This is a genomic window from Microbacterium sp. (assembly GCF_036823965.1).
GTDB lineage: Bacteria > Actinomycetota > Actinomycetes > Actinomycetales > Microbacteriaceae > Microbacterium.
Genome location: NZ_DAITBE010000015.1, coordinates 1 through 40,414, shown reverse-complemented (window position 1 = coordinate 40,414; position 40,414 = coordinate 1). Strand labels below are relative to the sequence as shown.

At 69.5% G+C, this 40,414-nt stretch carries 35 protein-coding genes; 20 read left to right on the top strand and 15 right to left on the bottom strand.

Annotated elements, in window-relative coordinates; genetic code table 11:
* Both V7Z82_RS17640 and V7Z82_RS17635 read left to right on the top strand, forming a co-directional pair.
* On the top strand, positions 1–641 hold a 641-nt coding region (locus tag V7Z82_RS17640), incomplete at its 5' end, for an extracellular solute-binding protein (protein WP_334153104.1).
* Positions 642–711: 70 nt separating this feature from the next.
* The gene (locus tag V7Z82_RS17635; protein WP_334153103.1) at positions 712–2,451 is read left to right on the top strand and encodes a glycoside hydrolase family 35 protein; all 1,740 of its coding nucleotides are present in this window, start codon (positions 712–714) and stop codon (positions 2,449–2,451) included.
* A 19-nt stretch (positions 2,452–2,470) separates the two neighbouring features.
* Here V7Z82_RS17635 and V7Z82_RS17630 read toward each other — a convergent pair whose 3' ends face one another.
* Positions 2,471–2,971: a metallophosphoesterase family protein gene (locus V7Z82_RS17630; RefSeq protein WP_334153102.1), complete on the bottom strand. Its 501-nt coding sequence runs from the start codon at positions 2,969–2,971 to the stop codon at positions 2,471–2,473.
* A 148-nt stretch (positions 2,972–3,119) separates the two neighbouring features.
* Here V7Z82_RS17630 and V7Z82_RS17625 point away from each other — a divergent pair, with 148 nt between their 5' ends.
* On the top strand, positions 3,120–4,580 hold the full coding sequence (locus V7Z82_RS17625; protein WP_334153101.1) for an MFS transporter: 1,461 nt from the start codon (positions 3,120–3,122) through the stop codon (positions 4,578–4,580).
* 80 nt (positions 4,581–4,660) lie between these two features.
* Here the strand turns inward: V7Z82_RS17625 and V7Z82_RS17620 are convergent, their stop codons facing one another.
* Positions 4,661–5,692 carry a S66 family peptidase gene (locus V7Z82_RS17620; protein ID WP_334153100.1) on the bottom strand — a complete coding sequence of 344 codons (1,032 nt, stop codon included), beginning with the start codon at positions 5,690–5,692 and terminating at the stop codon, positions 4,661–4,663.
* Between the two features lie 90 nt (positions 5,693–5,782).
* Here V7Z82_RS17620 and V7Z82_RS17615 point away from each other — a divergent pair, with 90 nt between their 5' ends.
* Entirely contained in the window at positions 5,783–5,989 is a 207-nt protein-coding gene (locus V7Z82_RS17615) for an AsnC family protein (protein WP_334153099.1), read from the top strand.
* 68 nt (positions 5,990–6,057) lie between these two features.
* Positions 6,058–7,944 (top strand): ABC transporter ATP-binding protein, encoded by a 1,887-nt coding sequence (locus tag V7Z82_RS17610; RefSeq protein ID WP_334153098.1) that lies wholly within the window; start codon positions 6,058–6,060, stop codon positions 7,942–7,944.
* A gap of 235 nt (positions 7,945–8,179) precedes the next feature.
* Here V7Z82_RS17610 and V7Z82_RS17605 read toward each other — a convergent pair whose 3' ends face one another.
* The gene (locus V7Z82_RS17605; RefSeq protein ID WP_442927651.1) at positions 8,180–10,042 is read right to left on the bottom strand and encodes a phosphoenolpyruvate carboxykinase (GTP); all 1,863 of its coding nucleotides are present in this window, start codon (positions 10,040–10,042) and stop codon (positions 8,180–8,182) included.
* 112 nt (positions 10,043–10,154) lie between these two features.
* On the opposite strand from V7Z82_RS17605, the gene V7Z82_RS17600 reads away from it, so the two are divergent.
* Positions 10,155–11,597 (top strand): helix-turn-helix domain-containing protein, encoded by a 1,443-nt coding sequence (locus V7Z82_RS17600; RefSeq protein ID WP_334153097.1) that lies wholly within the window; start codon positions 10,155–10,157, stop codon positions 11,595–11,597.
* Positions 11,598–11,612: 15 nt separating this feature from the next.
* Here V7Z82_RS17600 and V7Z82_RS17595 read toward each other — a convergent pair whose 3' ends face one another.
* From V7Z82_RS17595 to V7Z82_RS17580, 4 genes are all read right to left on the bottom strand, one after another.
* A complete protein-coding gene (locus V7Z82_RS17595; RefSeq protein ID WP_334153096.1) occupies positions 11,613–12,659 on the bottom strand; it encodes a winged helix DNA-binding domain-containing protein in 1,047 nt (348 codons plus the stop codon).
* Between the two features lie 125 nt (positions 12,660–12,784).
* Complete coding sequence (locus tag V7Z82_RS17590; protein WP_334153095.1) at positions 12,785–14,233, bottom strand: glyceraldehyde-3-phosphate dehydrogenase; 1,449 nt, start codon at positions 14,231–14,233, stop codon at positions 12,785–12,787.
* Positions 14,234–14,636: 403 nt separating this feature from the next.
* Positions 14,637–15,302, bottom strand: a complete 666-nt coding sequence (locus tag V7Z82_RS17585; RefSeq protein WP_334153094.1) for an SDR family oxidoreductase — start codon at positions 15,300–15,302, stop codon at positions 14,637–14,639.
* A 25-nt stretch (positions 15,303–15,327) separates the two neighbouring features.
* Complete coding sequence (locus tag V7Z82_RS17580) at positions 15,328–15,843, bottom strand: hypothetical protein (protein WP_334153093.1); 516 nt, start codon at positions 15,841–15,843, stop codon at positions 15,328–15,330.
* Between the two features lie 67 nt (positions 15,844–15,910).
* Here V7Z82_RS17580 and V7Z82_RS17575 point away from each other — a divergent pair, with 67 nt between their 5' ends.
* On the top strand, positions 15,911–16,495 hold the full coding sequence (locus V7Z82_RS17575; protein ID WP_334153092.1) for a TetR/AcrR family transcriptional regulator: 585 nt from the start codon (positions 15,911–15,913) through the stop codon (positions 16,493–16,495).
* A gap of 101 nt (positions 16,496–16,596) precedes the next feature.
* Positions 16,597–18,585 (top strand): primary-amine oxidase, encoded by a 1,989-nt coding sequence (locus tag V7Z82_RS17570; RefSeq protein WP_334153091.1) that lies wholly within the window; start codon positions 16,597–16,599, stop codon positions 18,583–18,585.
* Between the two features lie 6 nt (positions 18,586–18,591).
* Here the strand turns inward: V7Z82_RS17570 and murQ are convergent, their stop codons facing one another.
* Together murQ and V7Z82_RS17560 are read right to left on the bottom strand one after the other, a co-directional pair.
* The gene (murQ, locus tag V7Z82_RS17565) at positions 18,592–19,524 is read right to left on the bottom strand and encodes an N-acetylmuramic acid 6-phosphate etherase (RefSeq protein WP_334153090.1); all 933 of its coding nucleotides are present in this window, start codon (positions 19,522–19,524) and stop codon (positions 18,592–18,594) included.
* On the bottom strand, positions 19,514–20,404 hold the full coding sequence (locus V7Z82_RS17560; RefSeq protein ID WP_334153089.1) for a BadF/BadG/BcrA/BcrD ATPase family protein: 891 nt from the start codon (positions 20,402–20,404) through the stop codon (positions 19,514–19,516). The genes murQ and V7Z82_RS17560 overlap by 11 nt, the downstream gene beginning before the upstream one ends.
* 89 nt (positions 20,405–20,493) lie before the next feature.
* On the opposite strand from V7Z82_RS17560, the gene V7Z82_RS17555 reads away from it, so the two are divergent.
* On the top strand, positions 20,494–21,354 hold the full coding sequence (locus tag V7Z82_RS17555) for a MurR/RpiR family transcriptional regulator (protein ID WP_334153088.1): 861 nt from the start codon (positions 20,494–20,496) through the stop codon (positions 21,352–21,354).
* A 28-nt stretch (positions 21,355–21,382) separates the two neighbouring features.
* Here the strand turns inward: V7Z82_RS17555 and V7Z82_RS17550 are convergent, their stop codons facing one another.
* A complete protein-coding gene (locus V7Z82_RS17550; protein WP_334153087.1) occupies positions 21,383–22,507 on the bottom strand; it encodes a DUF998 domain-containing protein in 1,125 nt (374 codons plus the stop codon).
* 116 nt (positions 22,508–22,623) lie between these two features.
* On the opposite strand from V7Z82_RS17550, the gene V7Z82_RS17545 reads away from it, so the two are divergent.
* Positions 22,624–23,580, top strand: a complete 957-nt coding sequence (locus V7Z82_RS17545) for a helix-turn-helix domain-containing protein (RefSeq protein ID WP_334153086.1) — start codon at positions 22,624–22,626, stop codon at positions 23,578–23,580.
* 66 nt (positions 23,581–23,646) lie between these two features.
* Here V7Z82_RS17545 and V7Z82_RS17540 read toward each other — a convergent pair whose 3' ends face one another.
* A complete protein-coding gene (locus V7Z82_RS17540; RefSeq protein ID WP_334153085.1) occupies positions 23,647–24,036 on the bottom strand; it encodes a hypothetical protein in 390 nt (129 codons plus the stop codon).
* Positions 24,037–24,253: 217 nt separating this feature from the next.
* Between V7Z82_RS17540 and V7Z82_RS17535 the strand changes: the two genes are divergently transcribed.
* From V7Z82_RS17535 to V7Z82_RS17505, 7 genes are all read left to right on the top strand, one after another.
* Positions 24,254–25,042, top strand: a complete 789-nt coding sequence (locus tag V7Z82_RS17535) for a MoaF C-terminal domain-containing protein (RefSeq protein WP_334153084.1) — start codon at positions 24,254–24,256, stop codon at positions 25,040–25,042.
* Between the two features lie 85 nt (positions 25,043–25,127).
* A complete protein-coding gene (locus V7Z82_RS17530) occupies positions 25,128–25,571 on the top strand; it encodes a nuclear transport factor 2 family protein (protein WP_334153083.1) in 444 nt (147 codons plus the stop codon).
* Positions 25,572–25,618: 47 nt separating this feature from the next.
* The gene (locus V7Z82_RS17525; RefSeq protein ID WP_334153082.1) at positions 25,619–26,788 is read left to right on the top strand and encodes an ABC transporter substrate-binding protein; all 1,170 of its coding nucleotides are present in this window, start codon (positions 25,619–25,621) and stop codon (positions 26,786–26,788) included.
* Positions 26,789–26,925: 137 nt separating this feature from the next.
* Complete coding sequence (locus V7Z82_RS17520) at positions 26,926–27,786, top strand: branched-chain amino acid ABC transporter permease (protein WP_334153081.1); 861 nt, start codon at positions 26,926–26,928, stop codon at positions 27,784–27,786.
* Complete coding sequence (locus tag V7Z82_RS17515) at positions 27,773–29,563, top strand: branched-chain amino acid ABC transporter ATP-binding protein/permease (protein ID WP_334153080.1); 1,791 nt, start codon at positions 27,773–27,775, stop codon at positions 29,561–29,563. Before V7Z82_RS17520 ends, V7Z82_RS17515 begins: the two co-directional genes overlap by 14 nt.
* Positions 29,560–30,252: an ABC transporter ATP-binding protein gene (locus V7Z82_RS17510; RefSeq protein ID WP_334153079.1), complete on the top strand. Its 693-nt coding sequence runs from the start codon at positions 29,560–29,562 to the stop codon at positions 30,250–30,252. The genes V7Z82_RS17515 and V7Z82_RS17510 overlap by 4 nt, the downstream gene beginning before the upstream one ends.
* A gap of 168 nt (positions 30,253–30,420) precedes the next feature.
* Positions 30,421–31,071 carry an HAD-IA family hydrolase gene (locus tag V7Z82_RS17505; protein ID WP_334153078.1) on the top strand — a complete coding sequence of 217 codons (651 nt, stop codon included), beginning with the start codon at positions 30,421–30,423 and terminating at the stop codon, positions 31,069–31,071.
* 102 nt (positions 31,072–31,173) lie between these two features.
* On the opposite strand, the gene V7Z82_RS17500 is transcribed toward V7Z82_RS17505, so the two are convergent.
* On the bottom strand, positions 31,174–31,989 hold the full coding sequence (locus V7Z82_RS17500) for an SDR family NAD(P)-dependent oxidoreductase (protein WP_334153076.1): 816 nt from the start codon (positions 31,987–31,989) through the stop codon (positions 31,174–31,176).
* A gap of 49 nt (positions 31,990–32,038) precedes the next feature.
* On the bottom strand, positions 32,039–32,785 hold the full coding sequence (locus tag V7Z82_RS17495) for an SDR family NAD(P)-dependent oxidoreductase (protein WP_334153075.1): 747 nt from the start codon (positions 32,783–32,785) through the stop codon (positions 32,039–32,041).
* Positions 32,786–33,028: 243 nt separating this feature from the next.
* Between V7Z82_RS17495 and V7Z82_RS17490 the strand changes: the two genes are divergently transcribed.
* The 3 genes from V7Z82_RS17490 (at position 33,029) to V7Z82_RS17480 (ending at position 37,040) form a co-directional block, all read left to right on the top strand.
* The gene (locus V7Z82_RS17490) at positions 33,029–34,483 is read left to right on the top strand and encodes an APC family permease (protein WP_334153073.1); all 1,455 of its coding nucleotides are present in this window, start codon (positions 33,029–33,031) and stop codon (positions 34,481–34,483) included.
* Between the two features lie 72 nt (positions 34,484–34,555).
* Positions 34,556–35,395 carry a molybdenum cofactor biosynthesis F family protein gene (locus V7Z82_RS17485; RefSeq protein ID WP_334153071.1) on the top strand — a complete coding sequence of 280 codons (840 nt, stop codon included), beginning with the start codon at positions 34,556–34,558 and terminating at the stop codon, positions 35,393–35,395.
* 1 nt (position 35,396) lies between these two features.
* Positions 35,397–37,040, top strand: coding sequence for an amidohydrolase (locus V7Z82_RS17480; RefSeq protein ID WP_334153069.1), 1,644 nt, complete (start codon positions 35,397–35,399; stop codon positions 37,038–37,040).
* An 84-nt stretch (positions 37,041–37,124) separates the two neighbouring features.
* Here V7Z82_RS17480 and V7Z82_RS17475 read toward each other — a convergent pair whose 3' ends face one another.
* Both V7Z82_RS17475 and V7Z82_RS17470 read right to left on the bottom strand, forming a co-directional pair.
* Positions 37,125–38,657: a GMC family oxidoreductase gene (locus V7Z82_RS17475; protein ID WP_334153067.1), complete on the bottom strand. Its 1,533-nt coding sequence runs from the start codon at positions 38,655–38,657 to the stop codon at positions 37,125–37,127.
* A gap of 3 nt (positions 38,658–38,660) precedes the next feature.
* Entirely contained in the window at positions 38,661–40,100 is a 1,440-nt protein-coding gene (locus V7Z82_RS17470) for an aldehyde dehydrogenase family protein (protein WP_334153065.1), read from the bottom strand.
* Positions 40,101–40,414 lie beyond the last annotated feature (314 nt).

The following is a 40,414-nucleotide window of genomic DNA, read 5'->3' as shown; positions in this document are numbered from 1 at the left end:
TCCAGGACGAGGGCTCGAAGAAGTGGACCGAGAACTGGAACCGCCTCGTCGAGGAAGACCTCATCGCGCCGACGAGCAGCTGGAGCGACGAGTGGTTCCGTGCGCTCGGCGACGGCAGCATCGCGACCCTCGTGATCGGCGCCTGGATGCCCGGCAACCTGATCTCGGGCGCCCCTGACGGTGCCGGCGACTGGCGCGTCGCGCCGATGCCGACCTACGACGGCACACCGGCGAGCGCCGAGAACGGCGGCGGCGGCCAGGCCGTCACGAAGCAGAGCGAGAACCCCGCGCTTGCGGCCGGCTTCCTGTGGTGGCTGAACAACTCCGAGGACAGCATCTCGCTGTTCATGGAGAGCGGCGGGTTCCCGTCGACCACGGCAGAGCTGTCGAGCGACGAGTTCCTCGCCGATGCCCCCGAGTACTTCGGCGGCCAGAAGATCAACGAGGTCCTCGCGGCCGCTGCGGACGACGTCGTCGAAGGCTGGAACTACCTGCCCTACCAGGTGTACGGCAACAGCATCTTCGGTGACACCGTCGGCCAGTCGTACCAGAACAGCACGGACCTGAACGAGGGTCTGAGCACCTGGCAGGACTCGCTGGTGGAGTACGGCAACGACCAGGGCTTCGCCGTCAACAAGTAACACGGTGGCCGGGTCGGACCCTGATCCGAAGACCGACCCGGCCACTCCCTATCGAAAGCACCAGACAGACGTGACCTCCTTCTCCATCGGCGACACCGACTTCCTCCGCGACAGCCGACCGCACCAGGTGATCGCCGGTGCCCTGCACTACTTCCGGGTGCACCCCGACCAGTGGCAGGACCGCATCCGCAAAGCGCGCTTGATGGGGCTGAACACGATCGAGACCTACGTCGCGTGGAACGCGCACGAGCCACGCCGCGGCGAATGGGACGCGACCGGATGGAACGACCTCGGCCGCTTCCTCGATCTCGTGCACGCGGAGGGCATGGACGCGATCGTGCGCCCTGGCCCGTACATCTGCGCAGAGTGGCACAACGGCGGACTGCCGAACTGGCTCACCGCCGGCGAACGGGCGCTGCGCTCATCCGACCCGGCGTTCCTGGCCGACGTCAGCGGCTACCTGCAGCGTGTCTACGAGATCGTCGCACCGCGGCAGATCGACCGCGGCGGCCCGGTGGTGCTGGTGCAGATCGAGAACGAGTACGGCGCGTACGGCTCCGACACGGCCTACCTCGAGGCGCTGGTCGCGCTCACGAAGGACGCGGGGATCACCGTGCCGCTCACCACGGTCGATCAACCGCAGGATCGGATGCTGGCCGACGGCAGCCTCCCCGAGCTGCACAAGACCGGGTCCTTCGGCTCTCGCACCACCGAACGCCTCGCCACGCTGCGGGCGCACCAGCCCACCGGCCCCCTGATGTGCTCGGAGTTCTGGGACGGGTGGTTCGACTGGTGGGGCGGCGTGCACCACACGACCGATGTGACAGCAGCAGCATCCGACCTCGACGCGCTGCTCGCCGCCGGAGCCTCGGTGAACATCTACATGTTCCACGGCGGCACGAACTTCGGACTCACGAACGGCGCGAACCACAAGGGCCGCTACCTGCCGATCGTGACCTCCTACGACTACGACGCCCCGCTCGACGAGGCAGGCAACCCGACCGACAAGTTCTTCGCCTTCCGCGATGTCATCGCGAAGTACGCGCCGGTCCCTGCAGAGATGCCGTCGCGCGCCGCCGATGCGCCGGTCATGACCGTGCCGATGACGTCGGTCGGCGCATGGACGGATGCCGCGGCAGCCGCTGCTCCGACCGCGGCCCCGCAGACGTTCGACGCGCTCGGGCACCTCAGCGCGCTCGTGCGCTACGAGGTCGAGCTCCCCGCGGTGTCCGGGCCGGCCCTGCTGGCGCTCGACGAGGTGCGCGACCTCGCATGGGTGCGCGTCGACGGACAGCCGGTCGGCACGCTCTCCCGAACTCGTCACGACCGCACGCTGCGGATCCCGGCCGGGCGCACCCTCAGCATCCTCGTCGAGGAGCAGGGCCGTGTGAACTACGACCACCGTCTCGGCGAGGAGAAGGGGCTGATCGGCACTCCGACGCTCGACGGCTCGCCGCTCACGGGATGGCAGGCGACAGCGCTCGACGTCGCCGAGATCGCGCGCGACGTCGCCGCTCGCACGGATGCCGCTGATCCTGGACCGGTGCCGACCGCCTGGGTCGCCGACTTCGCGCTCGACGCGGCGGCCGACCTGTTCCTCGACACCGTGTCGTGGAGCAAGGGCTATGCGTTCGTGAACGGCTTCTTCCTCGGTCGCTACTGGCGCAACGGTCCGCAGCGCACGCTCTTCGTGCCCGCCCCCGCGACGAACGCAGGAACGAACCGCCTGGTCGTGCTGGAGCTGGAGAACCTGCTGTCGCCGCGCGCCGACTTCGTGGAGGGACTGCTGCTCGGCGACACCGAGGAGTGATCGCCCGTCCGCCGGCGCGTCATCGGGAGATCGGCACCAGCGTCGCGTCGATCCGGTCTCCGTCGATCGTGGCCCACATCATCGTGCACTCCGGCTGACGGCGACGGTCCGTCGGAGAGCCCGGATTCAGGAGACGCATTCCCGCCGCCGACACGGTGTCCCAGGGGATGTGCGAGTGTCCGAAGACCAGCAGGTCGGTCTCGGGGAACTGCGCGTCCATTCGGTCCTCGCGCTTCGCGGCCTGGCCGGTCTCGTGCACGACAGCGACGCGCACGTCGTCGACCGCGAACCGCGCGATCTCGGGCAGCCGGGCTCGCAGTTCCGCGCCGTCGTTATTGCCGGAGACGCCATACAGGATCCGCGCACGCGACTCGAGCAGGTCGAGCGTCGCGACGTCCACCCAGTCCCCCGCGTGCACCACCGCGTCCGCGTCGTCGATCGCGCGCAGCACGGCATCCGGCAGCACCCTCGCCCGCTTCGGCACGTGCGTGTCCGCGAGCAGCAGCAGTCGTGTCGGCATCGTGCCCTCCCCGGCTCGGTCGTCATCCGACTCTACGCACCGGACACCTCCAGGATCCGACACCGGCGTCGCAAACGTCCAGCCAACACTCAGGAAGGCGTAAACTCGCCCGAGTGTCCGGCAGTCCGGCACCGACTGAAGGAGCTGTATGAGTACGACCACCGCGCCCGCGAATCCGCGATCCCGCGTCATCACCGCAAGCCTCGTCGGCACCACGATCGAGTTCTACGACTTCTACGCGTACGCGACGGCAGCAGTCCTCGTGTTCCCGGTGCTGTTCTTCCCGACCGGCGACGACACCACGTCACTGCTCGCCTCGTTCGCGGTCTTCGGCGCCGCCATGGTCGCCCGCCCGATCGGCGCGGTGATCTTCGGACACTTCGGCGACAAGTACGGTCGCAAGGCCACACTCGTCGCATCGCTGCTCACGATGGGCATCGCGACCTTCCTCATCGGCATCCTCCCCACCTACCAGCAGATCAACTGGTGGGCGGCGCTCCTGCTGCTGATCCTGCGCCTCGCCCAGGGCTTCGCGCTCGGCGGCGAGTGGTCTGGAGCGGCACTCGTCGCCACCGAGAACGCGCCGAAGGGCAAGCGCGCCTGGTACGGCACCTTCCCGCAGCTCGGCGCTCCGCTCGGCTTCATCATCGCGAACTTCCTGTTCCTCGCCATCAACTGGCTGCTGCCGCATTCCGAGAACCCGGGGCTGAAGTCCGAGGCGTTCCTCTCGTGGGGCTGGCGGATCCCGTTCCTGTTCTCGGCCGTGATGGTCATCATCGGCCTGTGGGTGCGCCTCAAGCTGGTCGAGTCCGACACGTTCAAGAAGGCCGAGACCACCGGAGCGATCCGCAAGCTGCCGCTCGCAACGGTCTTCCGCCACCACTGGAAGCAGCTCATCCTCGGCACGTTCATCATGCTGGCGACCTACGTGCTGTTCTACCTGATGACCAACTTCACGCTGTCGTACGGCACCAAGCCGGCATCGCTCGAGACGGCATCCGCCGCCGCGAAGGCCGCCGCGGAGGCCACCGGCGCCGACTTCGACCCCTCGGCGTTCGCCGCGCAGTTCTATCCGGGACTGGGCTTCGGGTACACCGACTTCGTGCTCATGCAGATCATCGGTGTCGTGTTCTTCGGTATCTTCACCCTGCTGTCGGGCCCGATCGCCGACCAGATCGGCCGGCGCAAGCTGCTGCTCTGGGTGACCGGGCTGATCATCGTGTTCGGCCTCACGTTCAACGCATTCCTGCTGCCCACGGTCGACCCGAAGTTCAGCGGGGCGCTCACGCAGGCGTTCCTGGTGTTCGGCTTCATGCTCATGGGGGCGACGTTCGGCCCGATGGGCGCGCTGCTGCCGGAGCTGTTCCCGACGAACGTGCGCTACACGGGCTCGGCGATCGCGTACAACGTGTCGTCGATCCTCGGCGCTGCGGTCGCGCCGCTCATCGCTCTGGCACTGTGGCAGGCGGCCGGCGGCGCGCCGTGGCTGGTCGGTCTGTACCTGTCGGCGATGGGTGTGCTGACCTTCATCGCCCTGCTCTTCAGCAAGGAGACGAAGGACAACGATTACGAGGAGGACCTCGGCGTCGCGGCGGTGCCGCAGCCGTAGCATCCGGTCGTCGATCGTCGGAAGGCACCCGCATCTTCGGAGGCGGGTGCCTTCCTGCGTGTCACGAGCGTGCCGGGGCGTCAGTACTGCGCGCTGAGCATGCGAGTCGCGCCGTCGACGGTCATGCCGCCGCCGTAGGGCACGATCCACTGCGGGCGCGTATGCCCGAAGGGCGGCCCGATGCAGACCACGGCCTCGGGGTTGTAGCGGCCGACGACGTCGAGCACGGCATCCCGCTGGGCGTCGCGCAGTGCTCTGGCTTCGCCGGCGGACGGCTGGAACTCGAAGTCGCTCACCGGCGGGCGCGCCACCACGATGCCCGCGACGGCCGCGAGCACGCCGCGCTCTCCCAGGCCTCGCAGCCAGCGAGCCACCCAGCTCGCCGGCGGACGCTCCTCACTCGTCTCCAGCAGCAGGATGCCGCCGGCGAGCTCTGCGACGGCCGGCAACAGGTCGGCGAGGGCGAGGGAGTCGATGACCTCGAGGCATCCGCCCCAGGTGCGTCCCTCGACGCGGCGCTCGGGGCCCGACCAGGTCCACGGCTCGGTCGCGGTGCGGTCGCCGAACTCGCTCAGCGCGCGTGGGTCCGACCAGCGCCGACCCACGTCCTCCGATTCGCCGGGCTCGGTGATCTCGAGCGTGCCGCCGTCGAACAGCGCCGCGCGCAGCGAACGGAGGTGCACGTCATCGACGCCTGGACCGGGGCCGAGGTGCACGGCGGTCGATCCGCCGTAATAGCCGCTGATGCCGAGCGACCACAGCCAGTTCAGGATGTTCGTGTTGTCGCTGTATCCGAAGAAGGGCTTGGGGTCGGCGATGGCGAGCGTCGGGTCGAGATGCGGCACCACGAGGATCTGGTCGTCGCCGCCGATCGTGGCGAGGATCGCCCGGATGCTCGGATCGGCGAACGCCGCGTTCACATCGGCCGCTCGGGCCTCAGGGGTCGCATCGAGCAGCCGGGTCGTCGGGTACTCGACCGGAACGAGTCCAGTCAGCGCACGGAGGCGGCGCATCGCCTGCTCGTGGAGTTCTGGAACGACCGCCGGCGCTGCGAAGGCCGGCGAGAGCACGGCGACGCGGTCACCGACCTGGAGTTTCGGTGCAGACAGCATCCCTCCAGTCTGGCGCAGGATTCCACGATGGTCAATGAATGTTGACAACCTTCGTGCGTCAATGTACGTTGACCTTCGAAGGAGGACGGCATGAGCATCCGCACCGACATCGCAACCGACCCTGAGGGCGAACCCCTCGCCGAACTGAACCGCCTGACGGCGATCCGCCGCGAGATCGCGCGCGCAGAGGAGACGCAGGTGCGCCGCGCCCGCAACTCCGGATACTCCTGGCAGGCGATCGCCAGCGCACTCGGCGTCAGCAAACAGGCCGCACACCGGCGGTTCGGCCGCTCCTGACCGACCGTCGACCGCTCCAGCAGGAAGTACGGTCGTAGTACCCCCTTTTTCTCAGAACGAGGTCACCCATGTCCAGCACGGCGACACCCCGCCGCCGCGGACGCGGCGCGCAGCAGGACGGCCCGCGCGCCACGTTCCGCCAGCTCCTCCCCTTCCTGTTCGAGCACAAGCGAACGCTCATCGTCGTCGCGGTGCTGAGCGTCTTCGGCGCGGCGACCTCGCTCGTCCAGCCCCTGCTGGTGGGGCAGGTCATCGAGGCGGTGCAGTCCGAGCAGACCATCGGCATCCTCGTCTGGCTGCTGGTCGGCTTCGTGATCGTGTCGTCGATCATCTCCGGCTTCCAGCACTACCTGCTGCAGCGCACCGGCACCGCCGTCGTGCACTCCAGCCGCAAGCAGCTCATCGCCCGCATCCTGCACCTGCCGACCTCCGAGTTCGACGCCCGTCGAACCGGCGACCTCGTCTCCCGCGTCGGCACCGACACGACGCTGCTGTACGCCGTGCTCACCCAGGGACTCGCGGATGCCGTGGGCAACGTCGTCCTGTTCCTCGGCGCCCTCATCGCGATGCTCGTGATCGATCCGATCCTGCTGCTGCTGATCGTGATCGTGATCGGCGTCTCCGTCGCCGTGGTCGTCGCGCTGAGCGGACGCATCCGCACGGCATCCACCGAGCAGCAGGAGAAGGTCGGCGAGCTGGCATCCGGCGTCGAGCGCGCCGTCGGCTCCATCCGCACGATCCGCGCCTCCGGTGCCGCCGAGCGCGAGACCGTCGCGGTCTCGGGCCTCGCCACCGAGGCCTACGGCATCGGCGTGCGGATCGCGAAGATCTCATCCCTGGTCGTGCCGATCGCCGGCATCGCATTGCAGCTCTCGCTGCTCGTCGTGCTGGGCGTCGGCGGCTTCCGCGTCGCCGCCGGCACGATCACGATCGCCTCGCTCATCGCGTTCATCATGTTCCTGTTCCTGCTGGTGATGCCGCTCGCCTCGACCTTCGGCGCGATCACCTCGGTCAACCAGGCGCTCGGCGCGCTCGGCCGCATCCAGGAAGTCCTCGACCTGCCGACCGAGACGGACCGCGACGCTGAGATCGCCGCAGGCATCACCCGCGACGAGCCCGATCCGCAGGCACCGGCGCTCGAGTTCCGCGACGTGCACTTCCGCTACCCGGAGAACGTGGTCGCCGCTCGTCGCGCCGCCGCGAAGGAGGCGCAGAACCTGCTCGCCGACGCGCACCTGGAACAAGCGGATGCCGAGACCGCGCCGGCCACGGACCACGAGGTCCTCCGCGGCGTCTCGTTCTCGGTGCCCCGAGGAGCTCGCGTCGCACTCGTCGGCCCGAGCGGTGCAGGCAAGAGCACGATCCTCTCGCTCGTCGAGCGCTTCTACGACCCGACCGGTGGGTCGATCCGCCTCTACGGGCACGATGCCCGCACGTACCCTCGCCCTGAGCTGCGCGCGCAGTTCGGCTACGTCGAGCAGGACGCGCCGACGCTGGCAGGCACCCTGGCGGACAACCTCCGGCTCGCCGCACCCGCTGCCACGGATGCCGAGTGCGAGGCCGTGCTCCGCGCCGTGAACCTCGGCGATGTGCTCGAGCGGAGCCCGCTCGGACTCGAGGCCCCGGTCGGCGAGGACGGCGTGATGCTCTCCGGTGGCGAGCGCCAGCGACTCGCGATCGCGCGGGCACTGCTCACGGATGCGCCGATCCTGCTGCTGGACGAGTCGACGTCATCGCTCGACGGTGTCAACGAGCAGCGGATGCGCGAGGCGATCGACGCGGTCTCGACCGACCGCACGCTCGTCGTCATCGCGCACCGTCTCTCGACCGTGGTCGACAGTGATCTGATCATCGTGCTGCAGGACGGCGCGGTCGTCGGTCAGGGCACGCACGCCGAACTCGTCGAGTCGACGCCGCTGTACCGCGATCTCGCACGGCACCAGCTGCTCGCCTGACCCTTCGACAGGCTCAGGGACCCATCTGGGGCGAATGCACGGACCCGGCGGGGCGACTGGACCCAGAAGGGCGAGCCGGACAGAGCAAACGCGAAGGCGGGATGCCGGAGACCACTCAGCCATGGGTTCGTCTCTGACTTCCCGCCTTCGCGGGTCGGGGTGATCGCGCTGGCCCGACGGCCGGCGCGACCGGGAGGGAGGTGCCGACTCCCCCGAGTCGGCACCGGTCTGTGGGCTAGCTGTTCGCCAGCCGGTAGCGGAGCGAGGCCAGCTCGCTGCGCAGCGCCGAAGGCACCTTGTCACCGAAGGTGTCGTAGAACTCCTCGGTCAGGTCGGCCTCGGTCTTCCACGCCTCCGCCTTCACCGAGAAGAGCTCCTCGAGGTCGGCGGCGGGGATGTCGAGTCCGTCCAGGTTCAGGTCCTCGATGCGCGGCAGGCGTCCGATCGGGCTGTCGACAGCGGGAACCTCACCGGCGACGCGACGGATGATCCAGTCGACGACCCGCGAGTTGTCACCGAATCCGGGCCACAGGAAACGGCCGTCGTCACCGCGACGGAACCAGTTCACCTGGAAGATGCGCGGTGCGCGGTCGAACCGGAGCGTCCGGCCGACCTTCAGCCAGTGCGCGAAGTAGTCGGCCATGTTGTAGCCGCAGAACGGGAGCATCGCGAAGGGATCGCGGCGCAGCTCGCCCAGTGTGCCCTCCGCAGCGGCGGTGCGTTCGGACGAGATGTTCGAGCCGAGGAAGACGCCGTGGGTCCAGTCGGTCGCCTCGACCACGAGCGGCACGTTGCTCGCACGACGGCCGCCGAAGAGGATGACGTCGAGCGGGACGGCCTCTTCCCAGTCCTCGGAGATCTGCGGGCACTGCGCCGCCGACACCGTGAAGCGAGAGTTCGGGTGCGCCGCTGGACGACCGGAGTCGGGCGTCCAGGCGTTGCCCTCCCAGTCGGTGAGCTCGGCCGGGGCATTCTCGGTCAGCCCCTCCCACCACACGTCACCGTCGGGGCGGAGCGCGACGTTCGTGAAGATCGTGTTGCCCCACAGCGTCTCGACCGCCGTGACATTGGTCGATTCGCCGGTGCCCGGTGCGACGCCGAAGAAGCCGGCCTCGGGGTTGATCGCCCACATCCGACCGTCCTCGCCGGGGCGGATCCAGGCGATGTCGTCGCCGAGGGTCTCGACCTTCCAGCCGGGGATCGTCGGACGCAGCATCGCCAGGTTCGTCTTGCCGCAGGCTGACGGGAAGGCGGCAGCCACGTGGTAGGCCTTGCCCTCGGGAGAGATGACACGGATGAGCAGCATGTGCTCGGCGAGCCAGCCCTCGTCGCGGGCGATCACGGATGCGATGCGCAACGCGAAGCACTTCTTGGCCAGGATCGCGTTGCCGCCGTATCCGGAGCCGAAGGAGTAGACCTCGAGCGTCTCGGGGAAGTGCACGATGTACTTGTCGTCGTTGCAGGGCCATTCGACATCGGCCTGCCCCGGCGCGAGCGGCGCGCCGACCGAGTGCACGGTCTTCACCCAGGCGGCGCCCTCGGCGATCCGGCGGGTGACGGCGTCGCCGACGCGGGTCATGATGCCGATGGATGCCACGGCGTATGCGCTGTCGGTGACCTGCACGCCGATGTGCGAGAGCGGGCCGCCGACCGGACCCATCGAGAACGGCACGACGAACATGGTGCGTCCGCGCATGGAGCCCTCGAAGATCTCGTCCATCTTCTCGTGCATCTCGGCAGGGTCGGCCCAGTTGTTCGTAGGACCCGCGTCCTCCTCGCGCTCGGAGGCGATGAATGTGCGGCCCTCGGTGCGGGCGACGTCGCTCGGGTGCGAACGGGCGAGGTAGGAGCCCGGGCGCCATTCCGGGTTGAGCTTGATCAGCTTGCCCTCGTCGACCATGCCGCGCAGCAGCCAGTCGTTCTCGGCGCGCGAGCCGTCGACCCAGTGCACGGAGTCGGGCTGGGTGATCGCACGGATCCCCTCGACCCACGCAGCCAGCTCGGCCATCGCGGGGGTGTCGTAGCTCGGGGCTGCGCCGAACGTGCGCACGGCGGCGACGGGAGACGTGCGGGGGGCGAAGACTTCGGCGATGGCCACGATTCATGCTCCTTCGATGTGTGGGGCGTTGCATCCATCTTCTTCCGACTTCGGGACGACTTTCGGACGAATTGAAGTGTAAGAAATGCAATTCTTTCGCTAGGCTCAAGGAATGGCGACCTCCGGCATCCATCTCACGACTCTCGGCCACCGCATCCGTCACCACCGCCTCGAGAACGGGTTCACACTCGACGAGCTCGGCGCGCTCGTGGGGGTGGCCGGCTCGCAGCTCAGCCTGATCGAGAACGGCAAGCGCGAGCCGAAGCTCTCGCTGCTGCAGGCGATCGCGCACGCGACGAAGACCGAGGTCACCGATCTCATCTCCGGTGAGCCGCCGAACCGCCGCGCCGCCCTCGAGATCGAGCTGGAGCGCGCCCAGGAGAGCCCGGTGTTCCGCCAGCTCGGTGTCGCCCCCGTTCGCGTCACGAAGGGCATGAGCGACGAGACCATCGAATCGCTGCTCGGTCTGCATCACGAGCTGCAGCGCCGCGAGCGCGAGGCGATCGCCACCCCGGAGGAAGCGCGTCGCGCGAACACCGAGCTGCGGCTGCGCATGCGCGCGCAGGACAACTACCTCGGCGACATCGACAAGCTCGCCGAGAAGCATCTGCGCGCCGCTGGTCACGTGCAGGGCGCGCTCACGCACCGCACGGTGAGCATCATGGCCGAGAAGCTCGGCTTCGAGCTGATCTACGTCAACGACCTGCCGCACTCCACGCGCTCGGTGACCGACCTCGAGAACGGGCGCATCTACCTGCCGCCGGCCTCGATCCCCGGGGGACACGGCCTGCGGTCGATGGCGCTGCAGGCCATGGCGCACCGGCTGCTCGGCCACACGCCGCCGACCGACTACGCGGACTTCCTGCAGCAGCGCCTCGAGATCAACTACTTCGCTGCGTCCTGCCTGATGCCGGAGACCGCGGCGGTGGCATTCCTGCAGCAGGCGAAGAAGGACCGCAACCTCGCGGTGGAGGACTTCCGCGACGCGTTCGGCGTGACGCACGAGGCTGCGGGCATGCGCATGACGAACCTGATGACCCAGCACCTCGGGATGTCGCTGCACTTCCTGCGCGTCGACGCCACCGGCGCCATCACACGCGTCTACGAGAACGACGACCTGCCGCTGCCGATGGACGTCACCGGTTCGGTGGAAGGACAGCGGGTGTGCCGCAAGTTCCAGGCGCGCGCCGCGTTCACGCAGCAGAACCGCACCACCGAGCACCACCAGTACACCGATACCCCGTCCGGCACGTTCTGGTGCTCGACGCAGACGGGCTCCTCGCGCGACGGGGAGTTCTCGGTCACAGTGGGCGTGCCGTTCGACGACGCCCGGTGGTGGCGCGGACGCGAGACCACCGACCGCGCCGTGTCGACGTGTCCCGATGAGGCGTGCTGCCGTCGGCCGTCGACCGAACTGCGCGACCGCTGGAGCGGCCGGGCATGGCCGAGCGCACGCGTGCACACGCACATGTTCTCGCCGCTTCCCCGCGGCGCCTTCCCCGGCGTCGACGACAACGAGGTGTACAACTTCCTCGGGCGGCACGCCGACGAGTGAGGCTGCGCGCTGCGCTCAGCCGTCGAGGAAGTCCGTGAACCTCGCGAGCGCGGCGTGAACCGCACCATCATACTCGGGCTGGTCGAAGAGTTCCGGCGCGGAGCCGAGCGTGGCGCTCGCGTGCGTCCAGCATCCGATCACCCGGCCGTGCTCGACAAGCGTGGCCCTGACCATGCCGTTCTTGCCGGGGCCGACCGCCGCGAGGTGCTCCGGCGCGCACACGGCCGTGCGGTCGGCGTAGGAGATGTAGTACTCGTCGAAGGCGCCGAGCGCGAGGACCGGTGCCGAGGTCGCTGACCGCCGCGGACGGGATGCCGACACGAAGACGCCGTCCTCGACTTCGACGACCCGGCCGAGCGCGCGGTCCCTGGCCTCGCGCGACTGCCCGAGCGTGAGGCCCGACCACCACGAGAAGTCGGCGACGCCGGCCGGACCGTGCCCGTCGATGTACCGGACGAAGAGCTCGGCCAGCGCATCGTCCGGGCGCGCATGCTCGCGGATGTGTCCGTCGACGAGCACGAAGCGCTGCTCGCGGCCGATGCCGTCGCGTGCGACGACCGGCCCCTGGCAGATCAATCCGTCGAGGGTGAGCACGTTGAGCAGGTGGATGCCGCGTTGCCCTGTCGGGTCGATGCCGATGCCGGCGAAGACCTCGAACAGCTCTGCCCTGGTCAGGCCGCCGTCGCGGAGTCTCGGCACGACCGCGCGCACGGCCGCGGCGATCATGTCGTCGTCGATGCCGAGGTCGCGCTGACGCGAGGCGCCCTGCTGACGCTGCCTGGCCGCGGTGACCTCGAGGATCCACCCCAGGTCCCGCGCCGGAACGATGTGCAGGGTGCCGCGCATGGTCCACGCCCGCACCAGCTCGCCGCGATCGAACGCGCGGTCGACCTGGCGAAGGGTCGATGCTCCCCGGGTGCGGACGCCGAGCGCCCACCGCCCGGCGGTGAAGTCCTGGCTCTGCACCGCGAGCATGTGGCTCGCGGCATCCGTCACCGTGCGCGCTGGCGCCGTGAGACGGTGCGACCGGAGCCGCTCGGACAGCAGCGTCGCGCTCTTCATGCCCCCATCATGCCGGGAGCCTCCCCCGCCGACCCACCCTCTTCTGTGCGAGCCACCCCCGAATCGACGTCGAAAGAGGGGTGGCTCGCGCAGAAAGGGGCCGCTCGGCGCAATACGGAGGGTGGTCAGGCCTGCAGCGTCACCTCGCGACGCGCAGGCAGTACGACGGGGTGCGAGCCGGCCATGACCTCGAGCACGCGGATGACCTGGCACGAGTAGCCGTACTCGTTGTCGTACCAGACGTAGAGCACGATGTCGCGGTCGTTCGCGATCGTGGCGAGGCCGTCGACGATGCCGGCACGGTGCGAGCCGACGAAGTCCGTCGAGACGACCTCCGGGCTCTCGACGTAGTCGATCTGCTGGCGGATCTTCGAGTGCAGCGAGACGCGGCGCAGGTAGTCGTTGAGCTGCGTCTTCTCCGCTGGACGCTCGAGGCTGAGGTGCAGCACGGCGAGCGAGACGTCGGGTGTGGGCACGCGGATCGCGGACCCGGTGAGCTTGCCCTCGAGTTCGGGCAGCGCCCTGGCGACGGCCTTCGCGGCGCCGGTCTCGGTGATGACCATGTTCAGGACGGCCGAGCGTCCGCGGCGGTCGCCGCTGTGGAAGTTGTCGATCAGATTCTGGTCGTTCGTGAACGAGTGCACGGTCTCGACGTGACCCCGCACGATGCCGTACGCCTCGTCGATCGCCTTCAGCACCGGAGTGATCGCGTTCGTGGTGCAGGATGCCGCGGTGATGATGCGGTCGTCGGCGGTGATCGTGTCGTCGTTGATACCGTGCACGATGTTCTTCAGCGCCCCCTTGCCAGGCGCGGTCAGCAGCACGCGGGCGACGCCCGTGGCCTCGAGGTGGCGACTGAGGCCCTCTTCGTCGCGCCAGCGTCCGGTGTTGTCGACGACGATCGCATCATGGATGCCGTAGGCCGTGTAGTCGACGGATGCCGGATCGCTCGAGTAGATGACCTGGATGCGGGTCCCGTTCGCGATGATCTGCTCTGCCTCTTCATCGACCGTGACGGAGCCGGCGAACCGGCCGTGCACGGAGTCGCGCAGCAGGAGGGATGCGCGCTTGACGAGGTCGTTCTCCGAGCCGCGCCGGACGACGATGGCGCGCAGACGCAGTCCGCTGCCTCCGCCGGTGTGCGCGATGAGGATGCGGGCGAGCAGGCGGCCGATCCTGCCGAAGCCGTACAGCACCACGTCGGTCGGCGCGGCGGGCGTGGCTCCGATGGCCGGCGCGAGCGTCTCAGCGAGATACGCGTCGAGCGGCAGCTCGCTCTCGGCATGCCCCTCCGCGAGCCTGGCGACATCGAGCGAGGACGCCCCTGGCGCGATCGCGTGGATCGCCTCGAGCACGGCGAGCGTGTCATCGAGCGGCAGCTGCTCGTGGCCGAGCTGGGCGACACGATCATGCACCTCGACGAGGCCGGTCGCCGAAAGCCCGAGCAGGCGATGGCCGTGCAGGGACGTGACGACGTCATGCTCGCGCTTGAGAGAACCGATGAGCGGGATCATCCGCTCCGCCAGTTCTTCGCTCGCGGTCCAGTCGCCGTGGGGTGCGGGGGTCACGTTCATCTGCGTCCTTGCATGTGTGAGCGCGCCGAGGTGTCGCCGGCGCGCGAGATTGCCGGGTGAGCTTCGGGGGATGCTTCCAGCCTACGCGGCCGGAGCACCACCCTCGAATCACGGCACCGATGCGTCCGGCTGCCTCAGGCGGCGATGTCGGGTCGTGCGCGGCCGCCGAGGCGTGGTGTGCGGTCGGGGTCGACGTATGCGGGTGGGATGCACCAGACCCGTGCCGCGGTCCCGACACCGTCGATGCGGATCTCCCACCCGTTGTCGTGGATGCGATGGTGACACGTCTCACACAGCAGCGCCCCGTTGAACAGGTCCGTCGCTCATCGCGGTCGGCGTCGCCCTCATCGAGTTCGGCCACTGACGCGCTGGGTCATGGGCACAAGGTCGACCGCGACCCCGCTCAGAACTCCGCCGAGAACGCCCCATCGCTCTTCAGCAGCTGACCCGAGATCCAGCGCCCCTCGTCCGAGATGAGGAACTCGACCACGGCGGCGACATCGGCCGGGCGACCGAGGCGCCCGAGCGGGGTCACCGTGCTGAGCCCTGTCCGCGTCTCGTCATCCATCCAGCCGGTGTCGATCGGGCCGGGGTTCAGCACGTTCGCGGAGATGCCCTTTGGTCCGAGCTCGCGCGCAGCCGAGATGACGAGCCGGTCGAGCGCGCCCTTCGAGGCACCGTACGGCAGGTTGCCCGTCACATGGTCGCTCGTGAGCGCGAGGATCACGCCGCCGCCCTCGCCGACCTGGCGCGCGAAGGCGGCGATCAGCAGCAGGCTCGCCCTGGCGTTCACGGCGACGTGCAGGTCGAAGCTCTCGGCGGTCGTGTCGAGGATGCCGGATTCCACATCGTGCGCGTGACTCAGGATCAGCGCCGAGATCGGGCCGTGCTCGCGCGTCACCTCAGCGATCAGCCGCTCGGGGCCGTCGTGGGTGGACAGGTCGGCTGGATGGTCGGCGTCGTGGAGGTCGCTGGTGACGACGGTCCACCCGGCCGAACGCAGTCGGGGGACGATGCCGGCCGCGATGCTGTTCGCTCGCGCGGCACCGGTGATCAGAGCGAGGGGCATCCGGCCACGGTACCGGAGCCCGGCCTCAGTGCGCCGCCCACATGGCGATCACGCCGACGGTCATCGCCGAGGATTCGACCGAGAGCAGTCGCGAACCGACGCCGCGCACGTGCGGGCGGATTCGATCGGCGATCATCCACGCCACGAGCAGCCCGACGCCCCCGGCCGCAAGCCCGCCGACGGCATCGGTCGCGAGATGCATCCCGTGCCCTGACTCGGCGACCATGCCGCCGTGCGCGATCCCTGCGAACGCGCACAGCGCCATCACGAGCGAACCGAGCGCCCGGTGACAGCAGGCGCGCACCGTCGGCCTCCCCCGCAGCCCCGCCGTGCCGAGCATCGCCGAGACGATCAGCGCGACCCCGGCGAGCAGCAGCACACGCGCATCGCCGGCTGCCGCGACCATGCCGATCATCGCCGCGGCCATCACGATGACCGACTGCCGCCCCTGCCACGGCACCGTCCGGCCGGCGGCGAAGCAGCACGCCACAGCGACGATCGCGCTCACGATCATCAGCGCCATCGCCACGGGTACACCCATGGATCGGATTATATTGATCAATCGCTCAAAATAGCCAGACCTCGATCGGATGCGACAAGATGGGCTCATGCCCCGCATCGTCGACCATGATGAGCGCCGCCGGCAGATCGCCGAGGCGCTGCTGACGGTCGCCGCTCGCGACGGCCACGAGCGCGTGTCGTCCCGCGCTGTCGCGACCGAGCTCGGCGTGGCCACCGGAGCACTTTGGCACTACTTCGACGGATTCGACGACGTCGTGCGCGCCGCGGCCGCCGAGGTCACCCGTCGCACCGACGAGCGCATCGCCGTGGCGACGGACGGCCTGCGCGGACTCCCCCGCCTGCACGCCCTCATGGGCGAGGTCCTCCCGATCGACGACCTGACCCGCTCCGAGGCCCGCGTGGTCGTCGGCTTCTGGGGACGCGTCGCGACCCTCGCCGAGACGCCGGACGCCGGCGCACCGACGCTCGCGACGTGGCAGGACAGCATCCGCTCCGCTCTCGAGGAGGCCGTCGCCGACGGAGAGCTGCAGCCGGACACCCCGCAGGATGCCGTGATGGCACTGCTGCGGTCGATCACCTACGGGCAGCAGGTCGTCGAGGTCACCGAGCCGCAGTCGGCGAGCGCCCACCTCGCGGTGCTCGACAGCATCCTGGCGCCCTGGCGCGCCTGAAGCTCCTGCCCGCGATCCGGGTCTTGTGACCCTGGACGTTCCGTCGTACCATCGTGCCAACCCGTTTATTGAGCATTCGCTCGAAATCAGTGAGGTCGACGATGTCCCACCACTCCCCGCAGCCGATCACCCTCGAGAAGATCGCGGCCCCGCATCCGCACGACCCGCTCACCGCGGCCGAGATCGCCGCCGCCCGTGTCGTGCTCGACACAGCAGGGCTGCTGACCGACACCGTGCGCGTGCCGATGCTGCTCCCGGACGAGCCCACCAGGGACGAGCTCGCCGCCTGGACCGCGGGCGCGCCGATCGACCGCCGCATCGACGCCACCCTCCTCGACACCGCGACCGGTGTCGCGACCGAGGTCATCGTCTCGATCACCAGAGGCGAGGTGCTCCGCGCCGAGCGCGTGCCCAACGACGCCCCGCCGTACGGACAGCCGCAGTACCTCTTCGAGGAGTACGAGCGCGCCGAGGCGATCGCGAAGGCGTCGCCCGAATGGCAGGAGGCGATGCACCGTCGGGGGCTCGAGGCCCATATGGCCCTGGCGTTCTGCGGCCCCCTCGCCCCCGGCTACACGGGCCGAGCCGATGAGGTCGGGCGCCGCGTCATCCGCTCGCTCACCTTCCTGAAGTATGACGAGAACGACTCGCCGTGGGCGCACCCGGTCGAGGGGCTGATCGTGCACATCGACCTCACCTCGAACAGCGTGATCCGCGTCGAGGATCACGGCGATGTCCCAGTACCGGAGGGCCACGGCAACTACTCTCCCGAGGTGCAGGGCGAGGCCAGAACCACGCTCAAGCCGATCGAGATCACGCAGCCGGAGGGGCCGAGCTTCGCGGTCACCGGATCGCTCGTGGAGTGGGAAGGCTGGTCGATGCGCGTGGACTTCAACGCGCGCGAGGGCCTGGTGCTGCACGACGTGACGTTCCAGGATCGCTCGGTCCTCAACCGCGCCAGCGTGCCCGAGATGGTGGTGCCGTACGGCGACACCGCCCCGGGGCGCTTCTGGATCAGCTACTTCGACGCCGGTGAATACCTGCTCGGCAAGAACGCCAACCACCTCGAGCTCGGCTGCGACTGTCTCGGCGTCATCCGCTATCTCGACGGCTACGTCGCCGACGACCACGGCAACCCCGTGCGCATCCCGAACGTGATCTGCATGCACGAGGAGGACGACGGCATCCTCTGGAAGCACACCGATCTCGCCGGCCGCGCCGAGGTGCGCCGCTCCCGTCGCTTCGTCGTGTCGTATTTCTCGACGATCGGCAACTACGACTACGGGTTCTACTGGTATTTCTCGCTCGACGGATCGATCGAGGTCGTCGCGAAGGCGACCGGCATCGTGTTCGCTGCGGCCGGGACACCTGGCGTGCGCCAGAAGCACGCGACCGAGCTCGCGCCGGGGGTCTTTGCTCCAGTGCACCAGCACCTGTTCTGCGCGCGGCTCGATGTGGCGATCGACGGCGATGACAACCGCCTCGTCGAGGTCGACGCGCAGCGCGTGCCGATCGGACCGGAGAACCCCTTCGGGAATGCGTTCACCTGGTCGGAGACGACGCTCGCGACCGAATCAGCGGCGCAGCGCGAGGCCGACTCCTCCGTCGCCCGCGTCTGGGAGGTGCAGAGCGCCTCGCGCACCAACCGCATCGGCCGCCCAACCGCGTACCACCTGGTGCCGGAGCCGACAGCGCTGCTGATGGCCGACCCGGCTTCGTCGGTCGCGGCACGAGCGGCCTTCGCCACGAAGCACCTCTGGGCCACGAAGTACGAGCACGGACAGGTCTGGCCGGCCGGCCGCTACCCCAACGCGCACCAGGGCGGGGCGGGCCTGCCGGAGTACACCGCCGGCGATCGCTCGATCGACGGCGAGGACATCGTGCTGTGGCACACGTTCGGCCTCACGCACTTCCCTCGCCCGGAGAACTGGCCGATCATGCCGGTCGACACCGCCGGATTCCGGTTCAGGCCGAACGGCTTCCTCGACGAGAACCCGGCGATGGACGTGCCGGAGTCGTCACAGGCGCACGCCGGCGCCTCGTCGGCGGCCTCGTGCTGCGGCGGCGATGCCTGCACCTGCGGGCACTGACCGGCGTCAGGACAGCGCGGTGATCGCGTCGCGCAGGATGCCGTCGGCAGCGGCGAGGGCGGATGCCGCGGCATCCGGTGTCGCGCCGGTGGTGACCGTGAGCAGCGCGAGCTTCACGGATCCCGAAGCTCCCTCGAGCGCGGCTGAGGCCTCCTCGACGCCGACCCCGGCCAGCTGCGACACCGTGCGGATCGAGCGAGCGTGCAGCTTCTCGTTCGTGGCCAGCAGGTCGACCATCACGCCACGGTAGGTCTTGCCCAGCTTGATCATCGAGAGCGTCGTGAGCATGTTCACGACGAGCTTCTGGGCGGTGCCCGACTTCAGCCTGGTGGAGCCGGAGATGAACTCAGGACCGGTGACGATCTCGATCGCGATCTCGGCGGCCGCACCGATCGCCGACGCCGAGTTCGAGGCGATCGCGACCGTGAGCGCACCGATGCCGCGCGCGTACTCGAGGCCGCCGATCACGTAGGGCGTGCGGCCGGACGCCGAGATGCCGACGACCGTGTCATCGGCGGTGAGCGCGAGCTCACGGAGCTCGGCCGCCGCGGCCTGATCGTCATCCTCGGCGTTCTCCACGGCGGAGCGGATGGCGGTCTCGCCGCCCGCGATCAGACCGACGACCATCGATGGATCGGTGCCGAACGTGGGCGGGCATTCGCTCGCATCGAGCACGCCGATGCGGCCGGCCGTGCCTGCGCCGATGTAGATGAGGCGGCCGCCGCGGCGGAAGCGCGCGGTGATGCCGTCGACCGCGGCGGCGATCTCGGTGGTGCGCTCGGCGACAGCGACCGGCACCCTGGCGTCCTCGGCGTTCATACGGCGCACGAGCTCGGCGGTGTCGAGCAGGTCGAGGTCGCCGCGCTCGGTGGTCGACGCCTCGGTGTCGAGGCTCGCGAGCACGGAGAGCAGATCGTTCAGTCGGGTGTCATTCGGCACGGTGCACGAACCTTTCGTGGGGAAGATCGGAGCGGCGGGCGAGCAGCAGCGCACCGTCGAGCGCAGTGCCCGCTGCCGGGATGCTGGTGCGTCCGGCGGACTGCAGCGAGGAGACGAGGGCTGCGCGGAACCAGTCGTGATCGGTGAGCCCGCCGTGGACGGCGACGTCGAGGCTGCGAGCGGAGGCCGCGACCGCGGATGCCGTGAGCAGGCGGACGCTCTCGGCCGCGATCTCGACCGCGATCCGGTCGCCGGCCGCTGCGGCGTCGAGCACGAGGGGTGCGAGCGTCGCGAGTCTGCGAGCGAGCGGCTCTGGTCGGGCGAGCCATGCGGCGATGTCGGATGCTGCGCCGATGCGCTCTCCGATCGCGGCCGTGAGCGTCGTGTCCGGCGACAGATCGACGGAGCGGCGGAGCACCGCGCGCAGTGCCTCCCGGCCGAGCCAGGATCCGCTGCCGAAGTCGCCGAGCTCCGGCCCCCAGCCGTCGACGAGTCGCACGCCGTCTGCGTCGACACCCAGGGCCGCGGCTCCGGTGCCGGCGATCAGCAGCACACCTGCGCCGCCACCGAGCGCGCCCACGTGCGCGGTCACGACATCGGATGCCACGGCGACCCGCGCACCGGTCTCGGCGGCGAGGGCCTCGGCGAGCCGCCGTGCCGCTTCGGGGGCCGCCCAGGCGCCGGCCGCACCGACGCCGAGGAGTTCGATCGGCGCACCCTCGCGCGGCAGCTTCGGCAGGATCGAGGCCAGCGCAGCTGCCACACCATCACGCGCAGCGAGGCCGGGAGCACCGACACCATCGCTCGCGAAGTCGGCGGCGACCACGCGGCATCGGGACTTGCCGAGGTCGACGGCGACGGCACGAGCGGGGGAAGGCATGAAAATAGTCTACGCATTCATAGAGACTCGTGAAACAATTGTTCACGCGCGCCGGTCGATCCGATGCGGCGAGCGGAGCAAGGAGAGTCATGAGCATCCAGACGACGATCGCGACGGCCGCTGAGACGCTCCCACCGTCGCTCGCCCGCATCGCCCGCGTGATCAGCGACAACCCGACCACTGCCGTGGAGAGCACGATCTCCGAGCTCGCCGCCCTCTGCGAGACCTCCGTCGCCTCGGTGGTGCGGTTCTGCCGCGTGATCGGTCTGCGCGGCTACGCCGCCCTCCGCATGTCGCTGGCCGCAGAGCTCGGCCGCGAGTCCGTGCAGTTCAGCGCTCCGACCGGATTCGGCTCCGAGATCGCCGTCGGCGACTCGTTGCGCGACGCCGCCGGCAAGATCGCGGCACTCGAGCTGCTGGCGATCGAGGAGACGGTCGGCAACCTCGACTACGACGTGCTCGCCGACGCCGTCGAGGCGATCGACCAGGCGCACCGCATCCTGCTCTTCGGCGTCGGCGCGAGCCGCCTCGTCGCCGACGACCTCGGCCACAAGCTCCTCCGCATCGGACGCACCGCGATCGTGCTCTCGGACGCGCACGAGGCGAGCGCCGCAGCCGCACTGAGCGCACCGAAGGCCGTCGCGATCGGGTTCTCGAACTCCGGCACGACGGCCGAGACCGTGCGCTTCCTGCAGACCGCCGCGGCCGCAGGGAGCGCCACGATCGGCATCACGAGCGCCGTAGACTCCCCCATCGCCGAGACCGCAGACCACGCCCTGTTCACGCACGCCAGGGAATCGCGGTTCCGCGCCGGCGCAATGGTCAGCCGCATCGCCCAGCTCGCGCTCGTCGACTGCATCTTCGTGGGCGTCGCCCAACGTCGCCACGCGCACACCGTGCACGCGCTGCAGCGCACGGCTGATGCGGCCCAGGCCCTCCGCGGCGACTGAGCGCCGCTGGTTCAGACGGCTCGGGAACTCAGTCGGCGACTGCCGCCGCCCCTGGCTGTGCCGCACCCGCCGGCCGCCCCGCGACCGATCCAGCGGTGCGCAGGAAGACGATGATCCAGCTGAAGATCAGCACTGCCGCGATCAGCTCGACGGCCGTGAGGTTGTAGTACCCGACAGCGAAGAACGCGGCGAGCAGCACGATCACGAGCACGTACGCCCAGCCGAACGCCACGAACACCCGCGGGATCGTCCGCAGGAACCACGGCAACCCGACGACCACGACGGCGAACACGACCGTCATGCCGGTGGCGACCGTGTTGTGCACGATGAAAAACTCGTCGACCGGGAAGATCCCGACGCAGGCGAGGAAGATCCCCATCAGGATCAGTCCGCCCCGCACGATGAACCGTCCCCGTCGATCGACCGGATCCGCGGCCGGCAGTCCGGCTGTCGCGTACCGCGAGATCGTGGTGATCATGACCCCGGCGATGATGAGGGTCACGTTGAACGCGAGCGATGCGCTGTTCGAGCTCATGCCGAGTGCCGAGAGGTTGTCGCGCCACCAGTGCGGGTCGCTCGACGCGAGCATGCTCGCGAAGGCGCCGACGACGAGGAACACCGCGAGCACCAGCGACAGCACCATGGGCGTGAGCGCGACGCTGCTGAGGAACGACACGTACGCGGTGAGCGCGAACGCCACGGCGACGAGCACCGCTCCGGGGAACGGGAACACCGGAGCATCCGTGAAACTGCTCTCGAGCAGCTTCGCGATCCCGAGCCAGCCGAGATAGGCGATCGCCGCGTGCGCGAAGGCGATCGCCACGAGGTCGTACCAGCGGAGGCGGTCGCCCGGCACGCTGAAGCCGTCGCGCACCGCGTCAGGGGCGAGTTCCTCCGGGCGCACCGCGAGGCGCCCGAGCACGAATGCGATGGCCGCACTGAGCGCACCGCCGTATGCCGCGAAGGCGCCGATCGAACCAGAACCGCTGATCGACAGCTGATGCCCCCAGAAGACGGGAAGGCCGATCGTGAAGCCGATCACGAGGAACAGCGCGCCCACGATCAGCGCGGTCGCCTCGAACACGGCATCCGAGGTCTGCGGCCCGCGCAGCTGCCGCAGCACCCGCAGGATCCGGTCGGCGATAGCTCTCATCGTGCACCCTTCCGATGCACATCCTAGAAGTCGTGCCGCTTCCGCGTCGCCGGTGATAGCATCGCCCCACGGATCGTATACAACGTCGTCGTTCCACCACCCCGAGGTGATCATTCATGAACGGTGCACCCGCTGCCCCTGCCGAGTCGGTATCCACGCTCATCGCGCGCAACATTAGTGAGTTCCGCGCTGCGGTGAGCGAGTCCTTCGTGCCGCTGCAGGTGTCCAGCGGCGGACCCGACCACTTCCGCGGCGTGATCCGCGGCGCCTCGGTCGACGAGGTCCACGTGACCGAGGTCAGAGCCACCTCCCACGTGGTGGAGCGCACCCCCGAACTCATCGCCCGCGGCGATCGCTCGTACTTCAAGGTCAGTCTGATGCTCGCCGGCACCGGCATGCTGATCCAGGACGACCGCGAGGCCGTGCTGCAGGCCGGCGACCTCGCGGTGTACGACACCGACCGCCCGTACTCGCTCGTGTTCGATCAGGACTTCCGCACCATGGTCGTGATGTTCCCGAAGCATCTGATCAGCCTGCCCTCCGACATGATCGGCCAGCTCACCGCCGTCCGCATCTCCGGCCAGGAGGGTCTGGGCGGCATGGTCGTGCCCTACCTGACGCAGCTCGCCGGCAACCTCGACCAGCTCGCCGGCACCACCGGCGCACGCCTCGCGCACAGCGCTCTCGATCTCGTCACGACCGTCTTCACGCGCGAGCTCGGTCTCGACGAGGTCTCGGCAGATCCGCATCGCGCGCTCGTGCAGCGCATCCGCTCGTACATCGATCGCAATCTCGCCTCGACCGACCTCGGTCCGGCGACGATCGCCTCGGCGCACTTCATCTCGACGAGGCACCTGCACGGCCTGTTCCAGGAGCAGGGCGTCACCGTCTCGACCTGGATCCGCACTCGCCGCCTCGAGCAGTGCCGCCGCGATCTGCTCGACCCGATGCTCGCCGACCGGCCGGTCGCGGCGATCGCCGCCCGCTGGGGGTTCGTGGATGCGGCGCACTTCAGTCGCGCGTTCAAGTCGGCGTTCGGGGTCTCTCCCAGCGAGTACCGCGCCGCGCGCTGACGGCGTTCTGCGGGCGCCCTGCGGCTCCGGTCAAGGGACGTGCACCGGTCAGGGGACGTGCACCGGTCAGGGGACGTACACGGGCGGCTCGAACATCGAACCGCCGCTGAGGGCCTGCATCACGACGAAACCGGGCAGTGACGTGATGGCGAGCACGGCCAGCGCGATGAGAAGGCTGCGCCCGACTGCGCGCCGGCCGCCGCGGATCGCCAGGAACAGGCCGATCAGCACCAGCGCATGCAGGACGACCACGGGGATCAGACCGAACTGCAGCCCCCATCCCGCCATCGTCGTCCCCGCTGCCTGCGCCTTGCTCTCCTCCGAGAACTCCTCGTCGAAACTCAACCAGCACCACGCCCAGGCGGCGGCGAACAGGATGACGGAGAGCAGCAGCGCGAACGTCCAGGCTGCGGCGCGGAGCGCCGCCGGACGAGCAGGGCGGGGTTCGGTGCGCATGCCTCATCATCGCATCGGCGCACGCACCGGAGCCGGATGCCGAGCGCACGCTCAGTCTCGCCCTTGCCCGGGAGGGCACGCCGGTTGACTCTCGGCGCGCGATGGACGCCGCGACCTTGAGGGGATGACCGGCCCGGATCCAGCATGAGGCAAGCGCACCGCGAGGACGCGGTGCCCGGAGCGACGATGCTCCGCCGAGTGCGACGTCTGGACCTCCATGACCGACATCTCCACCGACCCGACGCTCGATGAATGGCGAACCTACGACGAGTTCGCCGCGGGCATCGACACGTACCGGCTGCCGAACACGCCGCTCGCCGGCACCGCACTCACGCTGACGCTCGATGACGGCACGACACTCGCCCTCCGTTTCGATGCGGATGCGGTGACCTGGAGCGGATTCGACACCTCCGGCACCGACCCGTACGACGCGGTCCGGGTGCGCGATGACATCGTGTTCGTGAACATCCCGCTCGAGAGCCGCGAGCGCGAGGCGATCACTGTCGTCTTCTCGACCACGACGCATCGCGCCACGGTCGTCCGCTCCCGCATCGCGGCGGAGGCCATCGATGGCACCCCGCAGGTCGGACAGGACTTCTGGGCAGCGACGACCGATGCCGGCCCTGCGAGCGGTGAGGTGCCTGCCCCGAGCCGCGACCTGATCGGCACGCGCAACGTCTACCGCTACAGCCCGCAGCACCTATACGAGCACGTGTACGTGTCGAGCCGGCGCTACGCCTGGCAGTGCCTCGAGGGCGTGCAGCGGGGCCACGGCGACATGGACCTCTCGACCGTGTGGAAGTTCGCCGACGGGCTCTACCTGTTCTGCTTCCGCGAGTTCCGCATCGCCGTCGCGAGCGTGTGGCTGCACGACCTCGGCTACCAGCTCATGACGACCGGGATCTTCCTCGGACTCAACGGCGAGGGACAGGCCGAGCATTCCCGTGGCGGCGGTCACATCTACCCGCTCGGCTCCGTCGCCTACCCCGACGCGCAGCCGGTCTGACCGCCTCCGACAGGCCCACCCCTTCGACAGGCTCGGCCCTTCGACAGGCTCAGGAACCCAGGAACGGATCGAGGAGAGCACACACATGAGCAACGCAGACATCATCCGCGGCCACTACGCCGCGAACGACCGCGGGGATCTGGACGGGATGCTGGCGCCGTTCGCACCGGACGTGCGATGGACCGAGGCCGCCGGTTTCCCGTACGCCGGCACGTACATCGGCCCTGCGGCGGTCGCCGCGAACGTGTTCGCCCGCATCCAGGAGGACTGGGACGACTACACGGTCGCGATCGACGAGGTCGTCGACGGCGGCGACACCGTGATCGGCATTGGCACCTATTCAGGGACCCACACGCGCACTGGACGGTTCTTCGCGGCTCGAGTCGCGCACGTCTGGCGGCTCGCCGACGGCAAGGTCGTCGCGTTCGAGCAGTTCACCGACACCGAGATGGTCAACCGCGCGCTGCGCGACCCTTCGACAGGCTCAGGGACCCAAGGGGCTTCGACAGGCTCAGGGACCCAGGTCTGAGCGCCAGCACCACAGCACGACCCGAACACACGAGAGGCAGGACGCACATGAACACACGAGTATCCGGCACCGCGGCGCTCATCGCCGTGGCAGCCCTCACCCTCGCCGGCTGTGCCGGCGGAGACGGCGGATCAGGAGGCGAAGGCGCCCCGATCGTGGTCGGCTCCGTCAACACGATCAGCGGACCGGCCACCTTCCCCGAAGCATCCCAGGCCGCAGCTGCGGTCTTCGACGACTTCAACGAGGCCGGCGGACTGAACGGCCAGATGATCGACTACAAGACCCTCGACGACAAGGGCGACCCGGCGACCGCCACGGCATCAGCACGGGAACTCGTCGGCAGCGACGGCGCTGTCGCACTGGTCGGCTCCGCGAGCCTCATCGAGTGCGAGATCAACGCGAAGTACTACGAGCAGGAGGGGATCCTCTCGATGCCGGGCATCGGCGTCGACACCGGATGCTTCGCGAGCGACAACATCTCGCCGGCCAACGTCGGACCGTTCAACGACATGACCCTTACCCTGCAGTACGGCTCCGAGGTGCTCGGCCTCGACGACATCTGCATCCTGCTCGAGATCGCAGGCTCCACGCGTCCGACCTATCAGGCGGCGATCGACAAGTGGACCGAGATCACCGGCAAGGAGCCGAAGTACGTCGACGACACCGTGCCGTACGGAGCATCCGACTACACGCCCTACATCGTCAAGGCGCGCGACCAGGGATGCAAGGCACTCGCGATCAATCCGGTCGAGCCCGATGCGATCGGCCAGGTCAAGGCCGCGAACGCCCAGGGCTGGGACGACGTGACCTGGCTGTACCTGACGAGCGTCTACAGCGAGAACTTCGCCGAAGCCATCGACAACGCCGGTGCAGGCATCTACGTGCCGGCCGAGTTCTACCCGTTCACCGACGACGACGAGATCAACGCCGAGTGGCGCGAGCTGATGACGGCGAACGACATCCCGCTCACCTCGTTCAGCCAGGGCGGATACCTCGCCGCGAAGTACTTCATCGAGGTGCTGCAGGGCATCGACGGTGACATCACGCGCGAGAGCGTCTCGGAGGCGCTCACGAGCATGGACCCGATCGAGAATCCGATGGTCGGAACGCCCTACGCCTTCGGCACTCAGAACACCGCGGGGTGGCCGATCATCCTGAAGTCCGACACCAACGCCTGGGAGAAGGTCGCGGACGACTGGCTCCGCATCGGCGAGTAGTTCTCGCCTCACGCTTCGACAGGCTCAGCGACCCACTCCGGGTCAACACACCCGCCGACGTCGGGTCCCTACCCGCCGACGTCGGGTCCCTGAGCCTGTCGAAGGGCCCATCCCCCCTCGTTCAGAAAGGTCGTCCCATGCTGCAAGGCGCCATCGCCGGTCTCGCCGCCGGCGGGCTCTACGCCGTCCTCGGCGTGTGCCTGACCCTGATGTCGCGGCTCGTCCGCGTTGTCAACTTCGCCCAGGCCGCGACCGGGATGTTCGGCGCGTTCACCGCGGTGTGGTTCGTCCGCGAGCTCGGCCTGCCGATCTGGCTCGGCTCCGTGCTCGGCGTGCTGGTCGCCGGACTCCTCGCCGCCGCGATCGGCTTCATCGCCGCGACCTGGCTCTCCGAGGCATCCACCACCACCCGCTCAGCGATGACCGTCGGGCCGCTGCTGCTGCTGATCTCGATGTCGTTCATCCTGTTCGGCAACAAGCCGCAGCCGTTCACCCCGATCATCGCCGGTCCCGCCTTCTCGTTCGGCGGCGTCGTGATCAGCCAGGTCACCGTCGCCACCGTCGCGATGGCGATCGTGACCGCGATCGTCGTGCGCATCGTGCTGCGCCGAACCCGCGTCGGCACGCAGCTGCGGGCGCTGTCGGAGCGTCCGACCACCGCCGAGCTGCTCGGCATCCGCTCCCGACCGCTGTCGATCGCCGTGTGGTTCGTGACCGGCGTGATCAGCGCGATGGCGATCATGATCGTCGCCCCGTCGCAGTCGAACGACGCCACGAGCCTGTCGATGCTGATCGTGCCTGCGGCCGCCGCCGCCCTGCTCGGCGGGTTCCGTCGCCTCGACCTCGCGGTCATCGGCGGCGTCGTGCTCGGCGTGCTCGGCGGACTCGTCGCGCAGATCGACGAGGTCGCGCTCATCCGCAACTTCCTCCCGTTCCTGTTCATCGTCGTCCTGCTGCTGTGGACCCAACGCAAGGAGGTGTGGGATGCCGCTCGCTGACCGCCCGCGTTTCACCGAGAGCCGCACGTTCCGGATCACCTGGCCCTTCATCGTCGCGATCGCCGCGATCGGGGTCGGCGCCATCCTCAGCGCGGCCCTGCCCGGCTACTTTGTCTTCCTCGCGATCAGCGCCGTCATCGCCGCGGTCGCGATCCTGGGCCTCGGCATCGTCACCGGTTCGGCCGGGATGATCGCCCTCTGCCAGCTGACCTTCGCAGCGGTCGGAGCGTGGATCGTGTCACTGCTGAACGTCATGCAGGCGCCGGGAGGCTTCGTGCTCTGGCTGCTGCTCGGCGGCATCGCCGCCGGCCTCGTCGGGGTCCTGGTCGGGCTGCCGGCGCTCCGGCTGCGCGGCGTGAACCTCGCGGTCGTCACGCTCGGCTTCGCGGCGGCCGCCGACGTCACACTCGTGCAGATCCAGTTCCCCGGCTCGGCGGACGGCACCGCGATCGAGCGCCCGGAGATGTTCTCGAACGACCGGCAGTTCTTCTTCCTCTCGATCGTCGTGCTCGCCCTGTGCGCACTCGCGGTGTTCTTCCTGCAGCGCAGCCGATGGGGCTCCAGCTGGAAGGCCGTCGCTTTCTCCGAGCGGGGCACCGCAGCGGCAGGACAGAGCGTGCAGGTCGCGAAGCTCACCGCGTTCGCAGTCTCCGCCGCCCTCGGCGGCATCGCCGGCGGACTCCTCGCAGGCCAGGTGCAACTGCCGTTCGCGTCGAGCTTCACGCCGCTGCAGTCGCTCGCGCTCTACGTGCTCGCGATCATGTCGGGCGCGCACCTAATCGACATGGCGATCTTCGGCGGCATCCTCTGGGTGCTGGTGCCTGAGCTGCTGAAGCGCTGGGGCATCCCGCAGGACTGGGGCTTCGTGGTCTTCGGCGTCCTCGGCGTGCAGGCGCTCACGAGCGGCACGAACCTCGGTCAGGGCATCCGCAATCTCTTCTACCGCCGGGCGGATCGGCGTGCGGCGACGGCAGCGCTGACGGCGCTGCCCGTGGATGCGGAACCGGATGCCGCTGCCATCACCACGACCACCACGGCGACCATCGATGAGGCGGCGCTCGACGGGGCACCGGTGCTCACCGTCGAGGGCTTGACGGTGCAGTTCGGCGCCCTGAAGGCGCTCGACGACGTGTCGTTCCAGGTGCCGGCCGCGTCGATCATGGGCCTGATCGGGCCGAACGGTGCAGGCAAGTCGACCTTCGTCGACGCGATCAGCGGCTTCCTGCCGAAGCACGGTGGCCGCGTGCTGCTGGGCGACCGCGACCTGGCGCGGCGTTCGCCCACGCGGCGTGCGCGACTGGGGCTGCGGCGCACCTTCCAGCAGGACCGGGTGCCACCGGCGCTGACGATCGGCGCCTACGTGCGGTTCGTCGCGCGGCGTCGCCTCGCGTCCGCCGACATCGAGGAGGTGCTCGCGTTCTTCGGCTGCCCACCGGCCAGGGCACGGCTGTCGAGCGTCGACGTCGGCACTCGTCGGCTCGTCGAGGTCGCCGCGAACGTCGTGGCGCGCCCTCGACTGCTGATCCTCGACGAGCCGGCCGCCGGCCTCTCGCACGAGGAGCACCTCGCACTCGCCGCGCGCCTGCGCGAGCTGCCCGGACGCTACGGCGTCGCACTGATCATCATCGAGCACGACCTCGATCTCGTCCGCTCGGTCTGCCCGACCCTGACGGTGCTCGACTTCGGTCGCGTGCTGGCAAGCGGACCGCAGGCCGAGGTCCTCGCGAACCCCGACGTCGTGAAGGCGTACATGGGAGAGACGGAGCTGCTGAAATGAGCGAACTCGTGCTCGACGCCGTGACCGTGAGCCGCGGCGCCGGCCCCGTGATCTCCGACGTCTCGCTGCGGGTGGCCGGCGGCGAGGTGCTCGCGCTGGTCGGGCCGAACGGGGCGGGCAAGACGAGCCTGATCGAATCGGTGTCCGGCGTGACTCCGCACTCGGCAGGGACCATCACGCTCGACGGCGAGCCGATCGACAGGCTCTCGCGCGTCATGAGGGCTCGACGCGGGATCGTGCACATCGAACAGGGCCGGGCGGTGTTCCCCTCGCTCACGGTGCGGGAGAACATCTCGCTGACCGCGCGCACCACGGCGGAACTGGATGCCGCGCTCGCGCAGTTCCCCGAGCTCGAGAAGCGCATCGACTCGCCGACCGCGCTGCTCTCAGGCGGCGAGCAGCAGATGGTGGTGCTCGCGCGTGCGTTCGCCGCCAAGCCGCGGATCCTGCTGATCGACGAGATGTCGCTCGGGCTCGCGCCGGTCGTCTTCCTGCGGCTCATGCCGATCGTGCAGTCGATCGCCGAGTCAGGTGTCGGCGTGCTCCTGGTCGAGCAGTTCACGCAGCTCGCGCTCGGTCTCGCGCGGGAGGCGGTGGTCGTCGCCGGCGGTCACGTGTCGTTCCAGGGCACGTCGGAGCATCTGCAGTCCGACCCCGAGCTGCTGCATCGCGCGTATCTCGGCGGCTGACGGCATCCGCATCCTCGCCCTCGCCCTCGCCCTCATCCAGTGCCGACCCGGCCCTTTGTCGCCGACCCGGCCCCTTTTGCGCGTTCGCAACGGGCCGGGTCGCGCGCAAGGGGGCCGCTCGGCACGAGTCGGCACGAGGTGGAGGGGTTCGCCAGTTAGCCTGAAGGGGTGACCCAGACCATCCACGCCCGCGCCGTCCTCCTCGACATGGACGGCACCCTCGTCGACTCGACCGCCGTCGTGGAACGGCTCTGGCTCGCCTGGGCCGAGCCGCACGGGATCGACCCGGCGACCGTGCTCAGCGTGGTCCACGGGCGACAGGGTCACCAGAGCATGGCGATCATGCTGCCGGAGCGCGACCACGCCATCAACCTGCACGAGAACGACCTCATGCTGGCGAACGAGGCGAGCGACGTCGACGGCGTCGTGACGATCCCCGGTGCCGGTGCGGTGCTCGATGCGCTGCTCCCCTTCCCGCACGCGATCGTCACCTCGGCGAACGTCGCGCTGATGACGGCACGGATGCAGGCGGCCGGGCTCACTGTCCCCGCCATCGCCGTCACCGCCGAGAACGTGTCGGCGTCGAAGCCTGATCCTGAAGGTTTCCTGCTCGGCGCGACGCTGCTCGGCGTCGACCCGGAAGACTGCATCGTGTTCGAGGACTCGGGCGCCGGCATCCAGGCCGGTCTCGCTGCCGGCATGCGGGTGCTCGGCGTCGGACAGCACGCCGCAGCGCACTCCCCCACCTACCGCGTCGACGACCTGACGCAGGTCGCGGTGGCTCCCAGCGCCGACGGCTTCACGCTCACGATCGACTGATCGCCGGGCTTCCGGTTTCGGTTCCGGTCGCAGTTCGCGCCGCCGGACGGCGCCGCAGGCGGCAGCAACTGCGACCGGAACCTCGGCAGTGACAGCCGACCGCTACATCCCTGCGCGGTCGAACGCGATCGTCGGCACGTCGACTACGTGCGAGCCGCCATCGGCCACGATCACGGCACCGGTGATGTACGACGACTCCCCCGAGCCGAGGAACCGCACGACCGAGGCGATCTCCGCCGGCCGGGCCGGTCGTCGCAGCGGCACGTCGGCGGTGACCGTCGCATAGGCCTCTTCGCGAGACCCGAGTCCGGCATGCGTGGCGAACTCGTCCATCTCCTCGTCAGCCATCGGCGTCTGCACCCACCCGGGGCAGATCGCGTTCACACGCACGCCGTGCCGTCCGTAGTCGCGGGCGAGCGTGCGGGTGAGACCGACCAGGGCGTGCTTGCCGACCGTGTACCCGGCGACGGATGGCCCGGCGAAGAGACCGGCCAGCGACGACACGATCACGATCTGCCCCTTCGACTCGAGCAGCGCCGGCAGCGACTCCCTGGCCATCACGAACGCCGTGGTCAGGTTGGCGCGGATCGAGGCCTCCCAGCTCTCATCATCCGTGTCGGCGACCGGCGAGAAGCCGTGGCCGCCGGCATTCGCGACGAGCACGTCGATGCGCCCGAACGTCGCGAGCACCTCGGCGACGGCGGCCTTCGCAGATGCCGAGTCCGCGGCATCCGCCACCACCGGATGCGCGCCGACAGCCCGCTCGACCTCCTGCAGCGGCTCGCGCCGACGCCCGACGACGACCACGTGCGCGCCCTCGGCCGCGTACCGCTCGGCGATGGCAGCACCGATGCCGGTGCCTCCTCCGGTGATGACGACGACGCGACCGGAGACCGTCGATCCGACTGCGATTCCCATGTGTGCTCCTCTGTGATCCGTGTGGTGTGTGTCTGATGTCGCAGGGCCGCTATGCGGGGAAGCCGGAGCGGGCGCTGACACCGAAGTCGCTGAGCACGGTGGTGCCGTTGACCGCCCGGCTGCGCGGCGACACCAGGTAGGCGACGTGCGTTGCGACCTCCGCCGCCGACTGCACGGGGAACGCGGGGTCCGCGAAGGCCTCGCTGCCGAGGTCTCCCCGGCTCATCGGGGTGTCCACGATCGACGGGGCGACGGTGTTGACACGGATGCCGGTGCCGGCGAGGTCGACCGAGAGCGCGCGGGCGAACTGCACGAGGGCCGCCTTCGACGCCGCGTACGGCACCATGCCCGGGGACGCGACGAATGCCGAGTCGCTGGAGAGCAGGACCACGGATGCCGCATCGGCGGCGCGCAGCGCCGGCAGCGCGTGCCGCAGCACCAGGAACGCGCCGGTCACGTTCACCGCGAACACCGCGTTCCAGTCGTCGAGCGTGGTGTCTTCGATGCCGTCGCCGACCGGCCCTGAGATCCCGGCGCAGTGCACCACGGCATCCAGGCGGCCGAGCTCCGCGATCGCGGTGTCGACCGCGACGCGCACCTGCTGCTCGTCGGTGAGATCCGCGACGAGCTGCACAGCGTCACTGCATCCGTCCGCCGTCTCGCGGAGCGCCACGGGTTCCCGATCCAGCAGCGCGACCCGCACGCCCTCTGCGGCGAGCGCGAGGGCGGCGGCGCGGCCGATGCCGCCGGCCGCGCCCGTGACGAGGGCGGTCATGCCGGTGAGCTGCAGGTCCATCGTGTCCTTCGGCCGCCGTCCGAGCGCCGGCGGCGCACGGGGAGGACGGCGGCGTCCTCCCCGTCATCCTGCTCCTCGGCGCAGGCCCCGCGAATGGGCTGATCCGGGCTGTGCGCGCTGACACCATCGTCTTTCGCTCAGGGTCAAGCGCCGTCGATGCCGCGCGAGCAGACTCGCTCTATCGACGAACCCCTCGTCGTCGATGCCGTGCACGCACGGCCGCTACCGAGCAAAGGAGCCGACGTGGCAGACCCGACATCTGCGGCCACGACGCAGACCCACACCGCCCTCCGTCCCGGCGCCCTCGGCGTCGCCGGCATCGTCTTCCTGGTGCTCGCGGCGGTGGCGCCGCTCACCGGCATCGTCGTCGTGGCGTCCCTCGCGATCGCGCTGGGCAACGGCGGCGGCACCCCGATGTCGTTCTTCCTCGTCGCGGCGATCCTGCTGCTCTTCGCGGTCGGCTACGCGCAGATGTCGAAGCAGCTCGTGAACGCCGGCGGCTTCTACGCGTTCGTCGTGAAGGGACTCGGCCGCACGGGCGGTCTCGTCGCCGGCCTGATCGCGACGCTCGGCTACAACTTCTTCGTCGTCGGCACGATCGGCACCAGCGGTTTCTTCATGCAGACGATCATCCGCGACCTCACCGGTCTCGACGTGCACTGGCTCATCTGGGGGCTGCTCTCGATCGTGGTGTGCTTCGTGCTCGCCAGGATCGGCGTCGACTTCAGCTCGAAGGTGCTCGGCGTCTGCCTCGTGCTCGAGGTGCTGATGCTCGTCGTGTTCGACGTCTCGGTGCTCGTGCAGACCGGCTACGACCTCGGCGCGTTCAGCCCTGAGGCCGTGTTCTCCGGCTCGCTGCCGATCGGACTGCTGCTCGCCGCGACCGGCTTCCTCGGCTTCGAGGCGACGTCGTTGTTCAGCGAGGAGGCCAAGAACCCGCTGCGCACCATTCCGCGAGCCACCTACACCTCGATCATCGCGATCGGTGTCATCCTCGGGGTCACGACCTGGGCAGTGGTGAGCGCGACCGGCGTCGCCCAGGCACAGGCCACAGCACTCGAGCACCTCCCGACCGGCGACCTCATCTTCTCGCTCTCGCAGCAGTACCTGGGCGGCCCGCTCACGACGGTCATGATGATCCTGCTGCTCGTGAGCCTGTTCGCGGCGATGCTGGCCTTCCACAACTCGGCGACCCGCTACCTGTACTCGCTGGGTCGCGCCCGCATCCTCCCCCGCGCACTCGCCCGCACGCGCGCCAACGGAGCCCCGCAGCTCGCCGGCATCGTGCAGGCATCGTTCGCCGGACTCGCCGCTGTCGTCTTCGCGATCGCCGGCGCCGACCCGATCGTCACGGTCGTCCCGGCCATGCTCGGGTTCGGCACCCTCAGCGTGCTGATCCTGCAGGGCCTCGCGGCGATCTCGATCGTCGTCTTCTTCCGCCGCACCGGCGACCCTCGGTGGTGGAGCACGTTCATCGCCCCAGGCATCGGCTTCCTGGGCATCGCCGCGATCTCGGTGCTCGCGATCGTCAACTTCAACATCGTGGCCGGTTCCGAGGAACTCGCGATCCGACTGATGCCGCTGCTGCTCGTGCTCGCCCTGATCGGCGGCATCGTCTACGCGGCCTATCTGAAGCGCGCGAAGCCCGCCGTCTACGCCGGGCTCGCCACCGACCTGGAGCAGGTCAGCACACGCTGACGGTCCGCAACGCATCCCCAGAACATCCCCAGAACATCCCCAGAACCTCAGATCCCCAGAAGAAGGAATCCCATGACCACGCTGAATCCCGCCGACACCTCCACCTGGCTGCCGCTCGAGGGGCTCGCGCCAGGCTTCGACGCCAACAAGGCCCCGCACACGACCGCGCTCAGCGGCCGCGAGATCGCGGTCGTCGACGGCCGCGGCACCCGCATCGTGCACCGCTTCGCCGACACCACGGTCTCATGGGAGTACCAGCCGGGCGTCGAGGACCCCACCGAAGCTGCGGCCGACACCGACGACTATGAGGCATTCGAGGTCGACGACGACCTCTATTTCGTGCAGTTCCACCACCGCTACCTGCCGAACGAGGCGGTGTCGCTCGTGCTCGATCTGCGGCAGGGGCGTGCGCTCGCGGTGATCTCGATCATCCTCCCGGCGCCCGAACAGGGCCGCACCCGTGTGCAGCATGTCTTCGCACCGAGCGTGATCGAGGGCGCAGCGGCCACCGGCCGCGAGGCAGCGCCGACGACGACGCTGATCGGCCGTCGCGTCGAGTGGGTGTACAGCGAGGAGCACGCGTACGAGCACGTGTACCTGTCGTCGCGGTGGTACTCCTGGCAGTGCCTGGCGGGTCCAGAGCGCGGCCTCGCCGACACCGACGAGAACAGCGTGTGGGAGGTCCGCCCTGGCATCTACATCTTCGCGTGGCGCGAGAAGGTCATCCCGTGCGCGTCGGTGACGATCGCCGACCACCGCGACGTGAACGCGATCCGCTCGCACGGCGTGCTGTTCGGCCTCGACGAGTCGGGCGAGGTGCCGACGCACTTCACCTTCGGCGCGCACGGCCGCCTGCTCTCGACCACCCTGCACGCACCGGAGCTCGAACCGGCATCCTTCGGAGACGCCTGACATGACGGCGGTCGCCGACCTCATCGTCACCGCATCCGTGATCCGCACGGCGGATCGTGCGAAACCGACGGTCGAGGCGTTCGCGGTGCTCGACGGCCGGATCCTCGCCATCGGCTCGCTCGCCGACATCGAGCGGTTCCGTGGACGTCGGACGCGGATGCTGGAGGTCGGCGACGCCGCCGTGTATCCGGGGTTCGTCGACGTGCACAACCACCACGCGCTCGCCGGGCGAACCGATCTGTTCGAGCTCTCGCTGCCGCCGTCACTGACGCTCGACGAGATCCTCGACCGGGTGCGCCGGACGGCTGCGACGCTGCCGGACGACGCCTGGATCGTCGGCGGTGCTGTGCCGACCACGCTGCTGCCGCAATTGGCTGACACCGCCTCGCGCCTGCGGCTGGACGAGGCTGCGGGCGGCCGCCCGGTCGTGCTGGTCGAGGACTCGCGGCACAACCGCTGGGCGAACACCAGGGCGCTCGAGCTCGCCGGCATCACGGCCGACAGCATCCCCGCCTCCGGGGTCACGCTGCTCGACGCGGAGGACGGCACCCCCACCGGCGTCCTCCTCGAGGCTGCCGGTATCCCGGTGCAGGAGGCATACGACCGCAGCGGCGGACTCACGCCGGAGCAGCATGTGGCGGCATCCCGCCGTGGCATCGAGCTGCTGCACTCCTTCGGCATCACGACCTTCCAGGACGCTGGCGTCTCGATCGAGATCCTGCAGGCGCTGGCCGACCTCGATCGTGCCGGTGAGCTGGATGCCTGGGTGGTGTCGTCGCTGCTCATCAACGACGAGATCTTCGGCTTCGATCCGATCGGCACGCCGTTGATCGAGCGCGGCGAGGAGTTCCGCACCGCGCACCACCGTCCCGACTTCGTGAAGATCTTCCTCGACGGCGTGCCGCCGGCGCGGACCGCGTCGTTCCTCGAGCCGTATCCGGCGGATGCCGCGCACGGCGCGCACTTCCACGGCGAGACGACCATGACCTTCGACGAGCTCGCGGACTGGCTTCGATCCGTGGCCGCCAGGGGCCTCGGCGCCAAGGTGCACTGCACGGGGGACGGCTCCGCGCGGCTGGTGCTCGACGTCACGGAGCAGCTGCGAGCCGAGGGGGTCACCACGCCGATCCAGATCGCGCACGGACAGTTCCTGGCCGAGGCCGACATCCCGCGGTTGCAGGCGCTCGACGTCTCGGCCGACATCTCCCCCTTCATCTGGTACCCCGGCGTCATCCCGCAGGCCCTCGCCGACGTGCTCGGCGGGCGTGCGGAGCACTCGCAGCCGAATCGAGCCCTGCTCGACTCCGGCGCGCTCGTGGCCGGCGGCTCCGACTGGCCGGTGAGCGAGTCCCCCAACACGCTCGAAGGACTGCAGGGCCTCGTCACCAGGGCCGACCCGCACGGTCGCACCCCCGGCACGCTGTGGCCGGAGCAGGCGATCACTGCCGAGGAGGCACTCGAGGTCTTCACGATCAACGCCGCCACCGCGATGGGGCTCGCCGCCGAGACCGGGTCGCTGACGGTCGGGAAGTCCGCGGACTTCGTGGTGCTCGAGCGCGATGCGATCGCCGGCCCCGCTGCGCAGATCGTGCACACCGCCGTCGTCTCGACCTGGTTCGCCGGCCGCGAGGTCTACTCGCGCTGAGCGCTGTCCGGTCACGAGAGAACCCCCGCCTGCATGATGTCTGCAGGCGGGGGTTCTGTCGTCGCTGTGCGGCCGATTCCGACGTCACTCCTGCAGCACGAACCTCGCGCCGCGCTCGCCGATCATCGCTGCCGGTGCATTGGTGTTGCCGCTCGGCACGGTCGGGATGACGGAGGCGTCGATCACCCTGAGACCACGGATGCCGCGGACGCGCAGCTGCGGGTCGACCACGGCATCCGCATCCGTTCCCATCCGGCAGGTGCCGACCTGGTGGTGGTACGTGATGGCGGTGCGGCGGACCCAGTCCTCGACCTCCGCATCGGCGACGTCGGGTCCCGGATACACCTCGACCGCTCCCCACTCCTCCGCGAGCGCCGGCTGCGCGCCGATGCGACGGCACTGGCGGACGGATGCCGCGAGCGATGCCACATCGCGGTCGTCGGCGAGCGCGGCCAGGTCGATGTTCGGCGCATCGTCGAGCGCTGGGCCCGACAGCGTGAGCGCGCCGCGACTGTGCGGCGTGATCATGCCGGCCATGAGCGTGAATCCGTCGTCGCCTCTCGGCTCGAGCTCGCCCCACATCGGTACCGAGAAGTTGATCGGCTGCGTGTCCGGCACGTCGAGGTCGTCGCGGCTCCGCCAGAACAGGTGCGTCTGCGTGACCGACACCCCCGGCTGCGGAGGCCCGACCGGGCGATCCGTCGTCGTGAAGATGACGGGAGACAGCAGGTGATCGTGCAGGTTCTTCCCGACACCGGGCAGATCCTGCACGACCGGGATGCCGAGCGCCTCGAGCTCCGCCGCAGGCCCGATGCCGGAGCGCAGCAGGATGACCGGCGAGCCGATCGCACCGGCCGAGAGGATGACCTCGTCGGCCCGCACCTCCTCCATGGGTCCCTGAGCCTGTCCCTCCATGGGTCCCTGAGCCTGTCCCTCCATGGGTCCCTGAGCCTGTCGAAGGGCGCCCCCGCCGAGCCGCACGCCGACCGCCCTGCCGTCCTCGATGATCACCGAGTGCACCTCGCGGCCGGTGATGATCGTGAGCTGGTCGGCGATGGGCTGCGCGTACGTGGTCCAGGTGTTCACCCGACGTCCGTATCGGATCGTCACCTGCTCCTGCGAGACGCCGTCGAGCGTGCCACCGTTGTAGTTCTGGTTGTGCGGCAGCCCCTCCTGCACCGCTGCGTCGATGATCGACGCCTGGATGGGTGACAGCGTGTAGTCGTCGCTCACGTACAGCAGATCGTGCTCGATCGCGTCGTAGACGGACTCGACCTCGGACCAGCCCCAGCCGGTGGCCCCGCTGCGCTCCCAGCCGTCGTAGTCGGATGCCGCGCCGCGCACCCAGATCATGGCGTTCAGCGCGTGCGATCCCCCGGTGACCTTACCGCGAGGGAGGTGCAGCCGGCGGCCGGCCGCGTGCTCCTGCGGCACCGTGAAGAAGTCCCAGTCGTCGGCGGAGTGCCAGAGTTCGCCCGCCCGCGACGGGTCGTGGATCGCGGGGTTGGTGTCGTAGCCGCCCGCCTCGATGAGCGTGACCGCGACGCCGGCATCCGCCAGTCGTCGCGCGACGATCGCTCCTGAGGTTCCGGCGCCGACGATGATCGCCGAGCGCACGGGTCAGGCCTTCCGACCGGGGCCGGAGACGACCTGCGTGACGGCGACGGACTTGAGCCCCTCGACGCCGAATTCGAGCCCGTAGCCGGAGCTCTTGACGCCGCCGAACGGCACCATCGGATGCAGTCCGCCGTGCGAGTTGATCCACACCGTGCCCGACTGCATCTGCGACGCCGCAGCGCGCGCGGCTTCCGGGTCGCTCGACCAGACGGAGGCGCCGAGGCCCACGTCGACCGCGTTCGCCAGCGCGAAGGCCTCGTCGACGTCGCTGTAGCGGATCACCGGCAGCGCCGGTCCGAACTGCTCCTCCTGCACGAGCGCGGCGTCGTTGTCGATGTCGGCGACGATGGTCGGACGGTAGAACAGCTCGCCGAGCTCGGGTGCGGCTTCGCCGCCGGTGACGATGCGCGCGCCGCGGCTCCTGGCCTCGTCGACCAGTCGACTCACGATGTCGAACTGCGCCCGGTTCTGCAGCGGACCGAGGACGTTGTCCTCGTCGAGGCCGTTGCCGATCGGCACGGATGCCGCGATCTCGGCGAGTGCATCGACGACCTGGTCGTACAACGAGTCGTGCACGTACAGGCGCTTGAGCGCGGCGCACGTCTGGCCGGTGTTGATGAACGCACCCCAGAACAGGTCCTCGGCGATCGCGGCGACGTCGGTGTGAGGCAGCACGATGCCGGCGTCGTTGCCGCCGAGCTCGAGCGTGAGACGGGCGAGGTTGCCTGCGGAGCTCTCGATGATGCGACGCCCGGTGGCGGTCGACCCGGTGAACATGATCTTGGCGATGTCGGGGTGCGATGCCAGACGGGCGCCGACCTCGCGATCGCCGGAGATGCCGATCAGCACGTCGGCGGGCAGCGCCTCGTTCATGATCGCGAGCATCGCGAGCACGCTCAGCGGTGTGTACTCGCTCGGCTTCGCGACGACCGTGTTCCCCATCCGCAGGGAGGGGCCGATCTGCCAGATGGTGATCATGAGCGGCCAGTTCCACGGGCCGATCGCGCCGACGACGCCTGCCGCCTTGTAGACGAGCTCGGCGTGCAAGGTCTCGTCGTCGACCAGCACCTGCGGCTCGAGGACCGTGGCGGCGCTGGTGCGCAGCCACGCGGTGCAGGCGCCGAGCTCGAAGCGGGCGTTCGGGCCGTTCAGGGGCTTGCCCTGTTCTCGCGACAGGAGGTGGGCAAGCGCTTCCGCGTTGGCGTCGATCGCATCGGCTGCGGCGAGGAGCAGCTCGCTCCGCTTCTCGTGCCCGAGCGCTTCCCACGCCGGTTGCGCTGCCTTGGCCCTGGCGATCGCGTCGTCGAGGTCGGCGACGGCATGGACGGGTGCGCGACCGATGATCTCTCGCGTCGCGGCATCCGGGATGTCGCGGCCGGCGCCCTGCGGCGCCTGGATGCGGTCGAGCAGCGCGGCGGCTGCGGAGGCGGCGGATTCGGACATCGGGACTCTCCTTCGAGCGGGATGCGCCAGCGTGGACTGGTCGCCTCCTCATTCTCGATCGAGGCTCGGCGCTGCACTTGTCGAGGAGCGCGCCGGAGATGCCCCAGCGCGAATGGATGTGCCGGCGCGACCGACGATGATCACGGTCATCCGGTGAGCACGCCGGATCATCCGGTGAGTGCGTGGATGCTACCCGGTGAGTGCGTGGGTGAGTGCGGGTTGTGGGGTTCGCCATCGTTGTGCGGGGTCCCACCAGGCCGGCCCGCGCACGTGGGGTGTGCCGTTGTCCATGCGGATCTCCCACCCACTCGTGT

Coding starts and splice junctions, on each gene's coding strand:
- V7Z82_RS17630 (WP_334153102.1), bottom strand. CDS start 2,971: ATGCCGACACGACTGCTGCTGCTCGCGGACACGCACGTGCCGAAGCGG.
- V7Z82_RS17625 (WP_334153101.1), top strand. CDS start 3,120: ATGAGTACGACCACCGCGCCCGCGAATCCGCGATCCCGCGTCATCACC.
- V7Z82_RS17620 (WP_334153100.1), bottom strand. CDS start 5,692: ATGCTGTCTGCACCGAAACTCCAGGTCGGTGACCGCGTCGCCGTGCTC.
- V7Z82_RS17615 (WP_334153099.1), top strand. CDS start 5,783: ATGAGCATCCGCACCGACATCGCAACCGACCCTGAGGGCGAACCCCTC.
- V7Z82_RS17610 (WP_334153098.1), top strand. CDS start 6,058: ATGTCCAGCACGGCGACACCCCGCCGCCGCGGACGCGGCGCGCAGCAG.
- V7Z82_RS17600 (WP_334153097.1), top strand. CDS start 10,155: ATGGCGACCTCCGGCATCCATCTCACGACTCTCGGCCACCGCATCCGT.
- V7Z82_RS17595 (WP_334153096.1), bottom strand. CDS start 12,659: ATGAAGAGCGCGACGCTGCTGTCCGAGCGGCTCCGGTCGCACCGTCTC.
- V7Z82_RS17590 (WP_334153095.1), bottom strand. CDS start 14,233: ATGAACGTGACCCCCGCACCCCACGGCGACTGGACCGCGAGCGAAGAA.
- V7Z82_RS17585 (WP_334153094.1), bottom strand. CDS start 15,302: ATGCCCCTCGCTCTGATCACCGGTGCCGCGCGAGCGAACAGCATCGCG.
- V7Z82_RS17580 (WP_334153093.1), bottom strand. CDS start 15,843: ATGGGTGTACCCGTGGCGATGGCGCTGATGATCGTGAGCGCGATCGTC.
- V7Z82_RS17575 (WP_334153092.1), top strand. CDS start 15,911: ATGCCCCGCATCGTCGACCATGATGAGCGCCGCCGGCAGATCGCCGAG.
- V7Z82_RS17570 (WP_334153091.1), top strand. CDS start 16,597: ATGTCCCACCACTCCCCGCAGCCGATCACCCTCGAGAAGATCGCGGCC.
- V7Z82_RS17560 (WP_334153089.1), bottom strand. CDS start 20,404: ATGCCTTCCCCCGCTCGTGCCGTCGCCGTCGACCTCGGCAAGTCCCGA.
- V7Z82_RS17555 (WP_334153088.1), top strand. CDS start 20,494: ATGAGCATCCAGACGACGATCGCGACGGCCGCTGAGACGCTCCCACCG.
- V7Z82_RS17550 (WP_334153087.1), bottom strand. CDS start 22,507: ATGAGAGCTATCGCCGACCGGATCCTGCGGGTGCTGCGGCAGCTGCGC.
- V7Z82_RS17545 (WP_334153086.1), top strand. CDS start 22,624: ATGAACGGTGCACCCGCTGCCCCTGCCGAGTCGGTATCCACGCTCATC.
- V7Z82_RS17540 (WP_334153085.1), bottom strand. CDS start 24,036: ATGCGCACCGAACCCCGCCCTGCTCGTCCGGCGGCGCTCCGCGCCGCA.
- V7Z82_RS17535 (WP_334153084.1), top strand. CDS start 24,254: ATGACCGACATCTCCACCGACCCGACGCTCGATGAATGGCGAACCTAC.
- V7Z82_RS17530 (WP_334153083.1), top strand. CDS start 25,128: ATGAGCAACGCAGACATCATCCGCGGCCACTACGCCGCGAACGACCGC.
- V7Z82_RS17525 (WP_334153082.1), top strand. CDS start 25,619: ATGAACACACGAGTATCCGGCACCGCGGCGCTCATCGCCGTGGCAGCC.
- V7Z82_RS17520 (WP_334153081.1), top strand. CDS start 26,926: ATGCTGCAAGGCGCCATCGCCGGTCTCGCCGCCGGCGGGCTCTACGCC.
- V7Z82_RS17515 (WP_334153080.1), top strand. CDS start 27,773: ATGCCGCTCGCTGACCGCCCGCGTTTCACCGAGAGCCGCACGTTCCGG.
- V7Z82_RS17510 (WP_334153079.1), top strand. CDS start 29,560: ATGAGCGAACTCGTGCTCGACGCCGTGACCGTGAGCCGCGGCGCCGGC.
- V7Z82_RS17500 (WP_334153076.1), bottom strand. CDS start 31,989: ATGGGAATCGCAGTCGGATCGACGGTCTCCGGTCGCGTCGTCGTCATC.
- V7Z82_RS17495 (WP_334153075.1), bottom strand. CDS start 32,785: ATGGACCTGCAGCTCACCGGCATGACCGCCCTCGTCACGGGCGCGGCC.
- V7Z82_RS17485 (WP_334153071.1), top strand. CDS start 34,556: ATGACCACGCTGAATCCCGCCGACACCTCCACCTGGCTGCCGCTCGAG.
- V7Z82_RS17480 (WP_334153069.1), top strand. CDS start 35,397: ATGACGGCGGTCGCCGACCTCATCGTCACCGCATCCGTGATCCGCACG.
- V7Z82_RS17470 (WP_334153065.1), bottom strand. CDS start 40,100: ATGTCCGAATCCGCCGCCTCCGCAGCCGCCGCGCTGCTCGACCGCATC.